The following is a 57,671-nucleotide window of genomic DNA, read 5'->3' on the forward strand; positions in this document are numbered from 1 at the left end:
AGACCTGGACGAGGATGCGCTGATCCAGATCCTGTCGGAGCCGAAGAACGCGCTCGTCAAGCAGTATCAGCGCCTGTTCGAGATGGAAGACGTCGAGCTGACCTTCCACGAGGACGCGCTGCGCGAAATCGCCCGCCGGGCGATCATCCGCAAGACGGGTGCCCGCGGCCTGCGCTCGATCATGGAGAAGATCCTGCTCGACACCATGTTCGAGCTGCCGGCGCTGGAAGGCGTTCGCGAAGTGGTCATTTCCGAGGAAGTGGTGCGCGGTTCGGCCCGCCCGCTCTATATCTATGCCGACCGGCAGGAAGAAAAGGCCAACGCCACGGCCTGATCGACCGAATTACCTCTAGAAATCCAGGGGCTCGTCATCGACGGGCCCCTTTCTATTTGAAAAAGCGTGTGGTTTCCTGATAAAGTCAGGGGATAAGCTTATGGGAACGCCGTCCGAACCGGTTGTGAAGATCGCCCGCCGCAGCCATGATGGCATGATTCCGGAATCGTCCTTGCATATGGTTCGTGCCTGGTTTCGGCCCCCGGCGATCGCGTTTCCGACAATGTTCGAGTAGTCGGGTGTCGGTGTTTGTTGTTGCGTTCCTTCTCGTGAAATGTGCGCTTGGCTGCCATGCGGCAGGCGCGTCCTGCACGACTTGAAATAGATACTGAGAAGCTCCACTTCTAACCCAAGTGAGAGAGCCGGCTAACTCCCAGAGCCGGTAGAGAGCCCGGGAACGGGACGACGGAAAGGAAATGACATGACTAAGAAAACGTCTGCGGCAACTGAGAGCACTGCCTATCCGGTATTGCCGTTGCGCGACATCGTGGTTTTCCCCCACATGATCGTGCCGCTGTTCGTCGGACGGGAGAAATCCATTCGCGCGCTGGAAGAGGTCATGGGCTCCGACAAGCAGATCATGCTGGTCACCCAGATCAATGCCAGTGACGACGATCCCGCTCCGGATGCAATCCATAGGGTCGGCACGGTGGCCAATGTGCTGCAGCTCCTGAAGCTTCCCGACGGCACCGTCAAGGTGCTGGTCGAAGGCCGGGCACGCGCAGAGATCGATACCTACACGGCACGCGAGGATTTTTACGAAGCGCTCGGACATGTCCTGCATGAACCGCAGGAAGACCCGGTCGAGCTGGAAGCACTGAGCCGCTCGGTCGTTTCGGAATTCGAAAGCTATGTGAAGCTCAACAAGAAGATTTCGCCGGAAGTGGTCGGCGCCGCCAGCCAGATCGACGACTATTCCAAGCTCGCCGATACGGTCGCTTCGCACCTGTCGATCAAGATCACCGAGAAGCAGGAGATGCTGGAAACCACCAGCGTCAAGGCTCGCCTTGAAAAGGCGCTCGGCTTCATGGAAGGCGAGATTTCGGTCCTGCAGGTCGAAAAGCGTATCCGCTCGCGCGTCAAGCGCCAGATGGAGAAGACCCAGCGCGAATATTACCTGAATGAGCAGATGAAGGCGATCCAGAAGGAACTCGGCGACGGCGAGGAAGGCCGCGACGAGATGGCCGAACTGGAAGAGCGCATCTCCAAGACCAAGCTGTCCAAGGAAGCCAAGGAAAAGGCCGATGCGGAGCTGAAGAAGCTGCGCCAGATGAGCCCGATGTCGGCGGAAGCCACGGTCGTGCGCAACTATCTCGACTGGCTGCTGGGCATCCCCTGGCACAAGAAGTCGAAGATCAAGACCGATCTGAACAATGCCGAGAAGATCCTCGAAGCGGATCATTTCGGTCTGGACAAGGTCAAGGAGCGCATCGTCGAATATCTGGCCGTGCAGGCCCGCGCGACGAAGATCAAGGGCCCGATCCTGTGCCTCGTCGGCCCTCCGGGCGTCGGCAAGACCTCGCTCGCCCAATCGATCGCCAAGGCGACCGGTCGTGAGTATGTCCGCATGGCGCTCGGCGGCGTTCGCGACGAAGCCGAGATCCGCGGTCACCGCCGCACCTATATCGGCTCGATGCCCGGCAAGGTCATCCAGTCGATGAAGAAGGCCAAGAAGTCCAACCCGCTCTTCCTGCTCGACGAGATCGACAAGCTCGGCCAGGACTATCGCGGCGATCCGTCTTCGGCCCTGCTGGAAGTGCTGGACCCGGCACAGAACTCGACCTTCATGGATCACTACCTGGAAGTCGAATATGATCTGTCGGACGTGATGTTCATCACGACGGCGAATACTTTGAATATCCCGGCTCCGCTGATGGACCGCATGGAGATCATCCGTATCGCCGGCTACACCGAAGACGAGAAGCGCGAGATCGCCAAGCGGCACCTGCTGCCGAAGGCCATCAAGGAACACGCGTTGCAGCCGAGCGAATTCTCGGTCACCGACGGCGCCCTGATGGTCATCATCCAGCAGTACACCCGCGAAGCCGGTGTCCGTAACTTCGAGCGCGAATTGATGAAGCTCGCCCGCAAGGCGGTCACCGAGATCATCAAGGGCAAGACCAAGTCGGTCGCCGTCACGGCTGAGAACGTCCCGGACTATCTCGGCGTGCCGCGCTTCCGCCATGGCGAAGCCGAACGCGACGACCAGGTCGGTGTCGTCACCGGCCTTGCCTGGACGGAAGTCGGCGGCGAGCTGCTGACGATCGAAGGCGTGATGATGCCGGGCAAGGGCCGCATGACGGTCACCGGCAACCTGAAGGAAGTCATGAAGGAATCGATCTCGGCGGCGGCCTCCTACGTCCGCTCGCGCGCTGTCGATTTCGGCATCCAGCCGCCGCTCTTCGACAAGAGCGACATCCACGTGCACGTGCCGGAAGGCGCGACGCCGAAGGATGGTCCCTCGGCCGGTGTCGCCATGGCAACCGCGATCGTTTCGATCATGACCGGCATCCCGGTTTCCAAGGATGTCGCCATGACCGGCGAGATCACGTTGCGCGGCCGCGTGCTGCCGATCGGCGGCCTGAAGGAAAAGCTGCTCGCAGCGCTTCGCGGCGGCATCAAGAAGGTGCTGATTCCGGAAGAGAACGCCAAGGATCTGGCGGAGATTCCGGACAACGTGAAGAACAGCATGGAGATCATCCCGGTATCCCGCATGGGCGAGGTGATCAAGCATGCGCTGGTCCGCAGGCCCGAGCCGATCGAGTGGGATGGCACCGTCGAAACGCCCGTGATCGCAACGGTCGAGGGCGTGGACGATGTCGGGGCGACGATTGCGCATTAAGCGCGGTTTCGCCTCGTTTTCGCCAAATTGACACAAAAGGTGAAAAGACCGGCAATTCTGCCGGTCTTTTTTTGTGAAAAGCTTTTGGCGACGCTTGCTTTTCCTTGATTTGCAGGGCTTTTGGGGGTTGCGGCGGGTTGGAGCATACGTATTCTGCGCCCCGCTTACAGATGATCGTTTCATACCAGTAGAAAGGGGTGGAAACATGAACAAGAATGAGCTCGTGTCCGCAGTGGCCGAGAAGGCCGGTATTACGAAGGCTGACGCTGCTTCCGCTGTTGATGCTGTTTTCGATACCGTCCAGGCTGAACTGAAGAAGGGCGGCGACATTCGTCTTGCAGGTTTCGGTAGCTTCACCGTTTCTCACCGTGCTGCCACCAAGGGCCGTAACCCGTCCACCGGCGCTGAAGTTGACATCGCGGCTCGCAACGTGCCGAAGTTCACGCCCGGCAAGGGCCTGAAGGACGCCGTCAACAGCTAATTGGTTTTCGCCCGCCGCCGGGGATTTCCCCCGCGGGTGGAGGACATTGGGGGCCCGATTCTCGGGCCCCTTTTTTATGCGCTGCCTCTGGTCAGAGAAGCGTCCTGCCGCCATTGACGGCGAATTTCTGGCCCGTGATGAAATCCGCCTTGCTCGAGGCGAGGAATACCACCATGTGGGCAAGCTCTTCCGGCGTGCCGAAACGACCGAGGGGTGTCTGCCCCAGATACGTGTCGATCGCCTGCTGTGCCGCTCCGGCATGGCGCTCCACCGGAATCCAGCCGGGCGCCACCAGATTGACGGTGATGCCTTCGGGCGCGAGTTCCCGGGCCCAGGAGCGGGTCATGGAGAGCATGGCTCCCTTCGCCGCCGCATAGTTTCCCACAAAGGGGTTGCCGAGTTCGGCGATTTCCGAGCCGATATTGATGACGCGGCCGGATTTGCGTGCCCGCCAGTCCGGCAGCACGGCCTGCAGCAGTTCCAGAGGCGCCTTGACGAAGAATTCGAGCTGGTCGAGGTAGCTGCGCCAGGATTGCTCCATCAGGGGCATGTCGGGCTGCGGTCCGGTCGCGTTGTTCACGATCAGGTCGACCGGCCCCAGCGTCGCGCGGATATCTTCAAGGCCGTGGGTAAGAGCCATCTGGTCGATCACGCTGAATTTCGCCGCGTGAGCCGTTCGGCCGCCTTGCCTGATACTGTCGGCGATGGCTTCCGCTCCTTGCGTATCGTTTGCATAATTGACCGCGACGGCCCAGCCGGCCTTCGCGAGTTCCCGCGCGATCACGGCGCCAAGCCCGCGGGATGCGCCTGTCACCAGCGCTACTTTCATTGCATATCCTCCTTGAATTCCGCCCTCAGGAAGAGGTTCGGCATAGAACCTCCGGGGCAGGCTTTCCGGCCCCGAATGATCTCGTGTCGTCAATGCTATGTGGTCGTCGCGGGCAAATAATCCATGGGATGGCCGGATCGAAATACGGCTACCCTTTTCCCGACGCTTCTCCGCTTACCAGCGGTGATGAACGTGCGGAGCGATCAGGCGCTCGTAGATCTCCCGCGTTGCCACCATGACGTCGGCCGACGGCGGCGCGAGGTCGGCTGCTGCCGCATTGGCTCTTGCCTGCTCGGCATTGCGGGCACCGGGGATGACGACGGTGACGGCATCGTTCATCAAGATCCAGCGCAGCGCGAAAGCCGCCATGCTGGCGCCTGCTGGAACCAGCTTGCGGACCTCTTCCACCGCCTGCAGGCCGACCTCGAAGGGAACACCGGCAAAGGTTTCGCCGACATCGAAGGCTTCGCCGTTGCGATTGAAGTTGCGGTGGTCGTCGCTGGCGAATTGCGTGTCGCGGGTGATCTTGCCCGACAGCAGTCCGGAAGCGAGCGGCACGCGGGCGATGATGGCGACCTGCTTGCGCTTGGCTTCCTTGAAGAACAGGTGATCAGGGCGCTGGCGGAAGATGTTGTAGATGATCTGGATGCTGACGACGCCGGGATATTCGATCGCCTTCAGCGCTTCCTCGACCTTCTCGACGCTGACGCCATATCCCCTAATCTTGCCGGCCTTCTGCAATTCGTCGAGGCCGGCGAAGACCTCCGGACGATAGAGAACCTCGGTCGGCGGGCAATGAAGCTGCACCAGATCCAGGCTTTCGACGCCGAGATTCTTCAGGCTGCGGTCGATGAAGCCTTCGAGATTGGCCTTGGTGTAGCCGTTGGCGACATGCGGGCTCAGCCGTCGGCCGGCCTTGGTCGCCACCATCGGGCGCTCACCGCCGCGCGCCTTCAGCACATCGGCGATGATCTTTTCCGAGCGGCCGTCGCCATAGACATCGGCGGTATCGATGAAGGTCATGCCGGCGTCGAGGGCGGCATTCAGCGCCGCGCGTCCGTCGGCCTCGCTGACATCGCCCCAGGCGCCGCCAATCTGCCAGGCGCCGAAGCCGATATCGGTGACGGTGAAGGGCATGCGCCCGAAACCATGGTGTCTCATGAAAATCTCTCCGTTCGTGATGAAATGCCGGTGCAGTAGCAGCCGTCAGGGGGTGCGGCAAGCATGCATCGGGTCGGCGCAGGATCGCAATTGCGTGACATAGGCGTATGACGGCGCCCGGCAATGTACGAAAGCGTTGGATGATCGCCGCCGACCGGTATTCATCGCACCCGCATTTCCCTAAAAGAGATGCCGGATATCTGTCATCGACCGGAGCCCATGGCCTCTTTCAGCTTCATCCACGCCGCCGACCTGCATCTCGGCAGTCCTTTTCAGGGGCTGGCGCTGAAGGATGCGGCTGTCGCGTCGATTTTCGTGGAGGCCAGCCGCAAGGCGTTTTCGACGCTGGTGGGGCAGGCGATCGAACGGCAGGTCGATTTCTTCCTCATCGCCGGCGATGTCTATGACGGCGACTGGAAGGACAACAAGATCGGCCTGTTCTTCAATCGCGAAATGGCGCGGCTGGAGCGGGCTGGCATTCCCGTCTATCTGCTGCGCGGCAATCATGACGCGGCGAGCGTCATCACCAAGACCATTACCTTGCCTGCCAACGTTCATGAATTCCCCACCAACAGGCCCGGCTCCGTCCGGCTGGAGGCCTTGCGGGTGGCGCTGCACGGGCAGGGTTTTGCCGAACGCTCGGCAAACGACAATCTGGCGCTTTCCTATCCACCCGCGGTTCCCGGCTGGTTCAACATTGGCGTGCTGCATACCTCGCTCACCGGCCGTGAGCCGCATGCGCCCTATGCCCCGTGTTCGGTCGATGACCTGCGCTCGCGCGGCTACGACTACTGGGCGCTCGGCCATGTGCATGAATTCGAGGTGGTCGCGAGCGATCCGCTGGTGATCTTTCCCGGCAATCTGCAGGGACGCAGCATCCGCGAACGCGGTGCCAAGGGCGCGGTGTTGGTGACGGTGGAGGATGGCCGCATCAGTCATGAGCGGCTGATCGTCGACGAGGCGCGGTTCGCGCAGGTCGAGATCGAGGTCGATCCGGAGGATGACCAGGCGGCGATCCTGCGTCGTGTGGAGCAGGCCGTGCAGCCGCTTGCCGGGGATATGGCCGGCCGAATGATGGCGCTACGCGTCAGGCTTTCCGGTGTCACGCCGTTGCAGGCGACGATCGCCGCCAATCGCCAGCAATGGCGCGACGAGGTCGAGGCCGCGTGTCATCGCGTTCATGAGGATATCTGGCTGGAAAAGCTGGAATTGCGGCTGGAGGCACCGGCCGCCGCCATTGCCGATGCTGAGGGCATGCTCGATCTCGGCCAGTTGCTGGCGGGCCATGCCGACGATGCGGAAATCGTGGCGGATGCCAACCGGCTTGTCGGCGAGATCGCGGTGCGCTTGCCCGGCGGGTTGGGTGCGGCGGAACTGCCGTTGGACGATACCGTCGAGACCCTGATCGAGGAGGCGAGGCAATTGCTACTGGCGCGCGGGCAGGGGGCGGGCTGACATGCGCTTCGACCGGCTCGATATCCTCCGCTACGGCGCGCTGACTGACCGCACGATCGATTTTCGCGCCGGCGCGAAGCTGCATGTCATCTATGGACCGAACGAGGCGGGAAAATCCTCGGCGCTGAGCGCTATTTCTGACCTGCTGTTCGGTTTTCCGACTGCTGCCGAACAAAGCTTCCTGCACGAGCCGGCGAGCCTGCGCGTTGGCGCGGTGCTCACGGCGCGCGATGGAGCAAGCCTTGCCTTCCGCCGCCGTCGCGGGCGCAAGAACACGCTGCTCGCTCCCGACGACAAGGAGACGCCGCTCGCCGAGGATGCCTTGGCGCCCTTCCTCGGCAATCTGAGCCGCGACGTCTTCGAGCGTGCTTTCGGCCTCGATTCCCTTCGGTTGCGGCAAGGCGCGGCGGCGATGCTGCGCAGCGGCGGCGAGATCGGCAGCCTGCTGTTCTCGGCCGCGTCCGGCCTCACGGGTCTATCGCGCCTGCGCCAATCGCTGGAAGGCGAGGCCGACGGCATCTATGCGCCGCGCCGCTCCAAGGATCGCGGCTTCTACCAGGCGCTGGACCGCCACGACGAGGCCCGCAAGGCCGAACGCGACAATGAGCTGAAATCCGGCGACTGGAAGAAGCTGCTGGCGGAGGCCGCGGAGCTGGAGGCCGAACTCGAGCGTCTCCAGCACCAGCGCCACGAGACGCGGCGGGCCCTTGAGCGGCTGCAGAGGCTGAAGACGCTGCAGCCGCTGCTGGCGGAGATCGACGGCGAAATGGCGGCGCTGGAGAGCCTTGCCGATCTCGCCTCGATGCCGGAAAGCTTTGCCGATCGGCTCGAGCAAAACCTGGACGACAGGCGCGCCGCCGAAGACGAGCTGCGCCGTGCCCGGCAGGCGGTCGCGCGGACCGGTGAGGACCTGTCGCGGATCCATCTCGATGAAACCCTGTTGCGGATAGGCGATGAGATAACCCAGCTCTTTGCCGATACCGGCAATTACCGCAGCCAGCGTCAGGACCTGCCGCGCGTCGATCAGGAACTGGCCGGTTATGATGCGGCGCTTGCCCAGCTTTCCCGGCGCCTCGGCCTTTCGAATGTCGAAGAGCTGGAAAAGCGGCAGCCGAGCGACGCGGATCGTGCCCGCCTCTCGGAACTGGTCGAGGAGGGCAGGCGGCTGTCGCTTCAACGCCAGACAATCGCTGAGCAGCTGGATGGTGAGCGCGACCGGCTTTCGACACTCGAGAAGGATGGGGCCTCCGGCAAGCTGATCGATCCTCGGCCCTTCATCGATCAGCTGGAGGCCCTGGGCGGCGATCTCGCCAGCCTTGCCCGGCTCGACGCGCTGGAAACGCAGATACGCCGTATCGAAACGGATCTCTCCGAGGCGGCCGCCCGCCTGCGCCCGCCGGTCGGTGATATCCAGCCGCTCTTTACCGTGCCGCTGCCGGATGCGGCCGAGATTGTCGCCCACCGAGAAACGCTCGATGCGGCCCGCTCCGGGGTTCGCGAAGCTTCCGACAGGGTGCGAGCCCAAGACGAGCAGTTGGTGGAGATCGAGCAGGCGCTGGAGGACGCGCAGCGCGGCGGCCCGATCGTTACGCGCGAACAGATCGCCGGTGCGCGTGCGGCTCGCGACGGCGAGTGGCAATCGATCCGCGATGGATTGTCGGGCGGGAGCCTCACGGCCGCTGATCGGATCATCGCCAGTTTTGCGACGAGCCTCGCGGAAGCCGATCGTCTCGCCGATGCGGCGCTGAGCGATGCGGATCGCGTTTCTCGCCACGCCGACAATCGCCTGCGGCAGGAACGGCTGCGGCAGGAGCGCGAGACGGCTGCCGGGCGGCTTAGGCAGGCTGAAGAGGTTCTGGCAAAAGCAAAGGCGGCTTTCGCCGTGCTCTTCGAGCCATTGGGTGTCTCCGCCCTTGATCCGGCGGCGATGCTGGAATGGCGGCGCGGTGTCGATCTGTTGTTTCGCGAGCGCCGCGCCTTGCGCGATCTGTCGGATCAGCGCGACGAGAGCGTTCTGGCGGAAGCACGCGTTTCGCCGGCCCTGCAGGATATGGCCGAGGCCACCGGCTATCGGAGCGGCCGACTGCCGCCGAGTGCGATGGCGGAGGGCCTGCGAAAACATCTTCGTCTTTTGTCGGAGCGCTGGAGCGAAAGCCGCACGCGTGAGGGCGAGATCGCCTCGGCGCGGGATCGGCTGACGCGGCTTGGCGAGCAGCAGCGGGATATCGAACGGCACCAGGCGGATTGGCGCGAGGCTTTCGGCAAGGCCGTCCTCCTGCTCGGTCTGTCCGCCGATGCGACACTGGAAATGGCGTCGGCGGCGCTGAAAGCCTGGACCGAGGTGCCGGACGCGCTGGCCGAACATGACAACCGTCATCGCCGTGTCAGCGGCATGCGGCGCGACATGGCCGATTTCGAGCGGCGCTTGGCCACGCTTGCCGCCACTGCCGGCGATGAGCTCGATCATCTGCCGCCGGATGCCGCGGCGGAAGCTCTGCATGCCCGTGTCAATGCCGCGCGCGGCGAGCAGAAGAAGCAGGACCGGCTGGAGGAGGAGCGCCAGCGGGCGGAGAGCCAGGCCGTCCGTTGCGCAGAGGCGCTTGCGACGGTCGAGGCGGCTCTCTCGGCTCTCACCGCCGATTGGTCGCTCGATACGGATTGGTCGGCGCTATTGTTGCGGCTGCGCGAACGCTCCCGCCTGAATGCCCGGCTGGCCGAAAGCCGCGAGCGCTTCCATCAGCAGGCCGATGGCACCGGGGAGGAGCTTATCCGCGCCGAACTGACGGGCTTCGATCGCGTTGCCGCCGATCTGGAGATCGAGCGCCTCTCCGCCGACGACCACAGGCAGTTCACCGCCCATGGCGAGCTCATGGCACAGCTCGCGGAAAACCAGCGCCAGCGCCGCGCCATGGAGACCGGCGTCAGCGCCGAATACGCGGTTTTCGAAAAGCTTGCCGCCGAGCAGGAAGCCAAGGACTTGGCGCGGCAATGGGTGGTGCTGAAGCTGGCGGCGCGAATGCTGGCAAGCTCGATGGAAGCCTATCGCGAGCAGCAGGCCGATCCGGTGATCACGCGAGCGGGCGAGCTCTTCTCGCTGCTGACCGGCAGCCGTTTCGCTCGGCTGGTGGAGGAGCATGACGAGACGGACACGCTGCAGCTGCTGGCCGAGCGCTCCGGCGGCGAACGGGTGCCGCTGGCGGGTTTGAGCGAGGGCACGGGAGACCAGCTCTATCTCGCGCTGCGGCTTGCCTTCCTTGAGGATTATTCCTCCCGAAACGAGCCGGCGCCGCTGATCGTCGACGATATTTTCCAGACCTTCGACGACGAGCGCGTCAGCGCCGGTTTGAAGGCGCTGGCCGGCACGGCGGGGCGGTTTCAAACCATCCTCTTCACCCACGAGACAAGCCTGGTCGATATCGCCAAACGGGAGATCGGCGGAGATCTGGATCTGATCCGGCTTTGAGCGCCACTGGAAGTTCTTTCCTCGCTTGATCAGGTCGTCAAATGACATAGGTTGAAGAGGGGGAGTGCGGCTCGCGCCGCATCGTTTGAAGCAGGAGGAACACTTTGCAGATCAGACCCAAGGGAACCCGTCCGTCTCTCAATCCGCCGGCCGAGTATTTTACCGGCACCGTGCGGCAGGAGCCGCTGCTGCAGGCGCCGGCACCGGCCCGCGTCCAGGTCGTCAGCGTCAGTTTCGAGCCGGGCGCCCGCACCGCCTGGCATACCCATCCTTTCGGTCAGACCCTGGTGGTGACCGAGGGCAAGGGCCTTGCCCAAAGCTGGGGTGGAGACATCCGCGAAATCGAAGCCGGCGACGTCCTCTGGTTCGAGCCCGGCGAAAAGCACTGGCACGGCGCCGGGCCGGAAACCGCGCTCACGCATATCGCCATTCAGGAAATGCAGGATGGCAAGGCCGCCGACTGGCTGGAACAGGTGAGCGACGAGCAATATCACCCATAATGCTCGGCAAGGATCTGGGCCATCGGCTGCCGGCGGATGGCCACGGTCTTAGCCCAACCGCCCGATCCCACACGACGGTCCGAGCCTACATCGACGGAATGTGCAGCTTCGTCGGGATCAGGATCTTGGGATCGGATTTGTCCCGGCTATAGGCCGGATTGAGGGCGCGATCGCTGAAGGTCTGCGTGCCGTGCAGCCTGCGCAAATTGTCCTTCTCGCGTTCGAAGCGCTTTTTCCTTTCGCCCGATTTGTCGGAGCCGCGTGAAAGCGACTCATGATGATAGAGGCAGGCGAAGGGCGACCAGATGATGCGAAAGCCGGCCTTGTGGGCCCGCAGGCAATAGTCGACGTCATTATAGGCGACGGCGAAGTTCTCTTCGTCGAAAGCGCCGATCGCCCGCGCGCAGTCTCCGGAAATCAGCATGACGGCTCCCGTCACGCAGGTCATGGAGTTGCGCACATGCAGCCGGTTCATGGGGCCACCGAATTCGCGGGGCTTGTTCATGTACCAATGCCCGGCCAGCCCGCCGAAGCCGACGATGACGCCGGCATGCTGGAGCTTGTTGTTGCCGTAAAGCAGCTTGGCGCCGACGATGCCGGTTCCCTCGTAGGCGAGGCAGGTCACCATCTCCTTCAGCCAGCCTGGTTCGATGATCTCGACGTCGTTGTTGAGGATCAGATAGTGCTCGCCGGTGGCGGCGGCGAGGCCGCGATTGACCGAACGGGAGAAATTGAACGGTTCCGGCGTGATGGTGGCCGAGAACCGCGGATAGGTCCGGCGGTAGTGGTCGTAGAGATCGAGGACCGCCTTGTCCGCGGAGCCGTTGTCGATGACCAGCACCTCAAGATCGGGATAATCCGTGCGTTCGAAGATATCCTGCAATACCCGGGAAATCAGATCGAGATTATCCTTGCTGGGAATGACGATGGAAATCTTCGGCCATGCCGTGCCCGCAGGTTCGAACATGACGCGATGCAGCGTGTCGGTCAGCGCTTCCTCGACACGAATGGGCTGTTGGCGCTGCGCAAAGCGCTCCGAAAGCGCTTTCCTCGCATGGGTGGTCGCAGCATTCATGAACTTGCGCGAATAGGTGCGCCCGTTGCGCCGCCACCAATAGGCCGGATAGGGCAGGTGAAGAACGGTGTCGTCCGGCAGGCCATCGAGGTAGCGCAGCAGAAGGTCGTAATCCTGCGAGCCGTCATAGCCGGTGCGCAGATAGCCGATCTCCTGAAGCCGGCTGCGGCGGTAGATGGAGAAATGGTTGATGTAGTTGACGCCCGTCAGCAGAACGGGATCGTAGGCGGGTTTCAGCATCAGGCCGGTTGGCCTCAGCGTGTCATCGACCACCAACTCGTCGGTATAGACGAAATTGGCATCGGGATTTTGTTCGAGCGTATGGCGTATGACACTGAAGGCATGCGGTGCGATCACATCGTCATGGTCGAGCAAGGCAACCCAGAGGCCGCGCGCCTGCAATAGCCCGGCATTGGTGGCGGCCGCTATGCCGCCGTTCCTGGCATTGAGGACGGAGCGGATATTGTCTTTCGGCCGTTGCGTCTCGTACCAGCGTAGCGTTTCCGGCGAATTCGACCCGTCGTCGCTGAGAATGAGCTCGGTGCCCTTTTCACCCTGCTCTTCGAAGGATCGGACGAGATCGTCGAGATAGCGTGGCGGTGCGTTGTAGACCGGCACGACGATGCTGAGCCAGGCGCCGGAGGTGGCCGAAACCGCGGGTGCGGGCAGTTCGGAGGCCAGGCGATAGCTCGCCTGCGCATATTGGATCGTCCTGCTCGGCGAGCGCTTTCTCAAGGAAAGCTTTGGCATTTTCGTCCAGTATTGCGGCAGCTTGCCGAGATCCACGCGTTCCGCTTGCCCATCGGCTTTCAGCAGGGCGGCAATATGCTTCTCGGCCGCCTTGCTGGAAGAGAAGGCCGCAACATCGAAGCGCAGCGTGGTCGGGAAGGTGGCGGGGTCGGCGCGCAGGGCGCAGATGGTGCCGATCGTGCCCACATCCGCCGTGACGATGAAGCGCTGTCCGACCGGCAGCGTAACCGTATCTTTCTCGCGGAAGCCACGGCCGCGATTGACATAGAATTTCGGGTCTATGGCTTCGTCCGTTGCGACGATATGAATGACGACCAGCTTCTTACGAACCGGAGAAAACCGAATCTCGAAGGCGGGGTCGTCGCCGATGGATTTCCATAAATTGGAATTCGCGCCGGCTGAAATCTCCCGTTCAAGGTCGTCATTCGGAAAAATCTTGATCGTCATTGATAATTCAATACCCAGGGAGCCGGCAAACGGTGATGATAAGGATCGGATTTCAAGCCATATCACCGAGCGCATCGAAACGTATGCCCGGAAATGTCGGCGTTGCGCTTTGCCGCATTTTTCCAATGGATTCCTTCGTGGCATTGCGCGCGGTCAGCCGCAGAGCAGTGTCGCTCACGAGCTGATCGATGGCAGCGAGCCATTCCTCCGCGGTATTGCCGACATGGATCTCGCCGGCGACGGCGCAGCGGGTGAATGTCGGGCACTGGGAAAATATTGCGGCCGCGCCCATGCGGCAGATATCGATCCGCTTGGTATCCGAACGGCTGTTGTTGGTCTTCCCGCGCAGGAGCGGCGCCAGGGCGATGTCGGCGCCATGGTCGGTGGTCTTTTCGAGATAGGACGACCAGGGCAGGGGCGGATGGACGGTAATGCGCGTCGCATCGATGTCCTGGCGGCTCCATTGGCGCGCAAGGCTGCCTTCCGCAAAAACCTCGAAATGCAATGCCGTGTGCCTTTTCATGGCCACGCTGACGATCGGCATCAGGAATTCGTGTTCGCGCCGGTGAACGCCGGTCCCGTGATAGATCATCTTCAGCGTTGCCGGCGCCGCTTCGCTGGGCTCGGGCGATATTGGTAGCTGATCGGCGGGCATCGGCGCGAGGATCTCGATCCTGTGGCCTGCCTTTGCCAGGGTGTCGGCCAGGGTTTCCGTCGAGGTCCACAGATGCGTGAGCAGACGATTGACGCGCGGCAGCGGCCGGACGGCAAGATTGAGCAGTGTGAATTTATAAGGCCAGCTTGCCTCGTCTCCCGTGAGCACGGCGGGAATATCGTCGTCGACGAAATAGGCGACGCCCGCCAGCTGGCCGCGCCTGTCCTCGAGCCAGCGCAGTTGCGGTTCCCGGATATAGCGGCAGATGATGACGAAAAGCCCGTCGCCATCCACATCCTCCAGGCCTTCGTCGATCCCCTTCATGATAACAGGGATATCGGACAGCGCCTTGGTTCGCTCGTCCAGATAGTAGCTGACGCTCGGATTGGGGTAGCGCGACAGGATCAACAGGCGCTTGGCAGCCGGCTCCGCATGTCGCGAAGCGACCGCGGAAAGTTGCGGCCGGGGAAGCAATCCGTAGATGATGTTGCGTATAACCTCCATGGCGGGCCGATCTGACGCCATCACGCGAGACGATTTCGCAAGGCCGCCAGCAGACCGACGACGATGCCCCAGATCAGCAGGGTCACCGCCAGAACGCCACCGATCCAGAGCCCCCGCTTGGGATATTTCGCCTCGTCCGGCAGGCTCGGCGCGAGAAACGTGTCGAGATAAAGAAGCTGCTGCTTGCTGACGAACTGGACCTGTTCGAGTGTTTTCATGCTCGCGGCGAACTGCTGCTCGGCAAGGCTCTGCTCCAGTTCCCGCTGCGACATGTCGACGGAAACGTCGGCGAGATTCTGCTCGGAGTTCTTTTGTCCGGCGACCTGGCTGTTCAGCTCGTCGAGCTGCTTCTGCTTGCTTTCGATTTCCCGCTTCAGCACCCGCATCTGCGGCGCGGTGGGCGAGACGTTGCCGAGAAGCGTATCGTATCGCTGCTGAAGGTTGATCTTGTCCGTCTGCACGGTCGTGATCAGGCTCGTCAGGATTGTCGATGCCCCCGCGACGCTCAGAATGCCGGTCTGGTTGCGTGCGGCTTGGAGCTGTTCCCGTGATTTCTGCAGCTGGTCTTTCGCGTTCTCCAGATTGGCCTGGGCGGTGGCGATGACGTCGCGCCATATGCGGTTGTTGACGTCGTTGACCACGATTTCGGATGCCGCGACGACTGCCTGCAGGACCTTCTGCGCGTCGGCGGCTGAGAAGGCCCGAACTTTGACCGTCACGATACCGCTGGTCGCATCGGTTTTGATCGAGACCATGTCTTCCCAGTAGTCGACCACCTTCTCCGCCGTCGCGTCCTGTTTCAGCCGCGCCAGCGGATCGATGTCCGGATTGCCGTAGAGTTTGTGGAAGTCGAGCTTCGACTGGAGGGCGGTCACCATATCCTTGCTGGTGATGAAATTCGTGACGATCTGCGTGTCCTGGACGATTTGCGCCGAGGGCAGCCCGGTAACCTTGGTGAGCTGGTCCTTGCCGAGCGCCGGCGTCGAGGAGCGGACGGTGAAGCGCGTCTCGGACTGATATTGGTCCACGGCTATGCAGGTGAAGTAGAAGATCGAGATGATGTTCGGAATGAGCAGGATCAGGACGACGGATGCCAGGGTTATGCGCCCGATGAGCTGCTCCAGCGGCCGTGGGCGTAGACCGACGGCCTTGAAAAGCTGGCTTCGCTTTGATGTCGAAAACCGCAGCTTGCGCGCCGTCACCGACAGCTTCGCGGCAACGTCGCGGCTGTGCTGGATAGCGGTCAGCTCAACGGTATCAGACCTCTTTCCGGTATCGTGCGCCATATGGACCCTTGTTGACACTCTGCGGCATCTTACCTGTTCAATCTATAATAGGCTTCGATGGCTTCCTCGACCTTGTCGAAAACCATCAGTCTGCCGTCGACGAGCACCATACCCTTATCACAATGCTTTTTGATCATCCCCATACTATGCGAGATCATGATGATATCGGAATATTTGCGCCGGTTCTCGAATGCCGCGCGGCAACGTTCCTGGAAACGGGCATCGCCGACCGAGAGAACTTCATCGACCAGATAGCAGTCGAATTCGATGGCCATGGAAAGCCCGAAGGCCAGTCGCGCGCTCATGCCGGAGGAATAGGTGCGCACCGGCGCATTGATATAGTCGCCGAGTTCGGCGAAGTCCTCGACGAAGCGGGAGACCCGCCTGACATCCTCGCCATAGGCGCGTGCGACGAAATGAAGATTGGCCTTGCCGGTCATGAAGGGATTGAAGCCGCTCGCAAAGCCCAGGGGCCAGGACACCCGTACATCCTTGGTGATTCTGCCGGAATTCGCCAGCATCGTGCCGGCGATCATCCGCATGGTCGTCGATTTTCCCGCACCGTTGACGCCGAGCAGGCCGTAGGAATAGCCCGAGACGAATTCACAGTTCACCCGGTCGAGAATGACTTTCCTGCCACTCTGCGTCTTGAAGTATTTCGATACGTTCTTGAAGCGGATCATCGGGCGTCTCTCACTATATCCGGTGATCCTCCACGGACGCCCAGATCAGCGAGAGGGTCGTCCAGACAACGGCCAGGGCAAGCAATATCATCAACGGCGTCGTGACCCGATGTGGAAAGATGGCTTCGTCGGGAAGCGTCGGGTTGACGAAAACCGCAAGATATAGCGACTTGCGAAGCGCTTCGGCCAGCACGGTGTCGTAATTCTTTTGGGAGGCTGCGTAGAGGTTCTCCGCGATCATCCGGTCCGTATCCAGACGGGAGTATTCCAGCAGGGCTTTCGCAAGGCTCGCATTTTCCGGACCGGTCAGATCCGTCTTCATCTTGTCGATCTGTTCCTGCAGACTTTGCTGGGCAAGCGTCAATTGCTGGTAGGCGGGAGAATTCTCGGCGCGCGACTGCCGCATGACGAAGAGCCGCGTTTCGAAGTCGAGCTTCTGTGCGAGAAGTCCCGTCAGCAGAGTGCTGCTGCTGGTGGCCTGTGTTTCCGGGCTGAGAAGCCCCGATTGATGCTGGAACTGGTTGAGCGCGGCCAGGGTGTCGCTATAGGCTTTTCCGCTTTTTTCGACATCGGCCCGCATGCTCTGCACGATATCGTTGCGCGCCCGCTGCGAGAGTTCGTTGATCAGGAGCTCGCTCTCCTGGATAATTGCCTGGGAGAGTTTGAGAGAATCATCCCGCGTAAATGCGCGCACCTTCAGGGTGATGATGCCCGAGGAGACGTCGATATAGGCGCTGACGTGGTCCGTCCAATAGTCCAGAAATTCCTCATCGGTCTGCGAGGCGCCGAATCGGGAGAGGAAATCCGCATCCTGGCGCGCGAACATCGATCGGTAATCGAGTTTCGCGCCGATGCGCTTGAGGATTTCGGTTGAGTGAATGAAGCTCGTGACGACATAGGCGTCCTGTGTGGCGGATCGCATGTTGAGCATGCTCGACGACCCGGAATTGCTGCCGGATGTCGTGTCATCGCCGCCCGAATTGGTGCCGGAAAGGGCTCGAACAGCAAAGCGCGCCTCGGCAACATATTGATCCGACGCAATGAAGGCATAATAGACCGAGCATGCCAGAAAGGGCACGATGACGAACAGGACGAAGGTGATGAGCCGGATCGGCGGCTTGCCGCCAGCCTTAGGTTCGGCGTCCTCCGTGCCGGGCACGGGGATATATTCGATCTCCTCCAGATCATTGTGTCGACGGCGATCCGGCACCCAGCGCCGGAACAGTGCCGGCAGAATAGGTTGCCGCGCCGGCTTGGCCTGCCGATATTGCTGATCGATCGTCTCTTCAATGACTGTTTTGGGCATGTCGGCTTGCACTCGTTTTCCGCAATTCCGGCGCGGCCGGTTTCATCGCCTCACGCACATAGTGATCAAAGATCAAATCTTCCTCGAGCATTAGCTCGGCAATATGCAATGAACGCAACCTCGTCGCAACGTCTTCGAGAGTGGAATGTCTGGACAACAACGGAAGGTCGCCGATCGATATGCCGAAGAGCTCGCCGATCGCATCCTGAAAATGAATGCTGTCGGTGTCGTGTCCGACCACCGTAAAGCGCGACAGCAAATCGATCGCGGCGGCAACGTCGGCGCGCGTCACCAGTTGTTCCGGCGTGGTCGTGACGAGCTGGCGGGTAACGGGGGAGACCAGCACGTTGCGCACATTCAGCGGTGCTTTCTTCAGTGCGGTCTTGAGCGACGTCTCGTTTTCGAGATCGACCTCGGCGAAATGCTCAGCCGCCGGCGCGAGAATGATCTTGTCGCGATCGCCAAAGAAGGAGATCTGGGTTTTGGCCATCCGCTTCAGCAGAAAGATGCGCAGGGCCAGTTCGTAATAGGGGTCGGTGAGCAGGGCGATCGCCTTGAATCCCTTGTCGAGAAATTCCTCATAGTTGCGCAGCAGCAGGCGTCCGCTGATGTAGATCGACTGGACGGCATTGAGATGAAAGGCCTGAAGGGTCGTTTCATGCCCGAACCGCTCCACTGACGGCAGTTCGTATTGGAAATGACGGCCGCAATGATAGTCGAACTTGACCATCGGCACGAGCTGGGTCTCCAGCCGCAGGATTTTCAACGGCACCGGCTGCGCGACCTGCGGCCGCCGGTAGATCAGCAACCCCGATCGGGCGTCGTGGATCATCAACGTGGTGCGCTCGGCGAGATCGGGAATGATCTTGGTGTCGAGTTTGAAACCAACGCGGCCGCTTTCGTGGCGACCCGAATCAACGACCGCCTGCTTGACCTGATCGCAGGGCAGGACCATCAGCTCGCCATCGGCATCCGATACCCGAATATGCGGCTCATCGGAAAAACCGTCCGGAATGAGATAGCCTTCCAGAACCGTGCGGCGATCATATTCGAGATTAAACAGCATGGACGCTCTCCGGCCTCGCGGCTCTTTCGGAGGCTGGGAGGCATCGGCCCCTCGGGGCCGTCAAACGGTCATCTGCGCCTTCAAGCACGTCACGATCATCCAAAATGCTCCCGGTATCCTGCTTTGGCATCCGCGCTTCCGTCACGAAGCGGCAGGCGCCTTGCGCGCCAGGAGAGAAAAACTCGGCCCGCCGGGATGATCCAAATCCTGATCCCGTATCACGATGTCGCTGTATCCAAGCTTTTCCAGCAAGGCCAATATATCGTCGCGATGCATCCAGAAATGCCGGTCCTTCATACCGCCGCAGAAGGACGCATTCGAGTTGGCAAGCTGGTAGCTGCGCTCATAATAGCGCAGCGGCACGCCTTCGATCATCCTCGTTTCGATTTTGCCGCTGAAAGGACGACGTCGCACGTCGTCCTTGGGCATCGCCTCATCGAGGAAGAAATGCGTCCAGATGAAGACGGCGTTGGTGCGGCTTGCCAGCCGCTTCAGAAATTCACCGGGATCGGCCATGTGATAGAGCACGCCGGATGCCAAGGCGAAATCATAGACTTCCTCATGGTCGGCAAGCCACGCCTGGATGTCGCCGAGCAGGAACGAAGCGGTGTTGATGTCGAGTATCTGCCGCGTCAGCAGACAGCGCAGGAAACAAAGCCGGTTTGCCTCGATGGCATCGATTCGCGCGGGGCGCTGGCGATGCAGCATATAGGTATGCATCCCTTCCAGAGGCCCGACTTCCAGCACCTTCTTCCCCGCGATCGAGCCGAAGGTTTGCAGGGCCCAATTGATCCGGTCATCGGCGTAAAGAGGCAGCTTCCCGGCTTTCAGCTTGAAAGCGGGAGGAAAGGCGCAACTCCAGCCGGGGAGGGCATCGATCGCATTCTGATGACTGGGTTTTCCCTGTTCATATTGATCGAAGATCGCTTCCAGAGAAGGCTTCGGCGCTTCGGACTTGTTCTTGGATCGCTTTGGAAAGCCGAGCATCGGTAAAACCTTCATTCCTATCGATGCTTCGCTCCGGTTTGGACAGGCATCCATACCGGCTTGCAATCGAGGCTTGAAACAGCGCCCCATCCATTCTCCTGATCATGCTGAATGGATTGGATCGGTGCGCCCGCCTCTATTGTGGTGATCCCGCAAGGAGGATTGCGAAGTGTTGTAACCCTTGGCTTTTTTATTTGTCCGCCAGCTAATGTCCATCACGATTTAGAACCCGGCGCCATGATAGGCAAGGCCATGCAGATGAAAAGCAGAAGTATTCAGACTGTTGCAAACAGCTCGAATACAAATGGAGTTTGATTGATGTCATTCCTTAACGAACTCTCTTATCGCTTTAGTAAAAATTAATTTAAATTTATGCAAGATCGCTCGGATAAATTGCGTTGCTCGGGCTTTCAGCCTATAGGGCAAAGGTCGCGCCGTCGTTCGCGATGGGAGATGTCCGTGAGAGCACATTGGAATTTTTTCCCTGAGTGTGTTGCGAATGGGCTTGTTGACGGGCGCCCATTGTGCTTTTCAGGGCACAGATGGGGTTATGAATAATGCGCTGGTCCGGCCGGTTTCGGTTGTGATGGCGGCTATTGATTTTTTGAGGTTATTCAAGTGAATCGTGTAGGCGCTGTCTTGATTTGCGTAATGTTGGCGGGATGCAACTCCGTATCGGGCGAAGGCCCCCTGGCCGGCGCGATCGACGGTGACGCCGGGCAGTCCAGCGCCGAACTCGGGCGCAAGAATGCCGCCGTCTTCGATATCGTCGACATAGACAGCCGCACAGCGCGCCTCGTCTCCGATTACGTGTCCACCGCCCTCAATCGCCGATTCGGGATCGGCGGCGGGGTCGGACGGGTGGTCATCGGCATCGGCGACTCGCTGAAGGTCACCATTTTCGAGGCCGGTTCCGATGGCCTGTTTTCGACTGCGCAGTCGAAGCAGGTGTCGCTGGATATCGTCGTTCAGCCGGACGGGACGGCTGCCATTCCCTATGCGGGCTCGGTCAAGTTCGCAGGCAAGACGCTGGAACAGGCCCGGCAGGCGGTTCTCGCGGCGCTGGCAAGCAAGGCGGTCGAGCCCGACGTCATCGTCACGAGCACCGGCACGGCGTCGCGTTCGGTCACGGTATCCGGCGCGGTCGGCCGTCCGTCGCTGGTTCCTCTCGACCTGACCGGCGAAAAGATCACTCAGGTCATCGCCAAGGCCGGCGGTCCCGTCACCCAGCCCTACGAGACCTATGTCACCTTGGTTCGCGGCAGCAGGACCGGGACGGCGCTTCTCAAATCCATCGTCGAGCATCCTTCCGAGGATATTTACGTTCAGCCCGGCGACCAGATTTTCCTCGTTCGCGATCCGAGAACCTTCACCCTTCTCGGCTCCATCAAGGGAGACGGCCGTCTCGAGTTCGGCGCCAATGACCTCAATCTCCTCGAGGCCGTGGCATTGGGGCATGGCGCGATCGACGAAGCGACCAATGCCCAGGGCTTCTTCCTGTTCCGTTACGAAGAGCCGGACATCGTCAGAAGCCTGCTCGGACCCGCTCGTTTCGATGCGCTGATGCGCAAGGGAATGGCGGCGGATTCGAAGGGACGCTATCCGATCGTCTATCGGTTCGACATGTCGCATCCCGACAGTCTCATCGTCGGCCAGACCTTCCCGGTCAAGAATCGCGACGTGATCTATGTCTCGCGTCATCCGTCCGTCGACATAAAGAAATTCCTGTCGCTGATCGGTACGCCGCTCGGGATCGCTTCCCAGGGCGCGGCAACGGCGGCGAATTTGGGCGACTGAGACGCCTGTCTCACGTCATTGTTCGCGAAACCGAACGAACGTTCGCCAGCGTAAATCCTCTGCCGCCATGCGCCGGATAGCCGACGGCGCGTTGGTTGTGTTCGGAAAAATTTTCGCGTTTTGCGGAAGGTTTGCCGCGCTCGGCGTTGCAAAAGAGCTTTTTTACAGTGACAACCACAGATAATTGTGGTGTGAACATTCATTGGGTGGGAATGGCTCTCGTCGTTCCAGGCTTTTGTGAAGAAATAATACCGAGAGATCATGACGATTGAGATTATCGGACGGGCGAGTGTCGCCCCGGGGGCGGGTTCGATCGAAGAGCTGCAGCTCATTCTCAAGGAAGGGCGTTGCACGGTTGGCTGCATCCCCGACGAGCGTTGGGACCTCGCGCGTTTCTGGCATCCGGTCGTCGGCACCCAGGGAAAAACCTACAGCTATGCCGCCGGCGTCATGGCCGACATCTATTCCTTCGACCCCGCTGTTTTTGGTCTTTCGCAGCGCGAGGCGCTGCAGATGGATCCGCAGCAGCGGATTCTGCTCAATCTCGTCTGGCGCGCCTTGGAAGACGCGAACTTGCCCGTGGATGGGTTCGAGGGAGAAAAGGTTGGCGTCTATGTTGGCGCATCGTCGCTCGACCACGGCAACCTGACAGCCGAAGACCCGGCCGCCGGCAGTCCGTATTTCATGACCGGTAATACGCTGTCGATCGTTGCCAACCGCATTTCGCATATTTTCGGCCTGCGCGGGCCGAGCATGACAATCGACACGGCCTGTTCCTCCTCGCTCGTGGCGCTCGAGCAGGCGGTGAGGGCGCTGGAATGTGGCGATATCGACACGGCGATCGTCGGCGGCGTCAATCTGCTGCTCCACCCGCTGTCCTTCGTCGGCTTTTCGCAGGCGCGCATGCTGTCGCCGGAAGGGCTTTGCCGCGCCTATGACGACAATGGCCGTGGTTATGTCCGCGCCGAAGGCGGCGTGGCCATCGTGCTTCGCCGGACCGACCGTGCGTTGCGTGAGAAGGATCGCAGCTATGCGCGTATCCATGCCGTCGGGGTCAATTCCTCCGGCCGCACCAACGGTATTTCCCTTCCATCGCGGGAAGCGCAGGCCGAGCTGTTGCGCTCGATCTATGAAGGGCAGAATATCGACGTCAATCGCATTGCCTTCGTCGAGGGTCACGGCACGGGAACCAAGGTCGGCGATCCAGCCGAAATCTGGGCGATCGGCGATGTCATTGGCCGCAACCGGCGCGCGCCCGTGCCGGTCGGCTCGATCAAGTCCAATATCGGACACACCGAGCCCGCCTCCGGCCTGTTCGGCCTGCTGAAGGCGGTGCTGGCGCTGGAAAACAATTTCCTGCCGGCGTCCCTGCATTTCGAGCAGCCGAATGAAAATATCGACTTCGAAGGGTTGAACGTTCGGGTCAATACCTCGGGCACCGAGCTTCTTCCGGCCAAATATCCGCGCTTCGCCGGCATCAATTCCTTCGGTTTCGGCGGCACGAATGCGCATGTGGTCATCAGCGATCCCGATCCGGTCGCGCCGCCAGAGCCGCAGATGCGCGGCGACGGCGCCGTTTTCGTCGCGAGCGCACACACGGCTTCGGCGCTGTCGAAGCTGCTTGAGGATTACAGGGACCGTTTGAAGCGTGCGGAACCGAAGGAAGCCCGGCAGATTATCGCATCCGCCGCGGCCAATCGCGAGCCGATGCGCCATCGCTTCGCTGCCAAGGCCAAGGATAGCGCGGCGATACTGGCCGCGATCGACGGGCATCTTTCCGGGGAAAGCTCGGTCGGGGAGGCGGGCGAAGTGCCGGGCCAGACCGCCAAGATCGCCTTCGTCTTTTCCGGCAATGGCTCGCAATGGGCGGGCATGGGTATCGAGGCCTATCAGGAAAACCGCCATTTCCGGCAATGTTTCCAGTCGTTCAGCGCGCTCTTCGAATATTATCTCGGTGAGAAGCTGACCGATCTTCTGGTCGCCGCCGACCTGTCCCAGCGGCTTGCCGATACCAAGATCGCCCAGCCCTTGCTGTTTGCCGTCCAGGCCTCCCTGTCGGATTGTCTCGCCGCGCTCGGCGTTAAGCCCGATGTCGTCCTCGGCCACTCCGTCGGGGAAATCGCAGCCGCCTACGCCGCCAAGGCCCTGACGGCCGCCGAAGCGGTCGCGATCGTTGCCAAGCGTTCCGTGCATCAGGATCTTCTTGCCGGCGAGGGCAAGATGGCGGCGGTCGTCCTCAATGAAGACGCGGCGCTCTCCTTCGCCCGGTCGCACGGCTTGAACGATATCTGCATTGCCGCGATCAACGCCCCGAATTCGGTGACGATCTCCGGTCCGACGCATGAGATCGAGGCGTTCAGGGACGCCGCCCGCAAGTCGCAGATCGTGGCGCATGTCCTCGACATCAATTATCCCTTCCATCACCCCATCATCGATCGGGCGAAGGATGTCTTTCTCGCGGATCTGCCCGATGTCGCACCGGACACCAGCACCGTCCCGTTCATTTCGACGGTGACGGGCGAGCACCGCGACGGCCGTTTGCTCGATGCGCATTATTGGTGGCGCAATGTCCGCGATCCCGTGCTGTTCAAGGCAGGCTGTCAAGCCGCGATGGCGATGGGCTGCAACCTGTTCATCGAAATCGCGCCACGTCCGATCCTGTCGAACTACGTGATGGAGATCGCCAGACAGGCATCCGTTCAGGCGGTTACCATCCCGACATTGCTGCGCGAGACACCGCTTGCCGGCCGCGATCCCGTATCGCAATCCTTCGCGCGTGCCGTTGCCCATGGCGCGCCGGCGCTACGCTCGCGCGGCAGTGCCACGCGCAATGCCTTCGTCAGGCTGCCATCCTTGCCGTTCGAGCCGGTGGAGCTGCGGTCGCAACCGACTACGGATGAGATCGACATTTTCGGCCGCGACGGCAAGAGCTCTTATACGTTGCTCGGCTGGCGCACGGACCCCAACGGCTCCAGCTGGAAAAACCATCTCGATGCGCATCTTTTCGCCGACCTCGCCGAGCATGTCGTCGATGGCAAGGCGATCCTTCCGGGGAGCGGTTTCATCGAGATCGCCGTCAATGCCATCAGGCAATATTACGAGACCGACGAGGTCGAACTCGGCAATCTGGAAATCGTCAGGCCCCTGGAACTGCGTCAGGACCGGATCACCGAACTGTCGACGATCCTGTCGGCGGAGACCGGCGATATCGAAATTCGCTCGCGCGAGCGGTTGAGCAACGATGACTGGACGGTTCACGCCGTCGCCCGCGGCCGCAAACCGATCGACCGCGACCTCACCGAGGAGCGGATCGTCCGCCGGTCCGAAGGGCGAAAATCCGTCCTGACGGCGGAAAAGACCTATGACACGGCGGAGCGCTTCGGGCTGCAATACGGCCCGCATTTCCAGCTTTTGTCGAAGGCGGTGGCGTTTGGGCGCAATGTCATCGAAGTGGACCTGAAGCCGGCGGCCGCGCCGACCCATCCCTTCGTGGCTTACAATCTCAATCCCATGTCGGTCGACGCGGCCTTCCATGGTCTTGTGGCGCTGTTCGATCAGCTGTCCGGCGACGAGGCCGGCGCCCCCTATATTCCGGTCCGTTTCGGCTCGGTGCGAGTATCGGGCAGGGGCCGGCCGATTGCCAAGGCGATCATCGAGATCGAGCGTTTCAGCCCGAATTCCGTCAAGGCCCGGTTCCGCATGCTGGATGCGGATGGCGGCCAGATCGCGGTGTTCGACGATTGCCGCTTCCGCCGCACATTCTTGCGCCGGCATACGACGCTCGCTTCCGTCGCCTTCCATTATGAGACCGTTCCGTCGGCGATCTTCGGACGCTCGGCCGGTTCGGATATCGCGGTACCGGACATAGCGGCATTGCGCGCCGTCGATGCGGCGCATCCGTTCAACAACTCCACCCTGCTTCTGGATGCGGCGATCTACCGGGCATGCCACGAGATCGCATTGGCGCTTGCCGACAGGAATGGAGCGGTCGCGCTTGCGAGCCTTCCGGAGGAACCGGAATTCCGCTCCTTCCTCGTCAATTGCCTCTATATTCTCGAGGATGCCGGTATAGCTTCGGCCGGCGATGGCGAGTGGCATGTCCCATCGGACTTCACCTTGCCGCCGGTCAGTGATGTCCTGCAGGAGCTTTATCGCGAGGATGCCGGCCGCGTGGCCGAGGCCGTTCTCGTCAACAACGCCCATCGCGAGGCGCTCGAGCGTCTCCTCTCGGTCCACACGCATATCTTGGGTCAAACATCCGCCAAGACAGCCGGTCATGCGATCGGCGGAGCCACGCTGGAGCATGTTCTGATTCATGCCCCCCTGAGCGGCAGGCGGTTTTCGATGATCGCCGAAGCGCTATCGGCATCGCTGGAAGCCAATGCCGGCACCGTCGGCCATATTCTGGAAGCCGGGTCCACATCCGCAGCCGTCAGCTGCCGGCTGGCCGAAATCGCGGCCAAGGCCGGCGCCAGCTTGATCATCGCGGAGCCGCGCGAGCAGGTGCGCCGCGCGCTCGAGATTGCCTTCGAGCGTGATGCGAATGTCATCGTAACGGAAACCGCAGAGCTCGCGGACCAGCCCATTGCCGATATCGTCATTGCATCGGGCGATCAGAGCCAGCATCTTCTGTCGCATGACGAGGGGGTGAAGACTGCAGTGCGCGCCGCTGCGGCGCGTGGCGGGCAACTCTTGTTTACCGATCGCGCCCCGAGCCCCTTCAATGATTTCGCCTTCGGTCTTTCGGCGGGATGGTTCGCCGGCAGCCCGTCGCCCGAGTTCCCGGTCGGCCAGCTCGGTACGCGGGAACATGTCGAGGACGTCTTCGCGACGCTTGGCTTCGGCAAGGCGCAGGTGGAAGAGCTGGTATTCCCGGAAGGGGCGTTGATAGCCGCCGTCGCCGCGTCTGAACGCCAGGCGGAAACCGCCTCCGGTTTATACGATGCCGCCGTGCCGCTGCTTGTCCTGTCCGAGCGGAAAGAGCGCAAGGCAGGCATTTCCGGCCGGCAAGCCACCATCGTCGACGTTTCGAAAACGCCGGCGGATTTCGCCGCCATCCTGGCGTCGCTCGAGCATCAACCGCTGCATATTCTCTACGAGGCGGAACGACAAGACGGCCGAGATGCGTCCGAACTGTCGCTGACACGGTTGCAGACATTCGCATCGCTGGCCGACAGCTTGGCGCGCCACGCCGGCGCTCATGACCGGCCGCGTCTGGTGATCGTCGCTCCGGGTGGCTCGCCGCTTGCCGACGAGCGGATCGATGGCGCCAATGCCGGTCTCTGGACCTTCGCGCGGGTGTTGCAGAACGAATACGACCTCCTCGACGTGCACCTTCTCGACGCGGAGACGGATGACAAACGGACGATCGCCGCTGTCGAGACCATACTGTCCGCCAAGACCGGTAACAGGGAATGGATGCTGGAGCGGGCAAGCGGCAATATCCGCGAAGTCCGGGCGGCGGCAGGCCCCTTTGCCGCGACGGACGCCAGCCGCCGCGACGTGCTTGCGGCCACGATCCGGCAGCATGCGAGCGGCAGGCTCGACAGCGTCGTCTGGGAAGAGACAAGCCCGCCGACGCCGTCGGACGGCGAGGTGGTGATCGCCGTCGAAGCCACGGGCCTCAATTTCCGCGATGTCATGTGGGCCATGGGCCTACTGCCGGAAGAGGCGCTGGAGGACGGTTTCGCCGGCGCGACCATCGGCATGGAATTCGCTGGCCGAGTGCTGGCCATAGGGTCCGGCGTCGACGATATCCAGCCCGGCGACAAGGTCATGGGGATTGGTCCAGCCGCATTCTCGACCCATGTGCGCGTGCGCCGCGATGGCGTTACCAAATTGCCGGAGACAATGGGAACGGTTGCCGCGGCAACCGTGCCGGTCGCCTTCCTGACGGCCTATTATGCGATGGTCGAGCTCGGGCGGATACAGCCGGGGGAAACGATCCTGATCCATGGCGCGGCCGGCGGTGTCGGACTGGCCGCGCTCCAGATTGCCAAGCTCAAGGGCGCCCGCGTGATTGCCACGGCGGGCACGGTCGAGAAGCGTCGTTTCCTGGAGATGCTGGGGGCCGATCATGTGCTCGATTCCCGCTCTCTGGATTTCGTCGCCGGCGTTCGCCAGATCACGAAGGGCGAAGGCGTGGACCTCGTGCTGAACTCTCTGTTCTCCGAGGCGATGGAACGCAGCATCGAGCTGGTCAAGCCGTTCGGGCGCTTCCTGGAACTTGGCAAGCGCGACTATTATTCCGACCGCAAGATCGGTCTGCGTCCCTTCCGCCGCAATATCAGCTATTTCGGCATCGATGCCGATCAGCTGCTGGTGAATGCGCCGGCGCTGACAAAGCGGATTTTCGCGGAGATTGGCCAGCTCTTTGCCGAGCACAAGCTGTCGCCGCTGCCCTATCGCGCCTTCGGTTACGATGAGATCGGCAGTGCGTTCCGGCTGATGCAGAATGCCGGCCATATCGGCAAGATCGTCGTCCGTCCGCCGGTTCTCGGCGTCGACCGCGTCCTGCCGGCACCAGGCAAATCGTTGCGGCTCGATCCGGATGGCGTCTTTCTCGTGGCCGGCGGCATTGGCGGTTTCGGTCTGACGGCCGCCGATTGGCTGGTTGCCAAGGGTGCGCGTCGTATCGCACTGTGCTCGCGCCGCGGCCTTGCCGACGACGAAACGCGCAAGGCTCTCGGCGAATGGGAGAAGAAGGGCGTCCTGGCAACGCTGCACGCCTGCGATATTACCAATGAGATGGCCGTCGAAACCCTGCTTGGTTCACTTCGCTCCGAAGGCGCGCTCAGGGGCGTCATCCATGCGGCCATGGTTCTGGACGATGCGCTGCTCGCCAATCTCACGCCGGATCGCAACCGGCCGGTGCTCGATGTCAAGATCCGCGGCGCCGCCATTCTCGATCGCTTGACCCGCTACGACCCTCTCGAGGTGTTCCTGCTGTTTTCGTCGGCAACGACGATGCTCGGCAATCCTGGGCAGGCGAATTATGTGGCCGCCAACGGCTATCTCGAGGGTCTGGCACGCGCACGCCGAGCGGCGGGTTTGCCGGGCCTTGCGGTCGGTTTCGGCGCCATCGCCGACAGGGGCTTCCTCGCTCGCAACAGCGAGGTGAACGAGCTTCTGTCCAAACGTATCGGTAAGGCCGCCTTGAAGGCACGCGATGCCTTGGCGCAGGTCGAGCATTATATGCTCGCCGACACCGGTAAGGTGGGGGCTGCCGCCGTCATGATCGCGGAGATCGATTGGACTGCTGTCCGCATGCTGCCGATCGCCGGACAATCGCTGTTCGAGCCGCTGATGCGCCATGCCGGCAGCCAGCAGGCCCTGAACGACGGCGATACCATCGATCTTCGCGAGCTGATCAAGGGCAAGTCCGAAGATGAGGCGCAAGCTGCCTTGCACGCGCTCGTCGCCTCCGAGATCGCCGCGATCCTGCGCGTCACCGAGGACACGATCACGCCCGACAAGGTTTTGAAGGATATCGGCCTCGACAGCCTGATGGCGATGGAGCTCGGCATGAGTTTCCAGCAGAAGACGGGGTTCGACATCCCCTTGAGCGGTGTCGGCGAGGGGACCACGGTCAGCGATGTCGTCAGCCGTTTGCGCGATCGTGTCATGAACCGTGGCGGTGAAGCGGCCGAAAGCTCGGCGGCGAGCGAGGATCAGGTGGTCAGCCGCTTGGTGCAGAGCCATTCCCTGCAAGAGAAGAAGGCCGTGCAGTCATGACGCAGGACGATATCCCGGCGGGGGACAAGAAGAGCAGCCTGCTCGAGCAGATGCGCCGCGTCGGTGAATCTTCCGGGCGCAATCGGGCGCAGCGCCTGAACCGGCAGACGCAGCCGCCGGCGCGCCAGGCGATCCGCTTCGAGGACCTGCCGGAATACAAGCGGGTGATGACGCAGAAGCTCGCGGGCGAGATGGCGGGGATCGCCAATCCCTTCTATCGCTCGCATGATGTCGCCGCCGGCGCGACGACGCGGATGGGCGGACGCGAATTCATCAACTTCGCCTCCTATGACTATCTCGCCACCAACAAGGACCCGCTGGTCGCGGCAAGGGCCAAGGAAGCGATCGACCGCTTCGGCATTTCCGCTTCGGCGAGCCGGCTCGTCGCCGGGGAGCGCCCCGTGCATGTCGAGCTGGAGCAGCGGCTCGCGGAAGTTTACGGCGTCGATGCCGCCGTCTGCTTCGTCAGCGGATATCTGACCAATGTCGCGACGATCGGCTGCCTGATGGGGCCGCAGGATCTCGTGATCCATGACGAGTTCATCCACAACAGCGCCCTTGCCGGCATCAAGCTTTCCGGCGCGGCGCGGCGGCTGTTCAAGCACAATGATGCGGAAAATCTGGAAAGCATCCTGAAGACGCTTTCCTCCGACTTCCGGCGCATCCTGGTGATCGTCGAGGGCGTCTATTCCATGGACGGCGACATCGCCGATCTACCGGCCCTACTGGAGTTGAAGGAGCGCTACGGCTTCTGGCTGATGGTGGACGAGGCGCATGCGCTCGGCATTCTCGGCGAAAAGGGCCGCGGCACCTTCGAGCATTTCGGGATCGATCCACGCGACGTCGACATCTGGATGGGAACGCTGTCGAAGACGACATCGAGCTGCGGTGGCTATATCGCCGGCAGCAGCGCGCTGGCCGATATCCTGAAGGCCGAGGCCGGCGGTTTCGTCTATAGTGTCGGTCTCGCCCCCGTCCTGGCAAGTGCCGCCATTGCCGGCTTGCGCATACTGGAAGCCGAGCCGGATCGGGTTGCCCGGCTGAAGCGCAACGGCAATCTTTTTCTGCAATGCGCCCGGGAGGCCGGGCTCGACACCGGCCTGAGCCTAGGTTTCTCCGTCGTTCCGGTCATTGTCGGTGATTCGCTGCGCGCCGTGCAGCTTTCCAACGATCTGTTGAGCGAGGGCGTCAATGTGCTGCCCATCATTCATCCCGCCGTGCCCGAAGGCATGGCGCGCCTGCGCTTCTTCATCACCTGCGATCACACCGAGGAGCAGATCCGGCATTCCGTCGCCCTAACCGCCGGAAAGCTCAAAGATTTACAGGATCGGAATTTCGGCCTAGGGTCGATCGATATGGACAAGGTGATGCAATTGTTGCCGATGCGCCAGGGTTCCGGCAAGCCATAACGTCAGGGCGATCGTTCATGCATGTTATCGTCACCGGGGGCTCAAGCGGGATCGGCCTGGCGATAGCCAGGCTCTATGCCCTCCGCGGCGATCGCATCTCCCTGCTTGCCCGTCATTCCGGCCGCCTGGAACAGGCGCTCGGCGAACTTGTCGCCCTGTCCGGGGTCGATCCTTCCCGCATTCAGATCGCGTCGGCCGACGTCGCCTCCGCCAGTCAGGTACAGGAGGCCGTCGGCATCTGCGAACGCTCTTTCGGCCCCTGCGATATCCTCATTGCCTCGGCCGGCATCGTCGAGCCCTGTGCTTTCGACGAAATGCCGGCGGATGTCTTCGACGAACAGATTGCCACCAATCTGCTGGGCACCGCCAATGCGGTGCGTGTGGTCTACAGCGGCATGAAGGCGCGTCGCAGCGGCAAGATCATGCTGGTCTCCTCGGGGGCCGCGCTGATCGGCATCTATGGCTATGGCGCCTATTGCGCCTCCAAGTCGGCGTTGACCGGCTTTGCAGAGGCCCTGGGCGTCGAGGCGGCTGTTTTCGGTATTCGCGTCTCCATCTGCTTCCCGCCGGATACGCTCACGCCGCAATATCGCCGCGAGATGTCGATGCGGCCTCCCCAAGCGGAGCTATTGATGGGCACGGTCAAGCCATGGAGCGCCGAAGCCGTGGCGGCCAGGATCGTCCGCGGGCTCGACCGCGGCCGGCGGCAAATCCATTTCGGACCGACGCTGACAGCGCTCGCTTATTTCGGTCCATTGGTAAAACCGGCGCTGATATGGTGGTTTTCCCGCAAAATACGAAAAATAACTGGGCAAGAACGGCAGGGAAGTCTTGTCGAGGCGGTCGACGAAGGCTTTGATCGCGGGAGGTAAGCGCGGGTTTGCACAACCCGCTGGCGATGTCGCGTCTTTGGCATGGGGACGTGCGGTCGACATCGCAATTTGAATTTGGGGGCCTTGTTCTTCCGGGGTTGGAAAAGCAAGGCGATTGGCTGATATTGGGACGCTATACTATTGAGGCTTCATGATTTTCCGGCTCTTTTGACGCTTATCTGCTTCGCGTTCTCCTGCTTGGTCATCTTTTTGACCGATCCTTTCGCGATGCCGGCCGCCGTCAACAGGCAAAATCATACCGAGCGAAGCTGGAGCCGGCTGGCCTTTGAGTGGGCCAGCAGGGTTCCGGTGATCGCGCTCGTCTATGCCGGCTTTTTCGCGATCTCCTGGCGTCCGCTCTACGGCGCGCAGGGCGCGATCTCCTTCTTCGTCATCTTTACCGGCATTTCGCGCGCAAAGTTCCAGTTCATCCGCGAGCCCCTGGTCTTTTCCGACATCGCGCTGGTGGTCGATGTCTTCAAATACAAGGAAATTTTCTACGCGACGTCCCTGAACATCGTCTTCTGGGTGATCGCGCTTTCCTATGTGTTCGGCGTCAGCGGTCTCTATATGTATTTCGAGCCGTCGATCCTGCCCGAGCGCAACGGTTTCCTGTGGGTTCTCGTCATGCTGATCGTGGCCTTCGGGCCCTGGTTCGCCCTGTTCAGCCGGGCCGTCAGCGATCCGGTCTGCCGCTTCACGCAGATGGTGCTCGGCAAGGTTGACGTGAAGAAGGATACGGTCAGGTTCGGTACCTTCGCATCTGTCGTCTTTCATTTCGTCATCTGGGTCGGTGTCCGGCGAGAGGCCATCGTCACGCAATTGTCCGAGCGCTTCATCTCGGCTCTCCACGAACTTTGGGAGCATGGCGACGATGAGCCGCTGATCGTGGTCTGGCAGTCCGAATCCTTCATCGATCTGCGCCATTTCGGTGCCGAGAACGTCAAGCTGCCCAATCTCGACCGCCTGCGGAATCAGGCGGCGCAATGGGGGCGGATGACCAGTGTCTTCGAGGGCGGCTATACGCTGCGCACCGAATTCGCGGTGCTGAGCGGCCTTTTGCCCGAAAACGTCCATATCGACGCCAGTTATCCCTATCTGCGCGCCAGCCACTACAAGGATGTGGTCTGGCCGGCGCGGTTGAAGAAGGCCGGCTGGCAGACGCAGTTCATCCATCCCTACGACAAGACCTTCTTCCTGCGCCACAAGGCTCTGCCGCAGCTCGGCTTCGACCGGATGATGATGCTGGACGAATTCGACCACAGGCCAGAGCGCGACGGCCCCTATGTCAGCGATCTCGCACTGACGAAGAGCGTGATTCGCGCGATCGAGGAAGGCGGCGAGGCGAAGAATTTCGTCTTCGTCGCCTCGATGGCGAATCATGGTCCCTGGGAGCCCGGCCGCTGCGGCGACCTGACCGACCCGGTGGATATCTACAGCGAGCTCCTGATGCGCGCCGACCATGCGCTTGGCAATCTCGCCCATCATCTCGACAGGCTCGACCGTCCCGTCTGGCTTCTGTTCTATGGCGATCATGCACCGCTCCTGAAAGCCTTCGCCGACCCGTTCCCCGATCCGCGTACGGATTACGTCATCGTCCCGCTTGGCCGGGCGCGGGCGCATTCGCAAAAGCCGGCACCGGCGCGGGAAGAGGCGCCCTGGAACCTCGTCGGCACCCTGCTGCGCTATGCCGGCCTCAGCAGCGAGGTTCCGGAATGATGGCTGGCGGGCAGGGGGCTGCCGCGCGCGTCTTCCTTTTCCTGCAGGGCCCGTCGTCGCCGTTGTTTGTCGAGACCGCCCGGAGGTTGGAGGCGGCAGGCTGCCGCTGCATCCGCATCAATCTGAACCCCGGCGACTGGATGTTCTGGCATGGCCGCGACGTCTTCAACTATCGCGGCGGCTTCGCCGGCTGGCGCGATTATGTGCGCCGGCGCATCGAAACCGACAAGGTGACCGATCTGATTCTGCTCGGTGAGGAGCGTCCCTATCATCGCGTGGCCATCGAAGAGGCGCGGCGGTTGGGCGTCGAGGTCGCGGTTATCGAGATGGGCTATTTGCGGCCGGACTGGGTTACGCTCGAGCGTAATGGAATGTCGTCCAATTCCCGCTTTCCCGCCGATCCCCGGCATATCATGCAGGCGGCGGCGAAGCTGCCCGAGCCGGATTGGACGCGCCGCTTCAGTCATAGCTTCCTGGCCGAGGCGGCCTACGACCTTCTCTATAATCTTCCGAACGCCTTCCTATGGTTCCTGTATCCCGGCTACCGGCGCCACGCGCTCTATCATCCGCTGGTCGAATATGCCGGCTGGCTGCGCCGCCTGCCGGCGAGCGGCAGGCGGGCGAGGGAGGCTGAGGCGACGATCGACGCTCTGATCGCCGGGAATGCGGGATTCTTCGTCTACCCATTGCAGCTTCAGACCGATTTTCAGCTGCGCGCGCATTCTCCCTTCCACCGGCAGCAGGACGCCATCCGCCAGATCATGCGCTCGTTCGCTGTTCATGCCGCGCCCGACATGCATCTGGTCGTGAAACTGCATCCGCTCGACAACGGGCTCGTCGACTGGAACCTCTATATCGACAGCATCGGTATTCCCCTTGCCCTTTCCTCCCGTGTTCACTTCATTGACGGCGGCAATCTCGAAAAGTTGATCGCGGCAAGCGACGGCATGGTAACGGTCAATTCCACCGCCGCACTTTCGGCCCTGCAGGCCGGCAAGCCGGTAAAGGTGCTAGGCGCCGCCATCTACGATATCGAAGGCCTGACCGACCAAAAGCCGCTCGATCTTTTCTGGGGAAAGCCCGAAGCGCCGTCCGCCGATCTTCGCCATGCTTTTTTGAAATTGCTGGCCGAATCCATACAGGTACGCGGGAATTTCTATTCCCGGGCGGGTGCTCGCGCGGCTGCGGCCGCGATCGCGGAGCGCCTTGTGACGCGAACCGTCAACCTTCCGGATGCCTATATCGACCCGCCGCCGCGGCAGAGACCGGTAAAGATCGACGTCCCCTGATTCCGTCAGGGCGGAATGGCATGATCAGCTTCGGAAAAGCGCAATAATTCATTCTCGGACAGTCATCGGGGCATTCGTCGGGTCGCCGACCCTGAAATTGACACGACGGCTGCTTACATAGGGATTCGTGAGTACACTGAACGCAGCGATTCGATGTTGGGACGAAGAGCGAAGATATGGTTTGCCGGGAGCAAACGTCATGGATGGCAGTAAGATGGAACGGTTCATGCTGAAGGAGCTGCTGGCGATCATCGCAGCCCTCGTGCTTGTCTCAGCAGTGCTTTTGACGATCGTCATCACGGGCAATTACTGAGCGCCACGCCTCGGCGTGCGCCGATTCCATTTTTGCGAGGGATATAGCGCTCTCTCCCCGAAGCGACGAGGGCGACAGGCAAGACGGCAAGCTGAACGCCCAGCCGGATCATTCTTTTCTTTTGGAAAAATGGTGGGCGATGAGAGACTCGAACTCCCGACATCCTCGGTGTAAACGAGGCGCTCTACCAACTGAGCTAATCGCCCTTCCGCGAAGCGATGCAAGTGACCGCTGCGTTTCGGTGGCCGTGATCTATGCGTAACGAGGAAAAACCGCAAGAGTGTTTGTGAAGATTTTTTGATTTTTTTGATCGCATGGCGTCGGGCAAGGTTATCAACAATATGCATTCTTGCGAAAGCAGGCGCGGCGAGGGCGAGTGTATCAGCTCGTTTTGAAATGCGCAGGGCGCGATGCTGCCATGATAAAACGCCGGGGCGGAAAATTGTCGGCGGCGGTTCTGAAAACAAATTGTCATCTGTCATGGATTTGTATTCAAACCTGCTTGACACCCAAACACGAACCCCGTAGTTAGCCGCTCATCGAACGGCGAGGCCGCTTTGATGGGTGCGAAAGCATCCGGAATGCTTGAAATGAATGCGGGTGTAGCTCAGTCGGTTAGAGTGCCGGCCTGTCACGCCGGAGGTCGCGGGTTCGAGCCCCGTCACTCGCGCCATTTCAAAGCAGCAATTCCGGGCTTTCCGCTGGGCCGCAAGGTCAAACTATGCGCGGGTGTAGCTCAGTCGGTTAGAGTGCCGGCCTGTCACGCCGGAGGTCGCGGGTTCGAGCCCCGTCACTCGCGCCATTCTTTCTTCAAGTCATTACAATCAAACATCAATTTTTTGCGACTGCGAAAGAGCCTTTTCGCGTTTGCGCCGATTTGTCGCGATATCGTTGCAACACATTGATAAGCCCGGCTCGATAGTGCTTGAAACGATGCATTCAAAAGGCTTGCGCGCGCGCTCCGCCTGCGCTAACCACGGCTCTGTTGCAACGCTCTTTCGCTTGGCTTTGGGCATTTGCCCAAAAGCGCCGCCCGGCGCTTACGGCAAGCAGGGATGGACATGATGACTGGACTGCTCAGTTCCTATATTCCGATAGCGATTTTCATTGGTATTGCCGTAGTGATCGGCCTGGCGCTGTTGATCACGCCGTTTGCCGTCGCCTTCAAGGCGCCCGATTCGGAAAAGCTGTCGGCCTATGAATGCGGCTTCAACGCATTCGATGACGCCCGCATGAAGTTCGATATCCGTTTCTACCTGGTGTCGATCCTCTTCATCATCTTCGATCTGGAAGTCGCCTTCCTTTTCCCCTGGGCCGTATCCTTCGGTGCGATCGGCTGGTTCGGGTTCTGGTCGATGATGGTGTTCCTGGCGGTGCTGACCATCGGCTTTATCTATGAATGGAAGAAGGGAGCGCTCGAATGGGAGTAGCCCATAGCAACACGACGCTCGTTGCGCCGCAGCCGAAGGGGATCATCGATCCCGCGACCGGCAAGCCGGTTGGCAGCAACGATCCGTTCTTCGGCGAGATCAACAACGAGCTCGCCGACAAGGGTTTCCTGGTCACCTCGACCGATGAGCTGATCAATTGGGCTCGTACGGGCTCGCTGATGTGGATGACCTTCGGTCTTGCTTGCTGCGCCGTGGAAATGATGCAGGTTTCGATGCCGCGCTACGACGTCGAGCGCTTCGGCTTCGCGCCGCGCGCCTCGCCGCGCCAGTCCGACGTCATGATCGTCGCCGGCACGCTGACCAACAAGATGGCTCCGGCCCTGCGCAAGGTCTACGACCAGATGCCGGAGCCGCGATATGTCATTTCGATGGGCTCCTGCGCCAATGGCGGCGGCTACTATCACTATTCCTATTCGGTCGTGCGCGGCTGCGACCGCATCGTTCCGATCGACATCTATATACCGGGCTGTCCTCCCACGGCGGAGGCGCTGCTTTACGGCGTGCTTCTGCTGCAGAAGAAGATCCGGCGCACCGGCACGATCGAACGGTAAGGCAGGGGACAAGGCATTATGAGTGAAGCCCTGAACGAACTCGCCACCTATCTCTCGGAAGTTCGCGGCGCTCTGATCTCGTTTTCCGAGATCAAGTACGGCGAACTGACGGTGACGACGACGGCAGAAAACGTGATTGCGCTGCTGACGTTCCTGCGCGACGACGCCAAGTGCGGTTTCGTCAACATGACGGATATTTGTGGCGTCGACTGGCCGCAGCGTCCCGACCGCTTCGATGTGGTCTATCACCTGCTGTCGCCGAAGAAGAACCTTCGCATCCGCGTCAAGGTGCCCGTCGCCGAGGACCAGGCGGTCCCGTCGGCTTGCGGCGTCTATCCCGGCGCCGATTGGTTCGAGCGCGAAACCTGGGACATGTACGGCGTGCTGTTCACCGGCCATCCGGACCTGCGCCGCCTGCTGACGGACTATGGTTTCGAAGGTCACCCGCTTCGCAAGGATTTCCCAACCACCGGCTTCGTCGAAGTTCGCTACGATGATGCCGCCAAGCGCGTCGTCTACGAGCCGGTCGAGCTGAAGCAGGAATTCCGCAACTTCGACTTTCTCTCTCCGTGGGAAGGCACCGACTATGTGCTGCCCGGCGACGAGAAGGCGAAGCAGTAAGCTTGAGGCAATAGGCAGTAGCCAATAGGCAATAGGAGAATGGCAAACGGCGATTAATTCCTACCAGGACCTTACGGTATGGCAGCGCGCCATGGATCTTGCTGTTGAATGTTACGCTCTTACTAAGGAATTTCCGAAGGAAGAGATTTACGGCTTGGTTTCGCAAATACGGCGGGCATCTGTGTCGATCGCGGCAAATATCGCGGAGGGTTATGGACGAGAGGCCACGGGGGCTTACGTGCATCACCTGAAGATTGCGCAAGGTTCGCTAAAGGAATTGGAGACGCATCTGATACTTTCGACGCGTGTAGGCGTCGTCGCCTCGGAGAAAATCAAGCTGGCGATGTCGATGAACGATGAAATCGGAAGGATGCTGCGGTCGCTGATACGCCGGTCGCAGGACGAACGACATGGATATGAGAGCTAACGATTACACTATTGCCTATTGCCTACTGGCTAATGCCTGCAATAAGCGGAGCGGATTGCAATGACAGAACACAACGTTCGCAACTTCAACATCAATTTCGGCCCGCAGCATCCGGCTGCGCACGGCGTTTTGCGTCTTGTCCTCGAGCTGGACGGCGAAATTGTGGAACGCGTCGATCCGCATATCGGCCTGCTGCATCGCGGCACGGAAAAGCTGATCGAAACGAAGACCTACCTGCAGGCCGTTCCTTACTTCGATCGCCTCGACTACGTGGCGCCGATGAACCAGGAACATGCTTATGCGCTGGCCGTCGAAAAGCTGCTCGGCATCGATATCCCGATCCGTGGCCAGCTGATCCGCGTGCTCTATTCGGAAATCGGCCGCATCCTGTCGCATCTTCTGAACGTCACGACGCAGGCCATGGACGTCGGCGCGCTGACGCCGCCGCTCTGGGGCTTCGAAGAGCGCGAAAAGCTGATGGTGTTCTATGAGCGCGCCTCCGGCTCGCGCATGCATGCCGCCTATGTCCGTCCGGGCGGCGTTCACCAGGACCTGCCGGAAAAGCTCGTCCAGGATATCGGCGACTGGTGCGATCCCTTCCTGAAGGCGCTCGACGACATCGACGACCTGCTGACCGGCAACCGCATCTTCAAGCAGCGTAACGTCGATATCGGCGTGGTGTCGCTGGAAGACTGTTGGGCCTGGGGCTTCTCGGGCGTCATGGTCCGCGGCTCCGGCGCCGCCTGGGACCTGCGCCGCTCGCAGCCCTACGAGTGCTATTCGGATCTGGAATTCGACATTCCGATCGGCAAGAACGGCGACTGCTACGACCGTTATCTCATCCGCATGATCGAAATGCGCCAGTCCGTCCGCATCATGAAGCAGTGCGTCAATCGCCTGCTCGGCGATGCCAAGACTGGTCCGGTCTCGTCGCTCGACGGCAAGGTCGTGCCGCCGAAGCGTGGTGAGATGAAGCGCTCGATGGAAGCGCTGATCCATCACTTCAAGCTCTACACCGAAGGCTATCACGTGCCGGCCGGCGAGGTTTATGCCGCTGTCGAAGCGCCGAAGGGCGAGTTCGGCGTCTACCTCGTCTCCGACGGTTCGAACAAGCCGTATCGCTGCAAGATCCGGGCGCCCGGCTATGCGCATCTGCAGGCCATGGATTTCATGTGCCGTGGCCATCAGCTCGCCGACGTCGCGGCCGTGCTCGGTTCGCTCGACATCGTGTTCGGCGAGGTGGATCGCTGATGCGGCAATGGCTGGTCATCGCTGCCGCGCTTCTTGCCGCTTCGGGCGCCTCCGCCCAGCAGGTCGGCAAGACGCAGACGCTGCCCAGCATCTCCGTGCAAGGTTCGAATGCCAAAAGCTCGAGCGTTGCGAAGGGTGACAATGCAAGTTCGCCTGGCACGGAATCGACCATGGCCGATCTCGTGTCACGCGGTTATGAAATCAAGGCCGCTGTGCCGAACGGCGGCAAGTTCGTTGTGTTTATGCAGAAAGACCAGTCGGCTTATGCCTGCGAATTTTCGTCGCTGACGGATACGCGGTGTGGGTCCATAAACTGAGATAAGGCGTGAAAGATGTCCGTTCGTCGACTAGCCGAAGATCAATTCCAGCCTGCCGCCTTCGCCTTCAACAAGGAGAACGCGATCTGGGCGGAAAAGACGATCAAGAAATACCCGGAAGGCCGCCAGCAATCAGCGATCATTCCGCTGATGATGCGCGCGCAGGAGCAGGAAGGCTGGGTCACCAAGGCGGCCATCGAGACGATCGCCGACATGCTTGATATGGCCTATATCCGCGCGCTCGAGGTTGCGACCTTCTATACGCAGTTCCAGCTTAAGCCGGTCGGTACGCGCGCCCATGTGCAGGTTTGCGGCACGACGCCCTGCATGCTGCGCGGCTCCGAAGCGCTGATGAAGGTCTGCAAGAGCAAGATCAACAGCCAAGCCTTCGAGCGCAACGCCGACGGCACGCTCTCTTGGGAAGAGGTCGAATGTCAGGGCGCCTGCGTCAACGCACCGATGGTCGTGATCGGCAAGGATACCTATGAGGATCTGACGCCGGCCCGTCTCGAAGAGATCATCGATGCGTTCGCCGCAGGCAAGGGCCGCGAGGTTCCGACCGGTCCGCAGATCGACCGCGTCTTCTCCGCACCGGAAGGCGGGTTGACGTCGCTGACGACCGAGGCGCCAAAGGCGAAGAGTGCAAGCGGCAAGGCTGCGAGCAGCGCCGCTGCGGCCAAGGCCGATGCAGCCCCGATTCCGCCGTCGGAAGCGGCTCGCGCAAAGAGCACCGACGCCGAAACCAATGCAGCGCTGAAGACGCCGGCAACGGCACCGGTCGCCGCCGCCAAGAACGTCAAGGCAGCCGAGGCGCAGCCGCTGTCCGGCACAGCCACCGCCGAGCCCGTCAAGGCGCCGGCCAGCAAGGCCGACAGCGCCCAGAAGCCGTCGCTGACGGACAAGAACCGCCCCGCCGGCATCGAAAAGCCCGCAACTCCGGATGACCTGAAGCTGATTTCCGGCGTCGGTCCGAAGATCGAGTCGATCCTCCATGAACTGGGTATCTTCACCTTTGCGCAGGTCGCAGGTTGGAAGAAGGCCGAGCGCGAATGGGTCGATGGCTACTTGAATTTCAAGGGCCGGATCGAGCGCGACGACTGGATCAAGCAGGCCAAGGCGCTCGCTAAGGGCGGCGAAGCGGAATATATCAAGGTCTTCGGCAAGAAGCCGCGGTAAGAGGTGAAGCATGTTACAGGATCAGGATCGCATCTTTACCAATATCTACGGCCACAAGGACAAGTCCCTGAAGGGCGCGATGTCGCGCGGCCATTGGGACGGTACCAAGCAGATTCTCGAAAAGGGTCGTGACTGGATCATCAACGAGATGAAGGCGTCAGGCCTTCGTGGTCGCGGCGGCGCCGGCTTCCCGACCGGTCTCAAGTGGTCCTTCATGCCGAAGGAAAGCGACGGCCGTCCGCATTATCTCGTCGTCAATGCCGACGAGTCCGAGCCGGGCACCTGCAAGGACCGCGACATCATGCGCCACGATCCGCATACGCTGATCGAAGGCTGCGTCGTCGCCGGTTTCGCCATGGGCGCCAATACCGCCTATATCTATGTTCGCGGCGAATATATGCGCGAGCGCGAAGCCCTGCAGGCGGCGATCGACGAATGTTACGATGCCGGATTGCTCGGTAAAAACAACAAGCTCGGCTGGGACTTTGATATTTATGTCCATCATGGCGCCGGCGCTTATATCTGCGGCGAGGAAACCGCGCTGCTCGAAAGCCTGGAAGGCAAGAAGGGCCAGCCGCGCCTGAAGCCGCCGTTCCCGGCCAATATGGGTCTCTACGGCTGCCCGACGACCGTCAACAATGTCGAATCCATCGCCGTTGCCCCGACGATCCTGCGCCGCGGCGCCGGCTGGTTCTCTTCCTTCGGCCGTCCGAACAATGTCGGCACGAAGCTGTTCATGCTGTCCGGCCACGTCAATCGTCCGTGCACGGTCGAAGAAACCATGGGCATCACCTTCCGTGAGCTGGTCGACAGGCATGGTGGCGGCATTCGCGGCGGTTGGGACAATCTGCTGGCCGTCATCCCCGGCGGTGCATCGTGCCCGGTCGTTCCGGCAGCCGATATCATCGATTGCCCGATGGATTTCGACGGCCTGCGCGAGGTCAAGTCGTCCTTCGGCACGGCGGCGGCCATCGTCATGGACAAGTCGACCGACATCATCAAGGCGATCGCCCGCATCTCCGCCTTCTTCAAGCATGAAAGCTGCGGCCAGTGCACGCCGTGCCGCGAAGGCACCGGCTGGATGTGGCGCGTGCTGGAACGCATGGAGCGCGGCAATGCGCAGAAGCGCGAAATCGACATGCTGTTCCAGGTGACGAAGCAGATCGAAGGCCATACTATCTGTGCGCTCGGCGATGCCGCCGCATGGCCGGTGCAGGGCCTGATCCGCAATTTCCGTCCGGAAATCGAAAAGCGCATCGACCAGTACACCGCCAACGCCACCAGCCATGGTGCGGTGCTGGAAGCGGCCGAGTAAGGAAGGACGATGGCGAAGACCGCGGATACCAGGCAGGACAGCGGAGCGGCCGATGCATCGGCTGAGCTCGGCCGTATTGCCGTGGATATGCTGCGGAACGCGCCAGCTCTGCCGATCCATCCGTTGATGGCGCATCCCGCCGCGGCACTTGCCGCGATGACCGCCATCGGCTTCGGCTTCTCGTCGCAACTGGCAGGCGCCTTCCTGGGCGCGATGCAGGGCGCTGCCGAAACGGCGGGCAAGCTTGCCGTGGCTCTGGATGAAACGAATGCCGTTCCCGCCGACGAAAAGCCGACGGCGAAGCGGAGCGGGGCAGGGGACGTGCCGCCGGTCAAGGCAGCTCCGGTCGCCAAGCCAGCCGCACCCAAGGTGAAAGCTGTGAAGACGGCCGCGCCGAAGGCGCCTGTCGTAAAGGTGGCCGCTAGGACCAAAGCCAAGGCTGAAGCTGCAGCGCCGATCGTGGCCGAGCCGGCTGTCAGCCCGGTCAGTGGCCGCAAGGCCGCGGTGAAGACGGATGACCTGAAGCGGATTTCGGGCATCGGTCCGAAGCTGGAACAGGTTCTCAACGGACGCGGCATTCAGCGCTATGCCGATATCGCCGTTTGGAGCGACGCGGATATCGAGCGCATCGATGCCGAACTCGGCTTCGACGGCCGTATCCGCCGCGACGACTGGGTAGGGCAGGCAAGGGCACTTCAGCCGAAGGGCCGGAAATGAAGGTTTCTCCGGCTGCGTTCCAAGCTGCCGGTGCATGCGAATGAGCGGTGAGCATGGTGCGGGCTGGGTCCGCAGGCTGCTTCCGGAATTCGGATCTTGTGGGGGCAAGGTCCGGTAAAGGTGATTGTGAGCAAGACCGGTGCCATGTGGCTCGAATGACGTGCCGATGGCGATACTGGTGTTGCGGTCATGAGAAATTATCTGCGGCCAGGTTCGGCGGCAGAGATGACATAGGACTGAGTGGACGATGGCAAAACTGAAGATTGACGGAAAAGAGATCGAAGTCCCGGATCACTACACGCTTATCCAGGCGTGCGAGGAAGCCGGTGCCGAAGTCCCGCGCTTCTGCTTCCATGAACGACTGTCGGTGGCCGGCAATTGCCGCATGTGCCTCGTCGAGGTGAAGGGTGGCCCGCCGAAGCCGCAGGCATCCTGCGCCATGGGCGTGCGCGACATTCGCGGCGGCCCGAACGGCGAGCTTCCGGAAGTCTTCACCAACACGCCGATGGTCAAGAAGGCCCGCGAAGGCGTCATGGAATTCCTGCTGATCAACCACCCGCTGGATTGCCCGATCTGCGACCAGGGTGGCGAATGCGATCTGCAGGACCAGGCCATGGCCTTCGGCATCGACAGCTCACGCTATCAGGAAGACAAGCGCGCCGTCGAGGACAAGTATATCGGCCCGCTCGTCAAGACCGTGATGAACCGCTGCATTCACTGCACGCGCTGCGTCCGCTTCACGACGGAAGTCGCCGGCATTTCCGAACTCGGCCTGATCGGCCGCGGCGAAGACGCCGAGATCACCACCTATCTCGAGCGGGCGATGACCTCCGAGCTGCAGGGCAACGTTGTCGACCTTTGCCCGGTCGGTGCGCTGACCTCGAAGCCCTTCGCCTTCACTGCCCGTCCGTGGGAGCTGAACAAGACCGAATCGATCGACGTCATGGACGCGCTCGGCTCGGCGATCCGCGTCGACACGCGTGGCCGCGAAGTCATGCGCGTGCTGCCGCGCGTCAACGAGCAGATCAACGAGGAGTGGATTTCCGACAAGACCCGCTTCATCTGGGACGGCCTGAAGACGCAGCGTCTCGACAAGCCCTATGTCCGCAAGGACGGCCGCCTGCAGGCATCGACCTGGGGCGACGCCTTCGCCGCCATCAAGTCCGCGGTATCAGCCACCAGCGGCGACAAGATCGGCGCGATTGCCGGCGATCTTGCGTCCGTCGAGGAAATGTACGCCCTTTCCGAACTGCTGAAATCACTGGGATCGGAAAATCTCGACTGTCGTCAGGACGGGACGGCGCTTGATCCGTCGCTCGGCCGCGCAAGCTACATCTTCAATCCGAGCATCGAAGGCATCGAAGCCGCCGACGCGCTGCTGATCGTCGGCGCCAATCCGCGCTTCGAAGCAGCCGTGCTGAACTCGCGCATCCGCAAGCGCTGGCGCCGCGGCAAGTTCCCGATCGGCGTGATCGGTGAAGCTGCCGACCTGCGTTATTCCTACGACTATCTCGGCGCCGGTCCGGAAACGCTGGCCGATATCGTCAACGGTTCGCACAAGTTCGCCGACGTTCTGAAGACCGCGCAGAAGCCGATGATCATCATCGGTCAGGGCGCGCTCATCCGTGAGGACGGCGCCGCCGTACTGGCGAATGCCGCCAAGCTTGCCGCCGCCGTCGGCGTCGTCAAGGATGGCTGGAACGGCTTTGCCGTGCTCCACACCGCCGCATCCCGCGTCGGCGGCCTCGACCTCGGCTTCGTGCCGGGCGAAAAGGGCGTCAACGCAGCCCAGATGCTCGCCTCCATGGATGTCCTCTTCCTGCTCGGCGCCGACGAGCTGGACTTCAGCCGCAAGGGCGCGAAGTTCACCGTCTATATCGGCTCGCATGGCGACGAAGGCGCGCAGAATGCCGACGTCATCCTGCCGGCCGCGACCTACACCGAAAAGTCGGGCACCTGGGTCAACACCGAAGGCCGCGTCCAGGTCGGCAACCGCGCCGGCTTCGCGCCGGGCGATGCCCGTGAGGACTGGGCCGTCATCCGCGCCCTTTCCGACGTGCTCGGCAAGAAGCTTCCCTTTGATTCGCTGAGAGAATTGCGCGTCAAGCTCTATGCTGCCTTCCCGCATTTCGCCGGTATCGACGAGATTGCCGAAGGTGATAGCGCCCAAATTGCCGCACTTGCGAAAAAAGCCGGCGCGATGGGCAAATCGGCATTTGCGTCGCCGATCAAAGACTTCTATTTGACGAACCCGATAGCGCGCGCCTCGGCTGTTATGGCTGAGTGCTCGGCATTGGCCCGCAACAATTTCCAGGCTGCGGCAGAGTAAGGGCAGAGGACTATGGATTCATTCGTTTCGACCTATCTTTGGCCGGCGCTGATTATCATCGGTCAGTCCCTGCTGCTCCTGGTCTGCCTGCTGATCTTCATCGCCTATATCCTTCTTGCCGACCGCAAGATCTGGGCGGCGGTTCAGCTTCGCCGCGGCCCGAACGTCGTCGGCCCCTTCGGTCTGTTCCAGTCCTTCGCCGACCTTTTGAAGTTCATGGTCAAGGAGCCGATCATTCCGGCCGGCGCCAACAAGGCGGTCTTCCTGCTGGCGCCGCTGGTTTCCGTGGTGCTGGCACTTGCCACCTGGGCCGTCGTGCCGGTGGCGAACGGCTGGGTCATCGCCAACATCAATGTCGGCATTCTCTACATTCTGGCGATCTCGTCGCTCGAAGTATACGGCATCATCATGGGCGGCTGGGCTTCGAACTCGAAGTACCCGTTCCTCGGCGCGCTGCGTTCCGCCGCGCAGATGGTGTCCTACGAAGTCTCGATCGGCCTGGTCATCGTCACCGTCCTGCTCTGCGTCGGTTCGCTGAATCTCACGGATATCGTCATGTCGCAGCAGACGGGTCTCGGCACCAAGCTCGGCCTGCCGGCCTCGTTCCTCGACTGGCACTGGCTGTCGCTGTTCCCGATGTTCATCGTGTTCTTCATTTCGGCGCTGGCTGAAACCAACCGTCCGCCCTTCGACCTTCCGGAAGCGGAATCGGAGCTGGTCGCCGGCTTCATGGTGGAGTACGGCTCTTCGCCCTACATGATGTTCATGCTCGGCGAATATGCGGCCGTCGTCCTGATGTGCTCGCTGACCACGATCCTGTTCCTCGGCGGCTGGCTGCCTCCGGTCGATATCTGGATCCTGAACTGGGTTCCCGGCATCATCTGGTTCCTGCTGAAGTCGTGCCTGGTTTTCTTCATGTTCGCGATGGTCAAGGCTTTCGTGCCGCGCTACCGCTACGACCAGCTCATGCGCCTTGGCTGGAAGGTCTTCCTGCCGCTGTCGCTCGCCATGGTCATTATCGTTGCATTCGTGCTGAAGCTGATGGGATGGGCATGATGATGTCGATCCTCGCTTCAAGCAGATTTGGAGGTTGAAGATGGCCGGATTTTCCAACGCCGTCAGCTCGCTGTTCCTCAAGGAATTCGTCGGCGCGTTCTTTTTGTCGATGCGCTACTTCTTCAAGCAGAAGGCGACGATCAACTACCCCTTCGAGAAGGGGCCGGTCAGCCCGCGCTTCCGCGGCGAACATGCGCTGCGCCGCTATCCGAACGGTGAAGAGCGTTGCATCGCCTGCAAGCTCTGCGAAGCCATCTGTCCTGCCCAGGCCATCACCATCGAGGCCGGGCCGCGCCGCAATGACGGCACCCGCCGCACGGTGCGTTACGACATCGACATGGTGAAGTGCATCTATTGCGGCTTCTGCCAGGAAGCCTGCCCGGTCGACGCCATCGTCGAAGGGCCGAACTTCGAATTCGCCACGGAAACCCGCGAAGAGCTTTATTTCGACAAGGCGCGGCTTCTGGAAAATGGCGACCGCTGGGAACGCGAAATCGCGCGCAACATCGCGCAGGATTCGCCCTACCGCTGAGCGGAATTTTGAATATGCCATGACCGGCGGCGAAAATTGCCGCCGTCGCGGTTGAATTGAGACCGGGGCTTTGCCGGACGGACGTCCAGCCGAGCTCCATCGGGCAGGGACACTCCCGGCTGCCCGGGGGAAGACGAAAAAGGCACCAATCATGGGTCTGCAGGCTCTATTTTTCTATATCTTCGCCTTTGTCGCGGTAGCGTCGGCGTTCATGGTCATCTCGGCGCGGAATCCGGTCCACTCGGTCCTGTTCCTCATCCTGGTCTTCTTCAATGCCGCCGGTCTCTTCCTCCTCCTGGGGGCGGAATTCCTGGCGATGATCCTGCTGGTCGTCTATGTCGGCGCCGTCGCGGTTCTCTTCCTCTTCGTCGTCATGATGCTCGACATCGACTTCTCCGAGCTCAGGGCAGGCATCCTGGAATATGCCCCGATCGGCGCGCTGATCGGCATCATCCTTGCGGCCGAGCTGATCGTGGTCATCGGCGGCAGCGTGATTTCGCCCAATGTCGCCAAGGCGGTCGCCATGCCGATCCCGGCGCTGACGGATCGCACGAACACGGCCGCTCTCGGCGACGTGCTCTATACCAACTACGTTTATTTCTTCGAGATCGCCGGCCTTGTGCTGCTGGTCGCGATGATCGGCGCGATCGTCCTGACGCTGAAGCATCGCACACACATCAAGCGCCAGAACATTTCTCAGCAGGTCGCCCGCACGCCCGAGACCGCCGTCGAGGTGGTCAAGGTCAAGCCGGGGCAGGGCGTCTGAGGCGAGGCACGAGGGTCAAAGGAACAAGAACATGGTCATCGGACTTTCCCACTACCTTACGGTCAGCGCCATCCTTTTCGTGCTCGGCGTCTTCGGCATCTTCCTGAACCGCAAGAACGTCATCATCATCCTGATGTCGGTCGAGCTCATTCTGCTCGCGGTCAACATCAACATGGTCGCCTTCTCGTCGTTCCTCAACGACATCGTCGGCCAGGTCTTCGCTCTGTTCATTCTGACCGTCGCTGCTGCGGAAGCGGCCATCGGTCTCGCAATTCTCGTCGTCTTCTACCGTAATCGCGGCTCCATCGCCGTCGAAGACGTCAACGTGATGAAGGGCTGATACAGCTATGTTCTTATATAAGGCTATCGTCTTTCTTCCCCTGATTGGCGCGATCATCGCCGGCCTCTTCGGTCGCGGCATCGGCGCCAAGGCGTCGGAATACGTCACCACCGGCTTGATGATCATCGCCGCGATCCTGTCCTGGGTGGTCTTTTTCACGGTGGCGCTCGGCCATGGCGAAGAGCCGATCAAGGTCGAGGTGCTGCGCTGGATTCAGTCCGGCGGCATCGATGTCGCCTGGTCGCTGCGCGTCGACACGTTGACCTCGGTGATGCTGATCGTCGTGAACTCGGTCTCGACCCTCGTTCACGTCTATTCGATCGGATACATGCATCACGATCCGCATCGTCCCCGCTTCTTCGCCTATCTCTCGCTCTTCACCTTCGCCATGCTGATGCTGGTGACCTCCGACAACCTCGCCCAGATGTTCTTCGGCTGGGAAGGCGTCGGTCTCGCCTCCTATCTGCTGATCGGCTTCTGGTTCAAGAAGCCGTCGGCTTCCGCCGCCGCGATGAAGGCCTTCATCGTCAACCGCGTCGGCGACTTCGGTTTCGTTCTCGGCATTGCCGGCGTCTTCGTTCTCTTCGGCTCGATCAATTTCGACGTCATCTTCGGCAATGCCCAGAGCTTTGCCGCGGGGCAGGGCGGCCAGCCTGGCGATATCGTGCTGAACCTCTTCGGCCTGCATCTCGATCGCGGCCAGGCGCTTACCGGCGTCTGCCTGCTGCTCTTCATGGGCGCGATGGGCAAGTCGGCGCAGTTCCTGCTGCACACCTGGCTGCCGGACGCCATGGAAGGCCCGACGCCTGTGTCGGCGCTCATCCATGCCGCGACCATGGTCACCGCCGGCGTCTTCCTCGTCGCCCGCATGTCGCCGATCTTCGAACTGTCGCCGGATGCGCTGACCGTGGTCACCATCATCGGCGCGATCACCGCCTTCTTCGCGGCGACCGTCGGCCTCGTGCAGAACGACATCAAGCGCGTCATCGCCTATTCGACCTGTTCGCAGCTCGGCTACATGTTCGTGGCGCTCGGCGTCGGCGCCTATGGCGCGGCCATTTTCCACCTCTTTACGCACGCCTTCTTCAAGGCACTGCTCTTCCTCTGCGCCGGCTCGGTCATCCATGCCGTCGACGGCGAGCAGGACATGCGTTACATGGGCGGCCTGCGTCCACATATCCAGAAGACCTTCTGGATGATGATCATCGGCACGCTGGCGATCACCGGTGTCGGCATTCCGCTGACCCATATCGGCTTTGCCGGCTTCCTGTCGAAGGACGCGATCATTCTCGCCGCCTTCACCTCGCACAATGCGGCTGCCGGCTTTGCCTTCACGCTGCTGGTCATCGCCGCGCTGTTCACCAGCTTCTATTCCTGGCGCCTGATCTTCATGACCTTCTTCGGCAAGCCGCGCGCTTCGCACGAGGTCATGCACCATGTGCATGAATCGCCGAACGTCATGCTGATCCCGCTTTATCTGCTGGCGATCGGCGCCGTTGCCGCCGGCATGTATTTCCATGCGGACTTCGTCGGCCATGCCTATGAGGAGTTCTGGAAGCACGCGCTGTTCACGCTGCCGGACAACAAGATCCTCGAAGAGATGGAACATGCGCCGCATTGGGTCGAGCTCAGCCCGTTCGTCGCCATGCTGCTCGGTCTGGTCACTGCCTGGTACATGTACATCAAGTCGCCGGAAACGCCGCGCAGGCTCGCCGAGCAGCATCGCGTGCTCTACGAGTTCCTGCTGAACAAGTGGTACTTCGACGAGCTCTATGACTTCCTCTTCGTCCGCACCGCCAAGGCGCTTGGCCGCTTCCTCTGGAAGAAGGGCGACATCGGGGTCATCGATACGGTCGGTCCCAACGGTGTTGCCGCCCGCGTCGTCGATGTCACCAACCGCGTCGTCCGCCTGCAGACCGGTTACCTCTATCACTATGCCTTCGCGATGCTTCTGGGCATTGCGGCCCTCGTTACCTGGATGATGCTCGGGAGTTCCTTCTGATGACCGATTGGCCCATTCTTTCAACGGTCACGTTCCTGCCGCTGGTCGGCGTCCTCCTTCTGCTGTTCATGCGGGATGACGGACCGAACGGCCGCCGCAATATCCTGAACGTCTCGCTGCTGACGACGGTCTTCACCTTTGTCGTCTCGCTGTTCATCTGGATCGGTTTCGACAACGCCAATCCCGGCTTCCAGATGATCGAGAAGCATGGCTGGCTCGGCTCCGGCATTAGCTATCACATGGGCGTCGACGGCATCTCCATGCTGTTCGTCATCCTGTCGACCTTCCTGATGCCCTTCTGCGTGCTGGCAAGCTGGCTCTCGGTCGAGAAGCGCCTGAAGGACTACATGATCGCCTTCCTCGTCCTCGAGACGATGATGATCGGCGTGTTCGTGTCGCTGGATATCGTGCTGTTCTACGTCTTCTTCGAAGCCGGCCTCATCCCGATGTTCCTGATCATCGGCGTCTGGGGCGGCAAGGACCGCGTCTACGCCAGCTACAAGTTCTTCCTCTATACGCTGCTCGGTTCGGTGCTGATGCTGCTCGCCATCATGGCGATGTACTGGCAGGCTGGCACGACCGACATTCAGGCGCTGCTCGCCTATAAGTTCCCCGTGCAGATGCAGACGTGGCTTTGGCTCGCCTTCTTCGCCTCCTTCGCGGTGAAGATGCCGATGTGGCCGGTTCATACCTGGCTGCCCGACGCGCACGTTCAGGCGCCGACGGCGGGCTCGGTCATCCTGGCCGGCGTCCTCCTGAAGCTCGGCGGCTACGGTCTGATCCGCTTCTCGCTCGGCATGTTCCCGAACGCGTCGGAATATTTCGCGCCGCTCGTCTTCGCTTTGTCGGTCATCGCCATCATCTACACCTCGCTGGTGGCGCTGATGCAGGAAGACATCAAGAAGCTGATCGCCTATTCCTCGGTCGCGCACATGGGCTATGTCACCATGGGCATCTTCGCGGCCAACCAGCAAGGTGTTCAGGGTGCTATCTTCCAGATGCTGTCGCACGGCATCGTCTCGGGCGCGCTCTTCCTCTGCGTCGGCGTGATCTATGACCGCACCCATACCCGCGAGATCGCGGCCTATGGCGGTCTGGTCAACAACATGCCGAAATATGCCGTTGCCATGATGGTCTTCACCATGGCCAATGTCGGCCTGCCCGGCACTTCCGGTTTCATCGGCGAATTCCTGACCCTGATCGGCGTCTTCCGCGTCAACAGCTGGGTCGCGCTCTTTGCCGCCACCGGCGTCATCCTGTCGGCCGCCTATGCGCTCTGGCTCTATCGCCGGGTCATCTTCGGCGCGCTGGAGAAGGAAAACCTGAAGAAGCTGCTGGATCTGTCGCCGCGCGAACAGCTGATCCTCTATCCGCTGATCGCACTGACCATCCTCTTCGGCGTCTATCCGGCTCCGATCTTCGATGCCACGGCCGCTTCGGTGGACCTGCTCGTAAACAACTACACCGCTGCCCTGCACGCTGCGCAGAATGTTGCGCTGTCGATGAATTGATGACGGGACTTTTTCGACATGACTGCTGAAACAATCCTTGCAAGCCTGCACCTTTCCATCCCGGAGCTCATACTCGCGGTCGGTGCGCTTGTGCTGCTCATGATCGGCGTCTTCTCAGGCGAACGGTCGGGACCGACGGTCACCGGCCTTGCCATCGCGCTTCTGGCGGTGGCCGGTCTCTGGATCATCTTCGTGCCGGACGAAGGCCTGGCCTACGGCGGCGCCTATCTCGCCGACGGCTTCTCGCGCTTCATGAAGGTCGTGGCGCTGATCGGTTCGATCGTCGCCATGTTCATGAGCATGGGGCAGGCGGGCGAGCAGCAACTCGATCGCTTCGAATTCCCGGTGCTGCTGCTGCTGGCGACGCTCGGCATCCTGCTGATGATCTCGGCGCATGATCTGATCTCGCTCTACCTGTCGCTGGAATTGCAGTCGCTGGCGCTCTACGTCGTTGCCGCCATCAACCGCGACAGCCTCAAGTCGACGGAAGCGGGCCTGAAGTATTTCGTGCTCGGCGCGCTGTCTTCCGGCATGCTGCTCTACGGCATGTCGCTGGTCTACGGCTTCACCGGCCACACGACCTTCGATGCCATCGCCACCGCGCTCAGTGCCGAAACCCGGTCGCTCGGCCTCGTCTTCGGTCTGGTCTTCATCCTTGCCGGCCTTGCCTTCAAGATCTCCGCCGTGCCGTTCCACATGTGGACGCCGGACGTCTACGAAGGCGCGCCGACCCCGGTCACCGCCTTCTTCGCAGCCGCTCCGAAGGTTGCGGCGATGGCGATCCTCACCCGCATCGTCATCACCGCCTTCCATCCGGTGCTTGCCGACTGGCAGCAGGTCATCGTCTTCATCTCGATTGCGTCGATGGTGCTCGGTGCCTTCGCGGCCATCGGCCAGCGCAACTTCAAGCGACTGATGGCCTATTCTTCCATCGGTCACATGGGCTACGCGCTGGTCGGCCTTGCCGCCGGCAGCAAGACCGGTGTCTCCGGCGTCATGCTCTACATGGTCATCTACATGGTCATGACGCTCGGCACCTTCGCCATCATCATGGCGATGCGCCGCAAGGATGGCCGCCTGGTGGAAAACATCGACGATCTCTCGGGCCTCGCGACCACCAACCCCTTCATGGCGGTGGTGCTGACGGCGCTGATGTTCTCGCTGGCCGGCATTCCGCCGCTCGCGGGCTTCTTCGGGAAGTACTTCGTCTTCGTCGCTGCCATCCAGGCACATCTCTATGCGCTCGCCATCATCGGCGTGCTCGCATCGGTGGTCGGCGCCTACTACTATCTGCGCGTCATCAAGGTGATGTGGTTCGATGAGGCCAAGGACGAGTTCACCCGCACGGCCGGTTCGCTGCGTCTGGTCTTCGGCCTGTCCGGTCTCTTCGTCATCACCTACGTCTTCTTCGGCGGCGCAATCGGCGGTGCTGCCGATCTCGCAGCCGCGACGCTGTTTTGATGGCGTCTGACATGAACAGCCGGAAGTCGCTCGGCGACTTCCGGCATGATGCCCTCGCGGAGACCGCATCGACCAACAGCGAGTGCCTGGAACGGGCACGGGCGGGCGATGAAGGCAATCTCTGGGTGACGGCGGCCCGCCAGACCGGCGGGCGTGGACGCCGCGGACGCCCCTGGGTGTCGGAACGCGGCAATCTCTATGCATCCCTTCTTTTGATCGATCCCGCGCCGATGGATCGCCTCGGCTCCCTGCCTCTGGCCGTCGCGGTGGCCGTGCAGCAGGCGGTGCGCTCCGTGCTGCCGCTCGCCGCCGAACCTGTCGAAGTCAAGTGGCCGAACGACATCCTGATCGGCCGCAAGAAAACCTGCGGTATCCTGATCGAGGGCGAGGCGCTTGCCGATGGACGCTATGCGCTGGTGATCGGCATCGGCATCAATGTCGCGGTCATGCCCGAGAATACGATGTATCCGGTCACCTGCCTGCGCGAGCAGGGCTCGACGGTCTCGGCGGAAGAACTGTTTGCGCATCTCTATGCCGCGATGGCGGAAGTGCTGGGCGCCTGGGACCGTGGCAAGGGCATTCGGGAGATCACGGCGCGCTGGCGCGAGGTCGCCTGCGGCATCGGCGAAAAGATCACGGTGAACCTGCCGGATCGTTCGATTTCCGGCCATTTCTCCGGAATTGATGATAATGGCTTGTTGATGCTCGATACCGGCGGCGGCAAGATCCTGCCGATCGCGGCGGGCGACGTTTTTTTCAGATCGTAGGTAAAAGATAGATATGGCGAAGCAAGACGAACTGGTGTTCCTGCCTCTCGGCGGCGTCGGCGAGATCGGCATGAACCTCGCGCTTTACGGCTATGGCGCGCCGGAGCATCGCCAGTGGATCATGGTCGATTGCGGCGTCACCTTTCCGGGGCCGGACCTGCCGGGCGTCGATCTTGTGCTGCCCGACATCCGCTTCCTCGCCAAGGAACGCAAGAACCTCAAGGGCATCATCATCACCCATGCGCATGAGGATCACTACGGCGCGCTGAACGATCTCTGGCCGGGCCTGAATGTTCCGATCTATGCCTCCGCCTTTACCGCCGGCCTGCTGGAGGCCAAGCGCGATTATGAGAAGTCGATGGGCGAAATTCCGGTCACGCTGTTCAAAGCTGGCGATCGTATCAATGTCGGCCCCTTTGAGATTGAAGGCGTGGCCGTCAACCACTCGATCCCCGAGCCGATGTCGCTGATGATCCGCACGCCCGCGGGCAATGTGATCCATACCGGCGACTGGAAGATCGACCACGAGCCGTCGCTTGGGCCGCTGACCGACGAGACGCGCTTCCGCCAGTTGGGCGACGAAGGCGTGCTGGCGCTGATGTGCGATTCCACCAATGCGCTCCGCGACGGCGTGTCGCCGTCGGAGAAGGACGTTTCCGCCAGCCTGCGCAAGATCATCGAAGATGCCGAGGGCAGGGTGGCGATCACCACCTTCTCCTCCAATGTCGGCCGTATCCGCACGATCGCCGAGGCTGCCGAAGCTGCCGGCCGCGAAGTGCTGCTGCTCGGCAGCTCGCTGAAGCGCGTCGTCGATGTCGCCCGCGATATCGGCCTCATGGAGGGTATCAAGCCGTTCATCGCCGAGGACGAATATGGCTATATCCCGCGCGACAAGGTCGTCGTCATTCTGACCGGCAGTCAGGGCGAGCCCCGCGCCGCCCTGGCCAAGCTCTCCCGCGACGAGATGCGCAACGTCGCGCTCGCCGCCGGCGATATCGTCGTCTTCTCCTCGCGCGCCATTCCCGGCAACGAGAAGGCCATCCAGGATATCAAGAACGGCCTGACCGAGCAGGGCGTGCATGTGGTGACGGATGCCGAGGCGCTGGTGCATGTCTCCGGCCATCCGCGCCGCAACGAGCTGCAGAAGATGTATGAGTGGACGCGTCCGAAAATCGTCGTGCCGGTGCATGGCGAGGCGACGCATCTGACCGCGCATAAGGAACTGGCCGAGCAATCCGGCATCGCGACCGTGCCGCGGGTCCGCAACGGCGATATCCTGCGTCTGGCGCCCGGGCCGGCCGAGGTGATCGGCGAGGCGCCGCATGGCCGGATCTTCAAGGACGGCATATTGATCGGCGATTTCGACGAGATGGGTATCGGCGAGCGCAAGAAGCTCTCCTATGTCGGCCATGTCGCCGTCAACGTCGTGCTCGATGCTCGCTATGACATCGTCGGTGATCCCGATATCGTGCCGATCGGCCTTCCTGCCTATGATGACGAGGGAGAGGAGATGGAGGACACGCTCTTCGACGCCGTCGTCAGTGCCATCGAGAGCATCCCGCGCGCGCGCCGCAAGGATCTGAACATGCTGCAGGAGGCCGCGCGCCGCGCGGTACGCGCCGCCGCGAACCATGGCTGGGGCAAGAAGCCGGTCGTGACCGTATTCGTCACGCGCCTGGCGGACTGATCCGCGTCTCCATCCGGTCGGACAAAAGGGATCGTCATGCTCAAGCGCATCAATCATATCGCCATCGCTGTTCCCGACGTCCAAATTGCCGCCGCAACCTATCGCGAGATGCTGGACGCCAAGGTGTCCGCGCCGCAGGCCTTGCCGGAACATGGCGTCACGGTCGTTTTCGTCGAATTGCCGAACAGCAAGGTCGAATTGCTGGAGCCGCTCGGCGCGGACTCGCCGCTGGTGAAGTTCCTTGCCAGATATCCCACAGGCGGCATGCATCATATCTGCTACGAGGTGGATGATCTCCTGGCGGCGCGCGATCGCCTGGTGGCGGGAGGCGCACGGGTGCTGGGCGGTGACGAACCGCAGATCGGCGCGCATGGCAAGCCGGTACTGTTTCTGCATCCCAAGGATTTCTTCGGCACGCTGATCGAGCTCGAAGAGAGCTCACGCCGGAGTGGAGCGGCGGTGTGACATTAGGGCGCTGGGCCTTGCTTTGAAACGCGAGGGCTTTGGCTCTATAAGCTGACTATAGCAATTCCAGGAAAAGTGCTCAGCGGTTTTCCGTTTGGAATTGCACCAGAACAATAGATAGAGCGGTTCCGTGAAACACGGAGCCCTTCTAGACGGGAGGGGCAGGCGGCTTTGCGCCTGTCATGAGGAAGCACCATGGCCCAGCAGATTTTCTCGACTTGCGCCGTCTATTTCGTTGTCTGGTGGATCACGCTCTTCGCGGTGTTGCCGTTCGGCCTGCGAACGCAAGCCGAGGACGGTCAGGTCATTCTCGGAACGGTCGAAAGCGCGCCGACGAAATTCCGAGGCTGGCGCGTGGTCCTGATCACGACCCTGGTCTCCGCCGTCATCTATGCCGCATGGTATGTGAGCGCCCATTATTTCGGCTTCGGCTTCAACTCCATACCGTCGATCATTCCGCATTACGACGACTGAGCAGGTCCTCGGGAATATCCGGGATGCAGGTTGATGAATACGTGTCACGGAATGGCCTGAAAATCGTCACACCGCTGTCATCTGCCTGAGGCAAAGAGGCGGCGTCGCGACAATGGTTTCATCGAGACGATGGGTCGCGGCAAATGCCTGTTTTCAGGCCCTCGTGCTTGAGGTCCCAGGCCGTTGATCGAGGCGTGAAAAGCAAAAAAAAACAAGGCTATAAGCCTTGTTTTAAAGTATCGCGTGATCCTTATCCGTTGCCGGGGCTGCGACGAGCGCGCCTAAGATCTGATCCTCCCAAGACTTGACCGCGAAACGGCAAGAATTTAGCCTTCTTGCCTCTTTTGTGAGCTAAAATTAGCTCAAAGAATGAGCTTTGTCATCTGTTTTTTTGCTTTTTTGTTACAGTCGCGCAGAATTTTTCTGTTGACAGCTTTTTGCCACAAAGCCTTATAAACATGCATTTTTTCGAATTCGTGGAAATATATCAGAGTGCCCGGCATTTGCGGGTATTCGCCGGATTCGGTCCGCGCAAATGCGGGTTTCCTTCCTGCGCCGAAGCAGTTATGAACTGCCTCCAGCAATCAATTTTCGCGCGATTCCGCCAAGGGTGGAACGTCAAACCATTTGGAATTAGCCTATGCGCCTGTCCCGTTACTTCCTGCCCATCCTGAAGGAAAATCCCAAGGAGGCCGAGATCGTGTCCCACCGGCTGATGCTGCGTGCCGGCATGATCCGCCAGCAGTCGCAAGGCATCTATTCGTGGCTGCCGCTGGGCAAGCGCGTTCTCGACAAGGTCAACAAGATCATCCGCGAGGAACAGAACCGTTCCGGCGCTATCGAGCTGTCGATGCCGACCTTGCAGTCGGCCGAGCTCTGGCAGGAAAGCGGCCGCTACGATGCCTATGGCAAGGAGATGCTGCGTATCAAGGACCGCCAGGATCGGCCCATGCTCTACGGCCCGACCAATGAGGAGATGGTCACCGACATCTTCCGGTCCTACGTCAAGTCCTACAAGGACCTGCCGCTCAACCTCTATCATATCCAGCTGAAGTTCCGCGACGAGATCCGTCCGCGCTTCGGCACCATGCGCTCGCGCGAATTCATGATGAAGGATGCCTATTCCTTCGATCTGACGCAGGAAGGCGCCGTGATTGCCTATAACAAGATGTTCACGGCCTATCTGCGCACCTTCGATCGCCTTGGTCTTCGCGCAATCCCGATGCGCGCCGACACCGGCCCGATCGGCGGTGAGCTCAGCCACGAGTTCATCATTCTCGCCGATACCGGCGAATCCGAAGTCTTCTGCCACAAGGATTTCGTCAATTTCGACATTCCCCCGGAAGACACGAATTTCGATGACGCCGCCGGCCTGAAGGGCATTTTCGACAAATGGACGTCGCTTTATGCGGCGACCTCCGAGATGCATGACGAGGCTGCCTTCAACGCCATTCCCGAAGGCGAGCGCCTGTCGGCGCGCGGCATCGAGGTCGGTCAC

Annotated in this window: 43 protein-coding genes and 3 tRNA genes (2 of these 46 only partly in view); 36 read left to right on the plus strand and 10 right to left on the minus strand. The window is 61.3% G+C overall.

Features of this window, described 5'->3' with window-relative positions:
- The 3 genes from clpX to hupB form a co-directional block, all read left to right on the plus strand.
- Nucleotides 1–334 carry the 3' portion of an ATP-dependent Clp protease ATP-binding subunit ClpX gene (gene clpX / locus FHX11_RS09890; RefSeq protein ID WP_184357401.1) on the plus strand. The gene continues 944 nt to the left of window position 1, outside the view, so 334 of the gene's 1,278 nt are visible here — the last part of the coding sequence; its start codon lies beyond the left edge, outside the window; it ends in the stop codon at nucleotides 332–334.
- Nucleotides 335–755: 421 nt separating this feature from the next.
- The gene (lon, locus tag FHX11_RS09895) at nucleotides 756–3,176 is read left to right on the plus strand and encodes an endopeptidase La (RefSeq protein ID WP_184357402.1); all 2,421 of its coding nucleotides are present in this window, start codon (nucleotides 756–758) and stop codon (nucleotides 3,174–3,176) included.
- Between the two features lie 205 nt (nucleotides 3,177–3,381).
- Nucleotides 3,382–3,657: a DNA-binding protein HupB gene (hupB, locus tag FHX11_RS09900; RefSeq protein ID WP_184357403.1), complete on the plus strand. Its 276-nt coding sequence runs from the start codon at nucleotides 3,382–3,384 to the stop codon at nucleotides 3,655–3,657.
- A gap of 91 nt (nucleotides 3,658–3,748) precedes the next feature.
- On the opposite strand, the gene FHX11_RS09905 is transcribed toward hupB, so the two are convergent.
- Entirely contained in the window at nucleotides 3,749–4,486 is a 738-nt protein-coding gene (locus FHX11_RS09905; protein ID WP_184357404.1) for an SDR family oxidoreductase, read from the minus strand.
- A gap of 174 nt (nucleotides 4,487–4,660) precedes the next feature.
- Nucleotides 4,661–5,647: an aldo/keto reductase gene (locus FHX11_RS09910; protein WP_184357405.1), complete on the minus strand. Its 987-nt coding sequence runs from the start codon at nucleotides 5,645–5,647 to the stop codon at nucleotides 4,661–4,663.
- Between the two features lie 219 nt (nucleotides 5,648–5,866).
- Here FHX11_RS09910 and FHX11_RS09915 point away from each other — a divergent pair, with 219 nt between their 5' ends.
- The 3 genes from FHX11_RS09915 to FHX11_RS09925 all read left to right on the plus strand — a co-directional run bounded on the left by FHX11_RS09915 (nucleotide 5,867) and on the right by FHX11_RS09925 (nucleotide 11,065).
- Nucleotides 5,867–7,102, plus strand: a complete 1,236-nt coding sequence (locus FHX11_RS09915; RefSeq protein ID WP_184357406.1) for a DNA repair exonuclease — start codon at nucleotides 5,867–5,869, stop codon at nucleotides 7,100–7,102.
- A 1-nt stretch (nucleotide 7,103) separates the two neighbouring features.
- Nucleotides 7,104–10,565 (plus strand): YhaN family protein, encoded by a 3,462-nt coding sequence (locus FHX11_RS09920; protein ID WP_184357407.1) that lies wholly within the window; start codon nucleotides 7,104–7,106, stop codon nucleotides 10,563–10,565.
- Nucleotides 10,566–10,669: 104 nt separating this feature from the next.
- Nucleotides 10,670–11,065 carry a cupin domain-containing protein gene (locus tag FHX11_RS09925; protein ID WP_184357408.1) on the plus strand — a complete coding sequence of 132 codons (396 nt, stop codon included), beginning with the start codon at nucleotides 10,670–10,672 and terminating at the stop codon, nucleotides 11,063–11,065.
- Nucleotides 11,066–11,150: 85 nt separating this feature from the next.
- On the opposite strand, the gene FHX11_RS09930 is transcribed toward FHX11_RS09925, so the two are convergent.
- From FHX11_RS09930 to FHX11_RS09960, 7 genes are all read right to left on the minus strand, one after another.
- Nucleotides 11,151–13,337: a glycosyltransferase family 2 protein gene (locus FHX11_RS09930; RefSeq protein ID WP_184357409.1), complete on the minus strand. Its 2,187-nt coding sequence runs from the start codon at nucleotides 13,335–13,337 to the stop codon at nucleotides 11,151–11,153.
- Nucleotides 13,338–13,389: 52 nt separating this feature from the next.
- Complete coding sequence (locus FHX11_RS09935; protein ID WP_184357410.1) at nucleotides 13,390–14,496, minus strand: hypothetical protein; 1,107 nt, start codon at nucleotides 14,494–14,496, stop codon at nucleotides 13,390–13,392.
- Between the two features lie 20 nt (nucleotides 14,497–14,516).
- A complete protein-coding gene (locus FHX11_RS09940) occupies nucleotides 14,517–15,782 on the minus strand; it encodes a capsule biosynthesis protein (RefSeq protein ID WP_184357411.1) in 1,266 nt (421 codons plus the stop codon).
- 29 nt (nucleotides 15,783–15,811) lie between these two features.
- Nucleotides 15,812–16,465 carry an ABC transporter ATP-binding protein gene (locus FHX11_RS09945; protein ID WP_184357412.1) on the minus strand — a complete coding sequence of 218 codons (654 nt, stop codon included), beginning with the start codon at nucleotides 16,463–16,465 and terminating at the stop codon, nucleotides 15,812–15,814.
- A 13-nt stretch (nucleotides 16,466–16,478) separates the two neighbouring features.
- Entirely contained in the window at nucleotides 16,479–17,771 is a 1,293-nt protein-coding gene (locus FHX11_RS09950; protein WP_184357413.1) for a capsule biosynthesis protein, read from the minus strand.
- Nucleotides 17,752–18,837 (minus strand): hypothetical protein, encoded by a 1,086-nt coding sequence (locus tag FHX11_RS09955; protein ID WP_184357414.1) that lies wholly within the window; start codon nucleotides 18,835–18,837, stop codon nucleotides 17,752–17,754. The genes FHX11_RS09950 and FHX11_RS09955 overlap by 20 nt, the downstream gene beginning before the upstream one ends.
- A gap of 141 nt (nucleotides 18,838–18,978) precedes the next feature.
- On the minus strand, nucleotides 18,979–19,839 hold the full coding sequence (locus FHX11_RS09960; RefSeq protein WP_246780933.1) for a class I SAM-dependent methyltransferase: 861 nt from the start codon (nucleotides 19,837–19,839) through the stop codon (nucleotides 18,979–18,981).
- A gap of 603 nt (nucleotides 19,840–20,442) precedes the next feature.
- Between FHX11_RS09960 and FHX11_RS09965 the strand changes: the two genes are divergently transcribed.
- From FHX11_RS09965 to FHX11_RS09990, 6 genes are all read left to right on the plus strand, one after another.
- Nucleotides 20,443–21,621, plus strand: a complete 1,179-nt coding sequence (locus tag FHX11_RS09965) for a polysaccharide biosynthesis/export family protein (protein WP_184357415.1) — start codon at nucleotides 20,443–20,445, stop codon at nucleotides 21,619–21,621.
- A gap of 261 nt (nucleotides 21,622–21,882) precedes the next feature.
- The gene (locus FHX11_RS09970) at nucleotides 21,883–29,355 is read left to right on the plus strand and encodes a type I polyketide synthase (protein ID WP_184357416.1); all 7,473 of its coding nucleotides are present in this window, start codon (nucleotides 21,883–21,885) and stop codon (nucleotides 29,353–29,355) included.
- Nucleotides 29,352–30,764, plus strand: coding sequence for an aminotransferase class I/II-fold pyridoxal phosphate-dependent enzyme (locus tag FHX11_RS09975; protein WP_184357417.1), 1,413 nt, complete (start codon nucleotides 29,352–29,354; stop codon nucleotides 30,762–30,764). Before FHX11_RS09970 ends, FHX11_RS09975 begins: the two co-directional genes overlap by 4 nt.
- A 17-nt stretch (nucleotides 30,765–30,781) precedes the next feature.
- On the plus strand, nucleotides 30,782–31,636 hold the full coding sequence (locus FHX11_RS09980; protein ID WP_184357418.1) for an SDR family oxidoreductase: 855 nt from the start codon (nucleotides 30,782–30,784) through the stop codon (nucleotides 31,634–31,636).
- A 141-nt stretch (nucleotides 31,637–31,777) separates the two neighbouring features.
- Nucleotides 31,778–33,355: a sulfatase-like hydrolase/transferase gene (locus tag FHX11_RS09985; protein ID WP_184357419.1), complete on the plus strand. Its 1,578-nt coding sequence runs from the start codon at nucleotides 31,778–31,780 to the stop codon at nucleotides 33,353–33,355.
- Nucleotides 33,352–34,644 carry a capsular biosynthesis protein gene (locus FHX11_RS09990; RefSeq protein ID WP_184357420.1) on the plus strand — a complete coding sequence of 431 codons (1,293 nt, stop codon included), beginning with the start codon at nucleotides 33,352–33,354 and terminating at the stop codon, nucleotides 34,642–34,644. Before FHX11_RS09985 ends, FHX11_RS09990 begins: the two co-directional genes overlap by 4 nt.
- 443 nt (nucleotides 34,645–35,087) lie before the next feature.
- Here FHX11_RS09990 and FHX11_RS09995 read toward each other — a convergent pair.
- A tRNA-Val gene (locus FHX11_RS09995) sits at nucleotides 35,088–35,163 on the minus strand.
- Between the two features lie 390 nt (nucleotides 35,164–35,553).
- On the opposite strand from FHX11_RS09995, the gene FHX11_RS10000 reads away from it, so the two are divergent.
- From FHX11_RS10000 to proS, 24 genes are all read left to right on the plus strand, one after another.
- A tRNA-Asp gene (locus FHX11_RS10000) sits at nucleotides 35,554–35,630 on the plus strand.
- A gap of 52 nt (nucleotides 35,631–35,682) precedes the next feature.
- Nucleotides 35,683–35,759, plus strand: a tRNA-Asp gene (locus FHX11_RS10005).
- Between the two features lie 262 nt (nucleotides 35,760–36,021).
- Nucleotides 36,022–36,387 (plus strand): NADH-quinone oxidoreductase subunit A, encoded by a 366-nt coding sequence (locus FHX11_RS10010; protein ID WP_028754004.1) that lies wholly within the window; start codon nucleotides 36,022–36,024, stop codon nucleotides 36,385–36,387.
- Complete coding sequence (locus FHX11_RS10015; protein ID WP_184357421.1) at nucleotides 36,378–36,959, plus strand: NADH-quinone oxidoreductase subunit B; 582 nt, start codon at nucleotides 36,378–36,380, stop codon at nucleotides 36,957–36,959. The genes FHX11_RS10010 and FHX11_RS10015 overlap by 10 nt, the downstream gene beginning before the upstream one ends.
- 18 nt (nucleotides 36,960–36,977) lie before the next feature.
- Nucleotides 36,978–37,580, plus strand: a complete 603-nt coding sequence (locus tag FHX11_RS10020) for an NADH-quinone oxidoreductase subunit C (protein WP_184357422.1) — start codon at nucleotides 36,978–36,980, stop codon at nucleotides 37,578–37,580.
- 31 nt (nucleotides 37,581–37,611) lie between these two features.
- The gene (locus tag FHX11_RS10025) at nucleotides 37,612–38,007 is read left to right on the plus strand and encodes a four helix bundle protein (protein ID WP_348649697.1); all 396 of its coding nucleotides are present in this window, start codon (nucleotides 37,612–37,614) and stop codon (nucleotides 38,005–38,007) included.
- Nucleotides 38,008–38,067: 60 nt separating this feature from the next.
- On the plus strand, nucleotides 38,068–39,258 hold the full coding sequence (locus FHX11_RS10030) for an NADH-quinone oxidoreductase subunit D (protein ID WP_184357424.1): 1,191 nt from the start codon (nucleotides 38,068–38,070) through the stop codon (nucleotides 39,256–39,258).
- Nucleotides 39,258–39,575, plus strand: coding sequence for a hypothetical protein (locus FHX11_RS10035; RefSeq protein WP_184357425.1), 318 nt, complete (start codon nucleotides 39,258–39,260; stop codon nucleotides 39,573–39,575). Before FHX11_RS10030 ends, FHX11_RS10035 begins: the two co-directional genes overlap by 1 nt.
- 15 nt (nucleotides 39,576–39,590) lie before the next feature.
- On the plus strand, nucleotides 39,591–40,751 hold the full coding sequence (locus tag FHX11_RS10040; RefSeq protein WP_184357426.1) for an NADH-quinone oxidoreductase subunit E: 1,161 nt from the start codon (nucleotides 39,591–39,593) through the stop codon (nucleotides 40,749–40,751).
- A 10-nt stretch (nucleotides 40,752–40,761) separates the two neighbouring features.
- Nucleotides 40,762–42,066, plus strand: a complete 1,305-nt coding sequence (gene nuoF / locus FHX11_RS10045; protein WP_184357427.1) for an NADH-quinone oxidoreductase subunit NuoF — start codon at nucleotides 40,762–40,764, stop codon at nucleotides 42,064–42,066.
- A gap of 9 nt (nucleotides 42,067–42,075) precedes the next feature.
- Nucleotides 42,076–42,783, plus strand: coding sequence for a 5' DNA nuclease (locus FHX11_RS10050; RefSeq protein WP_184357428.1), 708 nt, complete (start codon nucleotides 42,076–42,078; stop codon nucleotides 42,781–42,783).
- A gap of 247 nt (nucleotides 42,784–43,030) precedes the next feature.
- Complete coding sequence (gene nuoG, locus FHX11_RS10055) at nucleotides 43,031–45,112, plus strand: NADH-quinone oxidoreductase subunit NuoG (protein WP_184357429.1); 2,082 nt, start codon at nucleotides 43,031–43,033, stop codon at nucleotides 45,110–45,112.
- 12 nt (nucleotides 45,113–45,124) lie between these two features.
- The gene (nuoH, locus tag FHX11_RS10060) at nucleotides 45,125–46,168 is read left to right on the plus strand and encodes an NADH-quinone oxidoreductase subunit NuoH (RefSeq protein WP_184357430.1); all 1,044 of its coding nucleotides are present in this window, start codon (nucleotides 45,125–45,127) and stop codon (nucleotides 46,166–46,168) included.
- 40 nt (nucleotides 46,169–46,208) lie between these two features.
- On the plus strand, nucleotides 46,209–46,700 hold the full coding sequence (gene nuoI / locus FHX11_RS10065) for an NADH-quinone oxidoreductase subunit NuoI (RefSeq protein WP_184357431.1): 492 nt from the start codon (nucleotides 46,209–46,211) through the stop codon (nucleotides 46,698–46,700).
- Nucleotides 46,701–46,851: 151 nt separating this feature from the next.
- Nucleotides 46,852–47,466 (plus strand): NADH-quinone oxidoreductase subunit J, encoded by a 615-nt coding sequence (locus FHX11_RS10070; protein ID WP_184357432.1) that lies wholly within the window; start codon nucleotides 46,852–46,854, stop codon nucleotides 47,464–47,466.
- A 31-nt stretch (nucleotides 47,467–47,497) separates the two neighbouring features.
- Nucleotides 47,498–47,806 (plus strand): NADH-quinone oxidoreductase subunit NuoK, encoded by a 309-nt coding sequence (nuoK, locus tag FHX11_RS10075; RefSeq protein ID WP_007689961.1) that lies wholly within the window; start codon nucleotides 47,498–47,500, stop codon nucleotides 47,804–47,806.
- Between the two features lie 7 nt (nucleotides 47,807–47,813).
- Nucleotides 47,814–49,808: an NADH-quinone oxidoreductase subunit L gene (gene nuoL, locus FHX11_RS10080; protein WP_184357433.1), complete on the plus strand. Its 1,995-nt coding sequence runs from the start codon at nucleotides 47,814–47,816 to the stop codon at nucleotides 49,806–49,808.
- Nucleotides 49,808–51,319 (plus strand): NADH-quinone oxidoreductase subunit M, encoded by a 1,512-nt coding sequence (locus tag FHX11_RS10085; protein WP_184357434.1) that lies wholly within the window; start codon nucleotides 49,808–49,810, stop codon nucleotides 51,317–51,319. The genes nuoL and FHX11_RS10085 overlap by 1 nt, the downstream gene beginning before the upstream one ends.
- A gap of 18 nt (nucleotides 51,320–51,337) precedes the next feature.
- Entirely contained in the window at nucleotides 51,338–52,780 is a 1,443-nt protein-coding gene (nuoN, locus tag FHX11_RS10090) for an NADH-quinone oxidoreductase subunit NuoN (protein ID WP_184357435.1), read from the plus strand.
- Nucleotides 52,780–53,547 carry a biotin--[acetyl-CoA-carboxylase] ligase gene (locus FHX11_RS10095; RefSeq protein ID WP_184357436.1) on the plus strand — a complete coding sequence of 256 codons (768 nt, stop codon included), beginning with the start codon at nucleotides 52,780–52,782 and terminating at the stop codon, nucleotides 53,545–53,547. Before nuoN ends, FHX11_RS10095 begins: the two co-directional genes overlap by 1 nt.
- A gap of 13 nt (nucleotides 53,548–53,560) precedes the next feature.
- The gene (locus FHX11_RS10100) at nucleotides 53,561–55,234 is read left to right on the plus strand and encodes a ribonuclease J (RefSeq protein ID WP_184357437.1); all 1,674 of its coding nucleotides are present in this window, start codon (nucleotides 53,561–53,563) and stop codon (nucleotides 55,232–55,234) included.
- Nucleotides 55,235–55,270: 36 nt separating this feature from the next.
- Nucleotides 55,271–55,699, plus strand: coding sequence for a methylmalonyl-CoA epimerase (gene mce / locus FHX11_RS10105; RefSeq protein ID WP_184357438.1), 429 nt, complete (start codon nucleotides 55,271–55,273; stop codon nucleotides 55,697–55,699).
- A gap of 195 nt (nucleotides 55,700–55,894) precedes the next feature.
- On the plus strand, nucleotides 55,895–56,173 hold the full coding sequence (locus FHX11_RS10110) for a DUF1467 family protein (RefSeq protein WP_184357439.1): 279 nt from the start codon (nucleotides 55,895–55,897) through the stop codon (nucleotides 56,171–56,173).
- 640 nt (nucleotides 56,174–56,813) lie between these two features.
- On the plus strand, nucleotides 56,814–57,671 hold the 5' portion of the coding sequence (proS, locus tag FHX11_RS10115; RefSeq protein WP_184357440.1) for a proline--tRNA ligase. 465 nt of this gene lie beyond the right edge of the window; 858 of the gene's 1,323 nt are visible here — the first part of the coding sequence; its start codon is at nucleotides 56,814–56,816; its stop codon lies beyond the right edge, outside the window.

Origin of the sequence: Rhizobium sp. BK602 (assembly GCF_014195095.1) — a bacterium.
Taxonomy (GTDB): Bacteria; Pseudomonadota; Alphaproteobacteria; order Rhizobiales; family Rhizobiaceae; genus Rhizobium.

Coding starts and splice junctions, on each gene's coding strand:
- FHX11_RS10070 (WP_184357432.1), top strand. CDS start 46,852: ATGGGTCTGCAGGCTCTATTTTTCTATATCTTCGCCTTTGTCGCGGTA.
- hupB (WP_184357403.1), top strand. CDS start 3,382: ATGAACAAGAATGAGCTCGTGTCCGCAGTGGCCGAGAAGGCCGGTATT.
- FHX11_RS09935 (WP_184357410.1), bottom strand. CDS start 14,496: ATGGAGGTTATACGCAACATCATCTACGGATTGCTTCCCCGGCCGCAA.
- nuoF (WP_184357427.1), top strand. CDS start 40,762: ATGTTACAGGATCAGGATCGCATCTTTACCAATATCTACGGCCACAAG.
- nuoH (WP_184357430.1), top strand. CDS start 45,125: ATGGATTCATTCGTTTCGACCTATCTTTGGCCGGCGCTGATTATCATC.
- FHX11_RS10010 (WP_028754004.1), top strand. CDS start 36,022: ATGACTGGACTGCTCAGTTCCTATATTCCGATAGCGATTTTCATTGGT.
- FHX11_RS09920 (WP_184357407.1), top strand. CDS start 7,104: ATGCGCTTCGACCGGCTCGATATCCTCCGCTACGGCGCGCTGACTGAC.
- FHX11_RS10020 (WP_184357422.1), top strand. CDS start 36,978: ATGAGTGAAGCCCTGAACGAACTCGCCACCTATCTCTCGGAAGTTCGC.
- nuoG (WP_184357429.1), top strand. CDS start 43,031: ATGGCAAAACTGAAGATTGACGGAAAAGAGATCGAAGTCCCGGATCAC.
- FHX11_RS09960 (WP_246780933.1), bottom strand. CDS start 19,839: ATGAAGGTTTTACCGATGCTCGGCTTTCCAAAGCGATCCAAGAACAAG.
- FHX11_RS10040 (WP_184357426.1), top strand. CDS start 39,591: ATGTCCGTTCGTCGACTAGCCGAAGATCAATTCCAGCCTGCCGCCTTC.
- FHX11_RS09950 (WP_184357413.1), bottom strand. CDS start 17,771: ATGCCCAAAACAGTCATTGAAGAGACGATCGATCAGCAATATCGGCAG.
- nuoL (WP_184357433.1), top strand. CDS start 47,814: ATGTTCTTATATAAGGCTATCGTCTTTCTTCCCCTGATTGGCGCGATC.
- FHX11_RS10015 (WP_184357421.1), top strand. CDS start 36,378: ATGGGAGTAGCCCATAGCAACACGACGCTCGTTGCGCCGCAGCCGAAG.
- FHX11_RS09940 (WP_184357411.1), bottom strand. CDS start 15,782: ATGGCGCACGATACCGGAAAGAGGTCTGATACCGTTGAGCTGACCGCT.
- FHX11_RS10035 (WP_184357425.1), top strand. CDS start 39,258: ATGCGGCAATGGCTGGTCATCGCTGCCGCGCTTCTTGCCGCTTCGGGC.
- FHX11_RS10030 (WP_184357424.1), top strand. CDS start 38,068: ATGACAGAACACAACGTTCGCAACTTCAACATCAATTTCGGCCCGCAG.
- FHX11_RS10110 (WP_184357439.1), top strand. CDS start 55,895: ATGGCCCAGCAGATTTTCTCGACTTGCGCCGTCTATTTCGTTGTCTGG.
- FHX11_RS09930 (WP_184357409.1), bottom strand. CDS start 13,337: ATGACGATCAAGATTTTTCCGAATGACGACCTTGAACGGGAGATTTCA.
- FHX11_RS09970 (WP_184357416.1), top strand. CDS start 21,883: ATGACGATTGAGATTATCGGACGGGCGAGTGTCGCCCCGGGGGCGGGT.
- lon (WP_184357402.1), top strand. CDS start 756: ATGACTAAGAAAACGTCTGCGGCAACTGAGAGCACTGCCTATCCGGTA.
- FHX11_RS09990 (WP_184357420.1), top strand. CDS start 33,352: ATGATGGCTGGCGGGCAGGGGGCTGCCGCGCGCGTCTTCCTTTTCCTG.
- FHX11_RS09945 (WP_184357412.1), bottom strand. CDS start 16,465: ATGATCCGCTTCAAGAACGTATCGAAATACTTCAAGACGCAGAGTGGC.
- FHX11_RS10100 (WP_184357437.1), top strand. CDS start 53,561: ATGGCGAAGCAAGACGAACTGGTGTTCCTGCCTCTCGGCGGCGTCGGC.
- FHX11_RS10095 (WP_184357436.1), top strand. CDS start 52,780: ATGGCGTCTGACATGAACAGCCGGAAGTCGCTCGGCGACTTCCGGCAT.
- FHX11_RS10085 (WP_184357434.1), top strand. CDS start 49,808: ATGACCGATTGGCCCATTCTTTCAACGGTCACGTTCCTGCCGCTGGTC.
- nuoN (WP_184357435.1), top strand. CDS start 51,338: ATGACTGCTGAAACAATCCTTGCAAGCCTGCACCTTTCCATCCCGGAG.
- FHX11_RS09905 (WP_184357404.1), bottom strand. CDS start 4,486: ATGAAAGTAGCGCTGGTGACAGGCGCATCCCGCGGGCTTGGCGCCGTG.
- mce (WP_184357438.1), top strand. CDS start 55,271: ATGCTCAAGCGCATCAATCATATCGCCATCGCTGTTCCCGACGTCCAA.
- FHX11_RS09915 (WP_184357406.1), top strand. CDS start 5,867: ATGGCCTCTTTCAGCTTCATCCACGCCGCCGACCTGCATCTCGGCAGT.
- nuoK (WP_007689961.1), top strand. CDS start 47,498: ATGGTCATCGGACTTTCCCACTACCTTACGGTCAGCGCCATCCTTTTC.
- FHX11_RS09955 (WP_184357414.1), bottom strand. CDS start 18,837: ATGCTGTTTAATCTCGAATATGATCGCCGCACGGTTCTGGAAGGCTAT.
- FHX11_RS10050 (WP_184357428.1), top strand. CDS start 42,076: ATGGCGAAGACCGCGGATACCAGGCAGGACAGCGGAGCGGCCGATGCA.
- FHX11_RS09980 (WP_184357418.1), top strand. CDS start 30,782: ATGCATGTTATCGTCACCGGGGGCTCAAGCGGGATCGGCCTGGCGATA.
- nuoI (WP_184357431.1), top strand. CDS start 46,209: ATGGCCGGATTTTCCAACGCCGTCAGCTCGCTGTTCCTCAAGGAATTC.
- FHX11_RS09975 (WP_184357417.1), top strand. CDS start 29,352: ATGACGCAGGACGATATCCCGGCGGGGGACAAGAAGAGCAGCCTGCTC.
- FHX11_RS09910 (WP_184357405.1), bottom strand. CDS start 5,647: ATGAGACACCATGGTTTCGGGCGCATGCCCTTCACCGTCACCGATATC.